This is a genomic window from Pontibacter sp. T17, from assembly GCF_057219875.1.
On sequence record NZ_JBXVVW010000002.1, the window covers coordinates 1,034,848 to 1,088,742 of the forward strand.

The following is a 53,895-nucleotide window of genomic DNA, read 5'->3' on the forward strand; positions in this document are numbered from 1 at the left end:
CTCTTCGACTTCGTGATCAGGGGCTCTACGTACTTGCGCAGCACCTTGGCCTTGGCCAGGGTGGTACGAATGTGCTTATGCTCGATAAGCGAGTTGGCCATATTTGCCAGCATCGCCTGACGATGCGAGTACGTACGGCCGAGGTTGTTGATTTTATCTCCGTGGCGCATGGCGTTTCAGCGGGTCAGAGAGGGTTGGCTTAATATTCTTCTTCCAGTTTGTACTTCGTGACATCCATGCCGAAGGTGAGGTTCTTGCTTGCGACAAGTTCCTCCAGCTCCGAAAGCGACTTCTTCCCGAAGTTGCGGAATTTGAGCAGATCGGCAATGTTGTAGCTGACGAGATCGCCCAGCGTACGGATTTCAGCAGCCTTGAGGCAGTTGTAGGCACGTACCGACAGATCGAGCTCGGAGAGCGACGTCTTGAGGAGCTTGCGCATCTGCAGGAAGTTTTCATCAACTTCCTTGCGTACGGCAGGCTGCTCTGTCTTCAGCTCAATGGTGCTGTCGCTAAACAGCATCAGGTGCTTGATCAGGATATTGGCTGCTTCCTTCAGTGCGTCCTCAGGATCAATCGTCCCGTCGGTCGTTACTTCAAGAATCAGTTGTTCGTAGTCGGTGCGCTGTTCCACGCGGGTGTTCTCCACCGTATACTTCACGTTCTTGATGGGCGTGAAGATCGAATCGATGGCGATTTCACCAAAGGCCATGTCAGCCGTCTTGTTGTCGTCGGCCAGACGATAGCCACGACCCTTGCCGACAGTCAACTCAACGTCCAACTGCACGTTCTTGCCAAGGTGGCAAATAACATGGTCGGGGTTGGTGACGGCAAAAGCAGACGTGTTCTTGGCAATATCACCAGCCGTGAACACTTCCTGTCCCTTGATGGAAACGAAAATCTTGTTCTCGCCATCCATCAGCTTCTTCAGGCGAACACCTTTGAGGTTCAGGACGATGTCTACCATGTCCTCGATAACACCGGGGATGGTGCTGAACTCATGCTCTACGCCAGAGGGGATCTTCACTGACGTAATCGCATGACCCTCGAGTGAGCTCAGAAGAACACGGCGCAGGGCGTTGCCTACGGTTGTTCCGTAGCCAGGCTCGAGCGGACGGAAAAGAAACTTGCCATAGTAGTCTTGGGCTTTCTCCATGACTACCTTCTCGGGCATGACAAACTGAAGCAGCGACATGATAGGGGTTCGGTCTGCGGGGTTTGTGGTAAAAATCAGGATTAACGCGAGTAAAGCTCGACGATGAGACGCTCCTGGATATTCTCAGGAATTGCCTCACGCTCCGGCAGGTTAAGATACTTGCCAGAAAGCTCCTGCTTGTTTACGTCAATCCAGGGGAAACGAGCTGCACGAGCGGCTACGCTGTTCTGAATTGCTTCCAAGGTCTTGCTGCGCTCACGTACGGTGACGATGTCGCCGGGCTTAACCTGGAAAGAAGGAATATTTACAACGTGACCATTCACCTCGATGTGCTTGTGGCCTACCAGCTGGCGCGCAGCACGACGAGTAGGCGCAAAACCCATGCGGTAAACTACGTTGTCGAGACGCGACTCGAGGAATTGGAGCAGGTTCTCGCCCGTGTTGCCAGCCTTACGCGAAGCATGCTGGAACGCAATGCGGAACTGACGCTCCAGTACACCGTAAATGAACTTGGCCTTCTGCTTCTCGAGCAGCTGGACAGCGTACTCACTCTGCTTGCTGCGGCGGGTTTTGCCGTGCTGGCCAGGCGCGTAGTTCTTACGCTCCAACGCCTTGGAGAAACCGAAAATCGGCTCCTTGTAACGGCGGGCAATCTTCTGCTTGGGACCTGTATAGCGTGCCATTTCTTTAAATCTCTGCTGTCAAGTAATTATACGCGACGCTTCTTGGGAGGACGGCAGCCGTTGTGCGGCAGCGGCGTAATGTCCTGAATGATCGTAACCTCGATACCTACAGCGTTGATGGCCCGAATGGCGCTCTCGCGTCCTGAACCGGTGCCCTTCACAAACACCTCGGCCTTGCGCAGACCCAGATCGTAGGCTTCCTTGCCGCAGGTAGTCGCTGCTACCTGTGCAGCATAAGGCGTGTTCTTCTTCGAGCCCTTAAAGCCTGCTTTACCAGCAGATGCCCAGGAAATCGTGTTACCAACCTTGTCAGTAACCGTTACGATAATGTTGTTGAAGGAAGAAGTAATGAAGACGATGCCTTCCGGCTCGACTCTTACCTTCTTCTTAGGCTTTGCAGCGGTTTTAGCCATGATGCCTATCGATTAAGCTTGTAGGGGTCTGTGCAGATTACTTGGTTGCCTTCTTCTTGCCGGCTACAGTCTTACGCTTGCCTTTGCGAGTACGGGCGTTGGTACGGGTGCGTTGGCCACGAACCGGCAGACCACGCTTGTGGCGCAGGCCACGGTAGCAACCGATATCCACCAGACGCTTGATATTCAGCGCTACCTCAGCGCGGAGCTGGCCTTCAACCTTGTAGTTGTCGGTCAGAATTTGACGAACCTGACCGGTTTCGTCGTCATTCCAGTCTTGGACACGCTTGTTGCGGTCCACACCGGCCGCATCCAGAATTTTCTGGGCGGTGCTACGGCCAATGCCGTAGATGTAGGTCAGCGCGATTTCGCCGCGCTTGTTTTTGGGGATATCGATGCCCGCGATGCGTGCCATAGTCGCTTAGCCTTGACGTTGCTTAAACTTCGGGTTCTTCTTGTTGATGACGTAAACTTTGCCGTTACGCCGAACAATCTTACAGTCCGCACTGCGTTTTTTGACGCTTGCTCGCACTTTCATGGCGTGGAGAGAAGGTAGAAGATTACTTAAAACGGTAAACGATGCGACCTTTGGAGAGGTCGTAAGGTGAAATTTCAACAGTTACTCTATCACCAGGCAGGATCTTGATGTAGTGCATCCGCATCTTGCCTGAGATATGGGCGAGAATCTGGTGACCATTCTCCAACTCCACCTTAAAGGTAGCATTGGGAAGGGCTTCCAGTATCACACCGTCAACTCGTATGGAGGATTGCTTGGCCATCAGTTTTCGATAAAGTCGAAGGTGGACAGAATCTCCGCTTTGCCCTTACGGACAACGACAGTGTGTTCGAAATGCGCCGACGGAAGGCCGTCGACAGTCAGGATCGTCCAGCCATCATCCCCACGAATAATCCCGGCTTTGCCCAGATTAATCATAGGCTCGATAGCGATAACCAAACCCTGTTTCAATTTCATACCGTTTCCACGCCGACCGTAATTCGGCACTTCCGGTGGCTCGTGAAGATTTGCACCCAAACCGTGGCCTACCATTTCGCGAACAATCCCGAAACCGTAGCGCTCAACATGTGTTTGGACAGCCGCAGACACATCTCCGAGCCGAGCACCTTCGACCGCTTGGTCTATAGCGAGATACAGTGATTCCTTGGTGACTTTCAACAGCTGGAGTACCTCTGGCTTGACATCACCTACCGCAAACGTGTAGGCTGAGTCGCCATAGTAGCCATTGAGTTTCACACCACAGTCAACGCTGACAACATCTCCGTCCTTCAGAATACGTCCCTTGTCGGGAATACCATGCACAACCTCGTTGTTAACCGAGATGCAAAGCGTTCCGGGAAAAGGGAATACGTCACTATCGTAAACGTAATTCTTGAAGGCTGGAATGCCACCATTCGACCGAATATATTCTTCTGCAACGATATCCAGTGAAAGCGTGTCGACCCCAGGGGCAATACGCTTCGCAACCTCGCCGAGCGTTTTGCCCACGAGTTGCGACGCTGCCCGGATGGCATCGATTTCGCTCTCTTTTTTTAGGATTACGCCTTGCATCTAGAATGTACAGTATTAAACAGTTGCGCCAACTTGGTTGCGTGCACGGGTAGTAGAACCACCACGGCCAGTACCCATCAACCCATCGTAGTGACGGTTTTTCAGGTAGCTCTCAATCTGCTCCAGAGTATCCAGCACTACACCAATCATGATGAGAATACTGGTACCGCCGAAGAATTGAGCAAACTGGCTGCTAACCCCAAAGCTGCGAACGATCGCTGGAAGGAGCGCAATGAAAGCAAGCGAAAAGGCCCCAGGGAGTGTAATTCGCGTAATGATCGCATCAATGTACTCACTGGTTTTCTTGCCAGGCTTAACGCCAGGAATAAAACCACCATTGCGTTTCAGATTCTCGGCCATATCATTGGGATTCACCATTACAGCCGTGTAGAAGTAGGTGAATACAATAATGAGCGTAACGAAAATCACATTGTAAATGATACCAGCGGGATCCGCAAAGGTATTGTACAAAGAAACGGCAACCGTGCTGTTCTGATTCTGGTTTGCGATGTATTGAAACAGCGTAGCCGGAATGAACATCAAGGACTGGGCAAAGATGATAGGCATTACACCCGCCATGTTGAGCTTCAGCGGTATCACCTGACGCACATTCGACATCATGCTACCCATCATCTTGTTACCCGCCATGCGGCGTGCATAGTTCACCGGGATTTTACGTGTACCCTGCGTCAGCAGAATTACGAAAGCGGTGATAAAGATGAGCGCTACGATTTCAACAAAGAAAATCAGCGGCTTGTTAGTGGTAGCTTCATTGATAAGCGCCAGTGGCAGCTCAGCAATGATGCCGATGGCAATGATCAGTGATACACCGTTGCCAATACCACGCTCGGTAATACGCTCACCAAGCCACATCAAAAACATCGTACCAGCGGTAAGACAAACGATAGTGGTAAAGGCAAACAGACCGGGCGAAGCAATAACAGCATTGGGGAACTGCGTGCGGAGGTTAGCCAGATATGCACCTGCCTGCAGCATCGTGATAACGATGGTCAGCATGCGCATGTACTGGTTAATAGTTCGCGTGCCGCTTTCACCCTGCTTCTGAAGTTTCTGCAGACTGGGTACTACAGTCGTAGCCAGCTGAATGATGATAGAAGCAGAAATGTAGGGCATGATGCCCAGCGCGAAAATAGCGCCACGTGAGAAGGCCCCCCCTACAAACAGGTTCACAATGCCAAGAACGCCTTGGCCTTGTGAACTGTTAAAGGATGCTTCCAGCGCTGCGGAATCAAGTCCCGGCAGGATAACGAAGGAACCAAAGCGGAATACAGCCAGCAAAGCCAGCGTGTAGATGATCCGACTGCGGAGCTCCTCGATCCGGAAAATGTTCCGTAGGGTTTCGAACAGGCCTTTCATGCGAGGTTACTCGATGACGATGGTTTTGCCACCCGCGGTTTCAATCGCTTTGGTGGCTGAGTCGCTGAATTTGTGGGCATATACCGTAACAGCCATGTTCAGCTCTCCACGGCCAAGCACCTTGAAGGGCTTGCGGAGCGTGCTGATCAGACCGTTGGCCAGCAATACCTCAGGAGACAATTCCTGACCTTTCAGGTCGGGACGGGCTTCCATAAGGTCCTGGATACGATCCAGGTTGATTGCTTGGTATTCTACACGGAAGGGATTCTTGAAACCAAACTTCGGCAGACGGCGCTGAAGAGGCATCTGGCCACCTTCAAAACCTTCTTTTGCCGAATAGCTGGCACGAGACTGGCTACCCTTGTGACCCTTGGTAGAGGTGCCGCCTTTACCAGATCCAGGACCACGGCCGATGCGGATGCGGTCCTTGCGCGAACCGGGGGCGGGAGTAAGATTGCTCAGGTTCATTGCTGTACCTCCTCTACGGTAACCAAATGGCTAACTTTACGAATCATCCCGATAAGTGCCGGAGTAGCGGTTTTCACCACCTCACGGTTCATCTTGCCCAGACCCAGCGAGCGCATGGTGGCCTTCTGGTCTTTCGGGCGGTCGATCAGGCTCTTAACCTGTTTAATCTTGAGCAGCGCCATGATGTATAGCGAATCGCTTTCGCGGATTAACCTTTGAACACTTTAGACATTGGAATGCCACGCAGACGTGCTACGGAATGCGGGTCGCGCATTTCAGCCAGTGCCTGGAGCGTAGCCTTCACAACGTTGTGAGGGTTGGTGCTGCCCTGCGACTTGCCCAGTACGTCCTTGATACCGGCGCTTTCCAGCACTTTGCGCATGGCACCACCGGCCAGTACACCAGTACCAGGAGCGGCAGGCTTCAGGATCACCTTGGAAGCACCGAACTTGGTTTCAATCTCGTGGGGTACCGTGCCATTCAGTACAGGTACCTTCACCAGATTCTTCTTGGCGTCTTCAATGCCTTTGGAGATGGCATTCGTCACTTCATTGGCTTTGCCAAGTCCGTAACCTACCACGCCATTGCCATCACCGACAACAACGATGGCGCTGAAGGAGAAGCGGCGACCACCTTTGACCACCTTGGCCACACGCTGTACGGCCACGAGCTGCTCTTTCAGCTCACTCTCGACGGGTTTTACCCTTTTATAGCTTGCAATCATGAGGATTGTCGAGTGTGCGATTTAGAATACCAGACCTCCTTCACGGGCGCCTTCGGCAAGAGCCTTCACGCGGCCGTGATACATGTAACCATTACGGTCGAATACAACCTTTTCGACACCAGCGGCTTTGGCCTTCTCCGCAAGGAGTTTGCCAACCTGATGGCTCTTTTCAGTTTTCGAACCGGGCTGCGAAGATACACCTTTGATTCGAGATGAGCAACTTGCGAGGGTAATTCCACGCTCGTCGTCAATAATCTGGGCATAAATCGCGGTGTTGGACCGGAATACGCTGAGACGCGGACGCTCTGCGGTACCACGGACGCGCTTGCGGATGCCTTTCTTGATCCGCTCCCGCCGCGCAGTTTTAGTAGTGCTTGCGATTGCCATGGTCGGTTACTTTTTGCCTTTGCCTGCTGCCTTACCTGCCTTGCGACGTACCTGCTCACCCACGAAGCGGATACCTTTGCCTTTGTAAGGCTCGGGCGAACGAAGGCGGCGGATTTTGGCGGCTACCTGGCCGAGGAGTTGTTTGTCAATACACTTCAGAATCAAGCGAGGAGCCTGACCTTTTTCCGTTACGGTCGTAGCGGTAATCTCGGCAGGCAGCATGAAGTACGTGCTGTGCGAGTAACCCAGCGAAAGATCAATGTAGTTGCCCTTGACTTCGGCACGGTAACCTACACCAATCAGTTCCATCTGCACTTCATAGCCGTCAGACACACCCTTTACCATGTTATTGATCAGGGCACGGTAGAGGCCGTGAAGCGCACGGTGGCGCTTCTGGTCGGTGGGGCGCACTACAGTGAGTACGCCGTTGTCGTTGGCAATGTCAAAGCCGTACTCGAGCTGTTGCTTCAGCTCGCCCTTCGGGCCTTTAACCGTTACCAGGCTGTCAGCGAATGTATAGGATACGCCTTTGGGGAGCGTGATCGTTGCTTTTCCGATGCGAGACATAGTGTTTCTGGGCCTCCTGGATTAATAGACGTAGCACAGAACTTCACCGCCCACACCCAATTCCTTCGCCTGCTTGCCGGTCATGATGCCGCGCGAGGTGGTGAGGATGGCGATGCCCAGACCGTTCATCACACGCGGCATATCGGCTACACCGGTGAACTGACGCAGGCCAGGCTTGCTGACACGAACGATTTTGGTAATGGCCGGCTCTTTGGTGAGACGGTCGTATTTCAGCGCAACCTTGAGGGTGCCCTGGCCGTGGTTGTCGTTCTCCACCAGCTTATAGCCGGCGATGTAGCCCATGTCGTGCAGGACCTGAACGATGCCCAGCTTCATATTCGAGGCAGGAATCTCAACAATGCGCTTGCGAACAGCCGAGGCGTTGCGAATGCGGGTGAGGAGATCTGCAATGGTATCAGTACTCATGACGATATCTCGTGAGGTGGCGTGATGCCTGATTTGTAATTACCAACTAGCCTTGGTTACACCGGGGATTTTGCCTTCCAGCGCCATGAGACGGAACATGTTACGGCACAGGCCGAACTTCCGGATGTAGGCGCGGGGACGACCCGTTACTTTACAGCGGTTCTTGAGGCGAACAGGGCTGGAGTCGCGGGGGAGCTCGGCCAGCTTGATCCATTCACCTGCCTCCTTGAGGGCTTTGCGACGCTCCGCGTACAGCGCTACCATTTTCTCGCGCTTGGCCTGACGGGCGATAACGGACTTCTTAGACATAGCGGTGTTAGGCGTTGGTCTTTTCGGTGCTCTTGAAGGGCATGCCAAACGATTTCAGCAGCTCGTAGGCTTCTTCGTCGGTTGGGGCAGTGGTTACAAACGTGATATCGAAGCCGGATATTTTGTAGACTTTATCCACATCGATTTCCGGGAAGATGATCTGCTCTTTCACACCCATGGTGTAGTTGCCTTTTCCGTCGAAGCCTTTATCAGGCAGACCACGGAAATCGCGCATACGAGGGGCTGCGAGGGTGATCAGGCGATCAAGAAATTCATACATGCGGTCATGGCGAAGGGTAACCTTGCAGCCAATGGGCATGCCCTTGCGAAGCTTGAAGTTTGAGATATCGCGCTTCGACTTGGTGATTATCGGCTTCTGGCCGGCAATCAGATTGAAGTCTTGAACCGCTTGGTCCAGCAGCTTCTTATCGCCTACGGCAGCCCCAACACCACGGTTGAGGACAATCTTCTCCAGGCGAGGCACCTGCATGACGTTCTTGTAGTTGAACTTCTCCTGAAGCTCTTTTACAATCCGGCTGCGGTATTCATCCTTGAGGCGGACTTTGTAAGACATAGCTGTTTGACGTTGGGCGGAGAGTATTAGTCGATTTTGTTGCCAGTTTTCTTGCTGACACGCACCCAGCCTTTTTCAGTCTTTTCACGACCGATACGGGTGGGCTTGCCAGTCTTGGGCTCGATCAGCTGCAGTTTGGCGACATGCAGCGGAGCTTCCTGACGCACCACTTGACCCTGAGGGTTCTTTTGGTTGGGCTTCTGGTGCTTCGTTACCATGTTCAGGCCTTCCACGATGGCTTTCATCTTGCGGGGAAAAACCACCAGGACTCGCCCGGTTTGGCCACGGTCATCACCGGAGAGCACCTTTACGGTGTCGCCCTTCTTGATGTGGAGCTTGGGGATTGCGTTCGAAGTGCGGCGCATAACGGTAGGATGCTTGGGCCTTAGAGTACCTCTGGGGCCAGGGAAACGATCTTCATGTACTGTTTCTCGCGCAGTTCGCGGGCCACGGGGCCAAAGATACGGGTACCGCGCGGTTCACCTTGGTTGTTGATGATCACAGCTGCGTTTTCGTCGAAACGAATGTAGCTGCCATCACGGCGGCGAATGGCGCGCTTGGCACGGACAACTACGGCTTTCACCACGTCGCCCTTCTTCACCGTACCCCCGGGAACAGCACTCTTCACAGAAGCAACGATGACATCACCGATGCTGCCATACCGTACTTTGCTGCCGCCCATCACACGGATGCACAGCAGTTCTTTTGCGCCGGTGTTATCGGCGACTTTCAGACGGGATTCTTGCTGGATCATGGCGGGGTTGGGTTACTTGGCCTTCTCAATCACTTGCTTGAGCTTCCAACGCTTGGTTTTGCTCAGCGGACGCGTTTCTACGATCAGTACCAGATCACCTACGTGCGCTTCGCCGCGCTCGTCGTGGGCATGGAACTTGGTCGTCTTCTTGATGAACTTGCCGTAAATGGGGTGCTTCACCTTACGCTCCACAGCAACCGTGATGGTTTTGTCCATCTTGTCGCTGGTCACGCGGCCCACACGCTCCTTGCGAACGCCCTTCAGAGGGGTTTCGGTCGCTTCGGCTTGTATATGCTGCTCGCTCATGGCTGTATCTTATTCGCAGGATTCGGTACGGAACGTGTTAGGCGTTGGACTTACCCGCCAGCACGCGGGCGTGCTGTTCAGTTTTGATACGAGCAATGTCCTTCCGGATCGCCGACAGACGATTCGGATTTTCGATCGGCGAGAGGCCGTGGCTGTACTTCAGGCTAGCCAGCAAGGCCGACTGCTCCTGAAGCTGCGTTGCCAACTCGGCATCGCTCATGGTGCGGATATCCTTAGACTTCATAGTCCCTCCGAACAATAAACTTGGTTTTTACGGGAAGCTTCTGGGCGGCCAGGCGCATGGCCTCTTCTGCTGCTGACAGCGGTACACCGTCTGCTTCGAACAGGATGCGGCCGGGTTCTACGGGTGCAGCCCAGTATTCGGGGTTACCCTTACCCTTACCCATACGTACCTCTGCAGGCTTTTTCGTGATGGGCTTATCGGGGAATATCCGGATCCATACTTTCCCTTCACGCTTCAGGAAGCGCGTCAGGGCAATACGGGCAGCTTCAATCTGACGGGCGGTGATATAGCCTTCGTCAATCGTCTTCAGGGCAAAACTGCCGAAGGAGATTTCGGCGCCCCGCGTAGCAACACGGGCAATACGGCCGCGCTGCTGCTTACGATAGGTAGTACGTTTGGGTTGTAGCATGGCGTCTTACCTCCTCAATTAATTGTTGGTGCGGGGACGACGGTCGCCAGTAGGACGGCCACCACGGTCGCCGCCACGACCTCCGCGGTCACCACCACGGCCACCACGACGGTCACCACCACGGTCGTTGCGGTCACGACGCTCGCCACCGAAACCACCACGCATGTTGCCACCCTTGTCGGATACGGCAGGTTCTGCGTTGGGGCTCAGGTCAGGCTTGCCGTATACTTCGCCTTTGAAGATCCACACCTTGATGCCGATCGAACCGTAGATGGTTTGCGATACAGCCTGGGCGTAGTCAATGTTGGCGCGCAGCGTCTGCAGGGGCACACGGCCTTCGCGATACTGCTCGGTACGTGACATTTCTGCACCACCGAGGCGGCCAGCGCACATTACCTTGATGCCCTCTGCACCCATGCGCATGGCAGCCGCAATAGACGACTTCATGGCGCGACGGAAAGAGATACGGGCACGCAGCTGCTGACCAATATTTTCAGCCACCAGGCGGGCATCCAGCTCCGGACGCTTAACCTCGTGGATGTTAATCTGCACTTCCTTGACGGTGAGCTTCTTCAGCTCTTCCTTCAGTTTCTCAACCTCAGCACCACCCTTGCCGATGACAATACCCGGACGAGCGGTGTGGATCGTGATGATCAGACGCTTCAGCGTGCGCTCAATCACAATCTTGCTGATGCCACCCTTGGGGATGCGCGCCAGCAGGTAAGTGCGGATCTTCTCGTCTTCTACCAGCTTGTCGGCGTAGTTTTTACCGCCGTACCAGTTGGATTCCCAGCCCTTGATGATACCAAGGCGAAGACCGGTTGGATGCGTTTTCTGTCCCACGGTGCTTAGGGTGTATTAGGCTTCTTTGGTCGTTTTCTTGGTGCTTTTCTTGGCAGCAGGCTTGGCGTCGCCTTCACCTTCAGCTTTTGCCTTCTTGGCAACGGGCTTCTTGGCAGCAGGCTTGGCTTCAGCCTTCGGCTCGGGCTTGGCAGGAGCAGGCACAGCCGCTACCGTCTCCTGGCCGCGAACGCCCAGATAGATGGTTACGTGGTTGCTGCGCTTGCGTACGCGGTAAGCACGGCCCTGGGGGGCTGGGCGAAGACGCTTCAGCATCGGGCCACCATCCACCGTGATCGTCTTCACGAACAGGGCGTCGATGTTGCTCTGCTGAGACTTCTCTTCGTAGCTGGCAATGGCCGACTTCAGCAGCGTGAACAGCGGCTTCGAAGCGTGGCGCGGGTGCAGCTTCAGAATCGCCAGCGCTTTGGTCACATCCAGGCCACGGATGATGTCAGCCACAAGGCGCATCTTCCGGGGGCTCGAAGGGAAATTCCGCAGCGAGGCAAAATATTGGGTCTTGCGCACGGCTTTGCGAGCGTCGGCAGCGAGCTTCTTCCGCTGGCCCAACCCGAGGTTGGGGCGGGGTTCGCCCGATGCGATCTTCTGCTTGCGCGTGAGCTTAGTCGTCTCTTGAACTTGCATGACTAGGCAGTTTTAAAGGGCGTCGGGGAACGAATTAGCGTTTGCCTTTATCGGTTTTCTGCCCAGCGTGACCTTTGAAGGTACGCGTGGGAGCGAATTCACCCAGTTTGTGGCCTACCATGTTCTCCGAGATATACACCGGAATGAACTTGTTGCCATTGTGGATTGCCACTGTATGGCCCACAAACTCAGGTGTAATCATGGAACGACGACTCCAGGTCTTGAGCACCGTCTTTGAACGGTTCTCATTCATCTTGTCGATTTTCCGTTCCAGGGAGGGCTCTATGAAAGGGCCTTTTTTAAGCGAGCGTGGCATGGTGCTTACTTCGTTTTACGACGCGAGATAATGAACTTGCTGCTGGCCTTCTTGCGGTTCCGGGTCTTGTAGCCCTTCGCGGGGATACCCTTGCGTGAACGCGGGTGACCACCGGAAGCACGGCCCTCGCCACCACCCATTGGGTGATCTACAGGGTTCATTGCTACAGCACGGGTGCGGGGACGGCGGCCGAGCCAGCGCTTGCGACCTGCCTTGCCATACTCAATATTGAAGTGCTCTGCGTTGCCTACGCTGCCAATGGTGGCAGTGCAGGTCGAGAGAATACGACGAACTTCACCAGAAGGAAGCTTGATAACCACGTAGCGGCCTTCCTTGGCAGTCAGCTGGGCGAAAGTGCCTGCGCTGCGTGCCAGGGCAGCACCACGGCCGGGCTGAAGCTCAATCGCGTGGATAACCGTACCCAGCGGAATGGAGCCCAGGGGCAGTGAGTTGCCTACTACAGGCTCGGCGCCTACACCGCTCATCACGGTTTGGCCTACCTTCAGTTTATCTGGTGCAAGAATGTAGCGCTTCTCGCCATCAGCGTAGTGCAGAAGAGCAATACGGGCTGTGCGGTTGGGATCGTATTCGATCGTGGCAACCTTGGCGGGTACGCCTGCTTTCTCGCGCTTGAAGTCGATAATACGGTACTTGCGCTTGTGGCCACCGCCAACATAGCGCATCGTCATGCGGCCCTGGTTGTTACGGCCACCCGACTTGGGGAGCGACACAACAAGACTCTTCTCGGGCTCCGATGCCGTGACTTCGGCGAAGTCACTTACCGAGCGGAAGCGTGTGCCGGGGGTTACTGGTTTGTACTTGCGTAGTGCCATTGTACTTCAGGCGCTTAGGCGTTCTTGTAGAAATCAATTTCCTGGCCGGCGGCGAGGGTCACATAGGCGCGCTTCGTACGGCTGGTTTTGCCGTGGATGAAGCCCGTGCGGGTGTAGCGGGTGCGACGACGTGCAGCCTGGATGGCCGTACGCAGGTTCACTACCGTTACGCCATAGGTCTCTTCGATGGCCTTCTTGATCTGCAGCTTGTTGGCATCCAGATCTACCACGAAGCCATACTGCTTCTGGGCAGCTTCACCCAGGGCAGTCATCTTTTCAGTTACGATTGGCTTGATGAGAACTTGCATCAGTGTATCCTCCTTCGTGGTCAGGCCAGCGTGTTGTTGATGGAATCAACAGCGTCCTGCAGAACGACCAGGCGCTCGGCATTGACGATGTCATACGTATTCAGCTCACCAACGTGCAGGATGCTGACACCAGGGATGTTCCGGCCGCTACGCAGCAGGTTCACATCCAGTTGGTTCGTCACCACCAGCACCTTGTTCTCGGCTACGTTCAGTTTGCCCAGAATGTCGGCGAACGTCTTGGTCTTCGGTTCGCTGAAACTCATAGCGTCAACTACCAGAATCTGGTTCTCACGAGCCTTGTAGCTCAGAGCACTCCGGCGGGCCAGACGCTTGACTTTCTTGTTCAGCTTGAAATCGTACTCGTGGGGTACCGGACCTTGCATGGTACCACCATGGCGGTGCAGCGGGCTGCGCTTATGACCCTGACGTGCGTTGCCAGTGCCCTTCTGCTTGTAAGGCTTCTTGGTAGAGCCTGCAACTTCACCGCGGCCTTTCACCTTATGAGTACCCTGGCGCTGGTGTGCCATATATTGGCGCACATCCAGGTAGATGGCGTGGTCACTCGGGTCAATGGCGAACACCTCGTCAGAGAGTGTCACCTTACTACCGGTGGCTTTGCCTTGTATGTTGAGGACGTTTACTTCCATGGGTATTGTCGCAATGCGGCGTTTTCAGTCAACGGCTTACTTCTCGATGTAGACAATAGAACCCTTCGGCCCAGGGATGGAACCAGAGACAACGATGAGGTTTTTCTCAGGCAACACCTTGATGATCTGGAGGTTCTGTACTTTCACGCGGGCATTGCCCATCTGGCCGGGCAGACGCTTACCCTTCAATACACGTGAAGGATAGGAGCTGGCGCCCATTGAACCGGGAGCACGTTCGCGGTTGTGCTGACCGTGCGTACGGCCACCAACACCGCTGAAGCCGTGACGCTTCACAACACCCTGGAAGCCTTTACCCTTGCTCGTGCCTACTACGTCGACGAACTCACCTACTGCGAACAGATCAACCGTAATCTCATCGCCAAGCTTGTAGTTGGCGGGGTTCAGGTCGAACTCGTGCAGATGGCGCTTCGGCGCAGTACCAGCTTTTGCAAAGTGGCCTGCCAGCGGCTTGGACGTGTTCTTCTCCTTCATTTCACCGTAGCCAAGCTGCACTGCATCGTAGCCATCCGTCGCGAGCGACTTCAGCTGCGTTACAACACAAGGGCCGGCCTCGATGAGGGTACACGCAACCTGCTTGCGACTCTCGTCGAACAGGCTCGTCATCCCGAGTTTTTTACCTATAAGTCCAGGCATGGCTTGAATTGGTAACAGATAAACAGGTTAAACTTTGATCTCTACATCAACGCCAGTCGGCAGTTCCAACTTCATCAGCGCGTCCACCGTTTTGGTGCTGCTGCTGAAGATGTCGATCAGGCGCTTGTGGCTGCTCACTTGGAACTGCTCACGCGACTTCTTGTTCACGTGGGGAGAGCGGTTCACAGTGATGATGCTCTTTTCAGTAGGCAGCGGAATGGGGCCGCTTACTACTGCGCCTGTACCTTTGACCGTCTTCACGATCTTCTCGGCGCTGCGGTCGACCAGATTGTGGTCGTAGCTCTTCAGCTTGATGCGAATCTTTTGCGTCATAGCGATTCGTTTCTGTGCGGGAACCTGAAATGTGGGACGCTTATACTTTTTCTTTTACGCCTTTCGACTTGGCAACTACCTCATCCTGTACGTTCCGAGGTGTTACTTCGTAGTGGCTGAATTCCATCGTGGAGCTGGCACGGCCCGAGCTCAGCGTACGGAGCTGGGTTACGTAACCAAACATTTCCGACAGGGGTACCAGAGCCGAAATCACCTTGGCATTGCCACGGTCGCCCATGGAGCCAATCTGACCGCGGCGCTTGTTGAGGTCACCAACAATAGCACCCATGTACTCTTCCGGCGTTACGGCTTCCACCTTCATGATCGGCTCCAGAAGAACCGGGCTTGCCTTGCGGCAGGCTTCACGGAAAGCGTAACGGCCAGCCAGTTCGAATGACAGTGCGTCCGAATCCACATCGTGGTACGAACCGTCATACAGACGAACCTTGATATCCTGTGCAGGGAAACCAGCGATGATACCTTCGTTCATCGCGTTGCGAATACCCTTTTCAATCGGGCTGATGAATTCCTTAGGAATCGAGCCACCCTTGATTTCATTCACGAACTCGAAGCCCTTGCCCATTTCGTTAGGCATGAACTCCACCTGGATGTCAGCGAACTTACCACGGCCACCGGTCTGCTTCTTGTAGGTCTCGCGGTGCTGGACGTTCTTGGTGATCGTCTCGCGGTAGGCAACCTGGGGTTGGCCTTCGTTTACTTCTACCTTGAACTCGCGACGCATACGGTCTACGATGATTTCCAGGTGAAGCTCGCCCATACCGGCAATGATCGTCTGGCCAGACTCCTCGTCACTCTTCACACGGAAGGTCGGATCTTCTTCAGACAGTTTGCCAAGGGCAACACCCATCTTGTCGGCGTCAGCCTGGGTCTTGGGCTCAATGGCCTTCTCGATAACGGGCTCGGGGAAGGTCATGCTCTCAAGCACAATCGGATGCTCTACAGCGCAGAGGGTATCCCCAGTGCGGATGTCCTTGAAACCAACAGCAGCAGCAATGTCACCAGCTTCTACGAAGTCAATCTGGTTCTGCTTGTTGGCGTGCATCTGCATGATGCGGGAAATACGCTCCTTGTTGCCGCTACGGGTATTCAGCACATAGCTGCCACCGTCCAGACGGCCCGAGTATACACGGAAGAACGCCAGACGACCTACGAAGGGGTCTGTCATGATCTTGAATGCGAGGGCCGAGAAAGGCTCGCTCACGTCCGTCTTGCGGATCAGTTCTTCTTCGGTGTCAGGGTGAATACCTTTTACGTCCTCAATGTCCGCAGGAGCGGGCAGGTAGAACGTAACGGCATCCAGCATAGCCTGTACACCTTTGTTCTTGAACGAGCTGCCGCACATCAGGGGCTGGATCGACATGTCCAGCGTAGCAGCGCGCAGGGCAGCACGGATTTCGTTCGGGGTGATACTGTTCTGGTCTTCGAAGAATTTCTCCAGCAGCTTCTCGTCGTACTCAGCAACCTTCTCGATGAGGTTCTGGCGCCAGTGCTGTACTTCTTCTACCAGGTCGGCAGGAATCGGAATTTCCTTCCAGGTCATGCCCTTGTCGTCCTCGTTCCATACGATGGCACGGTTGTGGATCAGGTCCACTACGCCCTTGAACTGGTCTTCAGCGCCAATGGGAACCTGCAGGGGCACGGGGTTACCGCCCAGCATTTCACGGATCTGCTTCTCTACGTTGAAAAAGTCAGCACCAATGCGGTCCATCTTGTTTACGAAGCAGATGCGGGGCACCTTGTACTTCGTGGCCTGACGCCATACCGTTTCAGACTGGGGCTCTACGCCGTCAACAGCCGAGAACAGCGATACCGCACCGTCCAGTACACGCATCGAGCGCTCCACTTCCACCGTAAAGTCTACGTGGCCAGGGGTGTCGATGATGTTAACGCGGTAATCTTCGTTCGTTTCGGTGTTCTTCCAGAACGTGGTTACGGCAGCAGCAGTGATGGTGATACCGCGCTCTTTTTCCTGCTCCATCCAGTCGGTGGTAGCAGCGCCGTCGTGCACTTCACCCAGCTTGTGTACCAAGCCAGTGTAGTAGAGAATACGCTCGGTAGTGGTCGTTTTACCGGCGTCGATGTGCGCAACAATACCAATGTTGCGCGTGTGCTGCAGATCAACCTTTTTCATCTGTCAAAGAACAATCGGTCAGAAAGACCGGATGAGATGTTTTCGGGGGCGGTGACTTAGAACTTGAAGTGCGAGAATGCCTTGTTAGCTTCAGCCATGCGGTGGGTGTCTTCCTTCTTCTTCACGGCAGCACCTTCACCTTTCGAGGCGGCGACGATTTCGCCAGCCAGACGCTCGCGCATGGTCTTTTCACCACGGTTGCGGCTGTAGTCAATCAGCCACTTCATGCCCAGCGATATACGACGCTTCGGGCGGATTTCAGTCGGAATCTGGAACGTAGCACCACCCACACGACGGCTGCGTACTTCTACGGCAGGCATGATGTTGTTCAGGGCGGTTTCAAACGCTTCCAGACCATTCAGCTGGGTGCGCTTCTCTACGATATCCAGGGCATCGTACAGGATCGTGTAGGCAATCGACTTCTTGCCGTCAAACATCAGTTTGTTGACGAAGGCGGCCAGGATCTCGCTACCGTACTTCGGATCGGGAGTCTTGTAGCGCTTGGGGGCGGGACGGTTACGCATGACGCTGTGTCTTGAACGGTGTTTCTACTTCTGCCTGTCCTTATTTCTTCTTCGGTGCACCTTTAGCCGGGGCTGCTGCGCCTTTCTTCGGAACCTTCGTCCCGTACTTCGAGCGCGCTTGCTTGCGGTCGTTGACACCTGCGGTATCCAGCGCACCACGTACGATGTGATAACGTACACCGGGAAGGTCCTTCACACGACCACCGCGAACCAGCACGATGCTGTGTTCCTGGAGGTTGTGGCCTTCACCGGGGATGTAGGCGTTTACTTCCTTGCCGTTCGTCAGTCGAACACGCGCTACTTTACGCAGCGCCGAGTTCGGCTTCTTGGGGGTCGTCGTGTATACACGTACACATACTCCACGACGCTGAGGACAGTTGTCCAGCGAGGGAGACTTGCTCTTGGTTAGTACCGCGGTGCGGCCGAGGCGCACAAGCTGCTGAATGGTTGGCATAATCTGTGCTACGACAGGCTTTTCGAAACAGGACTGCAAAGGTAGCGGAACACTTCTCTTATGTCAATACATATTCTACTTTTTTGCCCTTCCCGACCCCTTCTGCCACTTTCCCCGCACTAGCCCCAGCCGCTTTTCCTCCTCCACACCCCTGTGCTGCCACTTTATCAGCCGCCCAGCCCCCCGATTATTTCCACCAGTGTGGAAACTTTTGGCCGCCTTTCAGCCCTTATTCTTTTGCCTCCTGCACATCGCTACATGCACTTACGCCTCTCCACTCACGTCGGCCAGTCCGCCCCACAGGTCTTCGCTGGTTTCAATCAGCAGCTCTTTCAGCGCCTCGCACCGCCCTTCCCAAAGGTAACCCTCCTCCGCTACGACGGCAACCTCCCTGGCCACCAGGTCCACATCCGCCTCTCTTTCCTGCTCTTCACGCAACTCTGGATAAGCCACATCACCGAATACCAGACTGGCCCCGACGAATGGCGTTTCACCGACGTTGGCACCACACTGCCCTTCTTTCTCTCCAGTTGGCACCACAGCCACCGCATTTTGCCCCAGCCCGATGGCTCCAGCATCATTATCGATGACATCGAGTTCCAGGCGGGCTGGCGCTGGCTCACCCCCCTGCTCTACCCAGCCATGTGGCTCCAGTTTGCCCTGCGCAAACCCATCTATCGCCGCATTTTTGCCCGCTGACCACTCCGGCCAGCCCTATACTGGCACAGCGCTTGCCTCCAATCCTTGGCCCCTTGGCCCGATTGGTTAATTTGCACCATGGCAAAGTCCTCTGTTGCCCCTCTGCTGGCTGTCTTACTCTGTCTCATTTGCGGCCCCACATACCTGTGGGCACAGCCTTCCGAGGCCGGACGCCCCTTTCTGCGCAATTTCTCCCCGAAAGAATACCGCGAAGACGCCCAAAACTGGGGAGCGGTGCAAGACCGCCGGGGCACCCTTTACTTCGCCAACAACAATGGCGTTGTCATCTACAATGGACAGCAGCAATGGCAACGCGTCCCCGTAGCAGGGCGTAAGGTACGCGGCCTCGCCATTAACGATCGTGGCTTTATATATGTAGGCGCAGAGGGCGAATTTGGCGTCCTCAGGCCTACTGCCACTGGTTCCTATTTCTTCTCATCCCTCCGCGACGACCTCCCCGACTCTCTCCAGAACTTTCAGAATGTCTGGCAGATCCATACCACCGACCAGTACGTCTACCTCAACATCGGCACCCACATCGTACGCTATGCCGAAACCGAGGTAGGCACTGATATCAAGGTCTGGCGCACCCGCGACGGCTCCGACGCCTTTCACACCTTTTTTGTAGTAGGCGGCATTCCATATGTTCGAGAAATCGGCGTGGGCCTCCAGCGCATCATCGATGGCCGCCTGATTCCCGTTCCTGGAGGTGAAGTCTTTGCGGGCGAACGCCTCGACGCCATCGTCCGGTACGACGACGAGCGGGTACTGCTTGGCACCCGCAAACTGGGGCTGCTGGTCCTCGGTACCGAAGGGTTCATGCCCTTCCCCAGTCCTGCCGCCGCCTTTCTCGACACCGCCCAGGTGTACCATGGCACAGCCCTTCCCGGTGGTCTCTTTGCCTTCGCCACCCTCCGTGGCGGCGTCATCGTTATCAACCGCGCAGGGGCCATCGTGCAGGTCATCAATACTGAAACAGGGCTGCTCGACAACAACGTACACTACCTCCTGCCCGACCGTCAAGGCTCCCTCTGGCTGGCCCTCGACAAGGGCCTCGCCCACGTAGAGCTTCCTTCTCCCTTTACCCGCTTTGGGCAGGAAGCTGGTCTGTTGGGTAACGTCTACAGCATGGTGCGGCACAAAGGCACGCTCTATGCAGGCACCTCTGTGGGGCTTTTCCGCATGATTCCCGCGGCACCCGGCATGCCCGCCCGCTGGCAGCCACTCAAGGGTATCAATACCCAGGTATGGCAGCTGCTGGAGGCAAAAGGAACCCTGCTCGCCGCTACTACAGCCGGCCTTATGGAGCTCCACAACGACCAGCCCCACCTCATCTACATCAACGGCCAGAACGTCAATGCCTTCAGCCTCTACCAGGACAGCGACGACCGCGTACTCGTGGGCCTGGCCACCGGTCTGGGCATCGCTGCCTACGATGGCCGGCACTGGTCAGTGCCAGCCATGCTGCCCGGCGTGGAAATCCCGGTCCGCCGCATCACACCCGCCGAAGATGGCGTACTCTGGCTTGGCGACGGTCAACAAACGCTCCTGCATGTCAACCTCAACACGCCCGAGCCCTCCGTAACGCCCATCACCCCCGAAATGGGCTTCTCCGACCCCAATGCCCTGGCCTTCCGCCTCCGCGGACAAACGCTTCTTGCAGGCACTTTCGGCCTCCGCCGCTGGGACCCCGCCCGCCGCCGCTTTATCCCGGATCCAGCTTTCGGTAAAGAATATGCCGACAGCTCCCACACCGTCTCCTTCCTCTACCCCGAACCCTCCGGCGAACGCATCTGGCTACGTGCAGGCCCTAACCACCCCGATGCCGACATCGAGCTCATGATTGCCACCCCAGGCCCGCAAAACACCTTCCGGGTCAAACGCTCCGAGCTCACCCGCCTCAATTATTTCGCCACCCGCTTCATCTATCCCGATCCCGCTTCCGAGGCCAATCCCCCTGTCGTCTGGATCGGCGGCGACGACGGTATCATCCGCTACAACCCCGACCTGCCCAAGCGCTGGAAGGCCGCCTTCACCACCGCCGTCCTCGGCGTCACGGCCAACGACTCCCTCCTCTTCGCGGGTGCAGGCTTCCCAGGCGACAGCTCCGGCATTGCCTTTCAGGAAACCTTCCCCGAACTCCTCTACGCCGACAACAACCTCACCTTCACTTTCGGCGCCCTCAGCTTCGACCTTCTCGACGACGGCAAGGGCAACCTCTACCGCTGGCGTCTCGTCGGCTTCGAAGACGACTGGTCCGCCTGGGACACCCGCACCGAGCGCGGCTACACCAACCTCCCCGAGGGCGAGTACACCTTCAAGGTGCAGGCACGCAACATCTATGGGCAGGAGTCAGAAGTCGGCGAATACGCCTTCGTCATTCTACCCCCTTGGTACCGCACCTGGTGGGCCTATACGCTCTATGTGCTGGCAGCCGGCGGCTTGGTCTATCTGTTCGTACGCTGGCGGCTCTCGCAGCTCGAAGCCGAAAAGCGTGTGCTGGAACAGAAAGTGGTAGAGCGCACCGCCGAGGTCGTCCGCCAGAAAGAGGAAATCGAGCAGGCCAACGAGGAAATCAAGCTCAAAAACGCCGAAATCGAGAACGCCTACGAGGAAATCAAGGCCACCAATGAGAACCTCGAAGCCGCCTACCACGAGATTGAAGAGAAGAACCAGGACATCATGGACTCCATTACCTATGCCAAGCGCATACAGGAGGCCTTCCTGCCGCAGCACACCGAAATCGCACACTGGTTTCCCGCCAGCTTTGTCCTCTTCAAGCCCCGCGACATCGTCTCCGGCGACTTCTACTGGTTCTCCCGCCGCGACCCTTACCTCTACCTTGTCGGAGCCGACTGTACCGGCCACGGCGTGCCCGGCGCCATCATGTCCGTTATGGGCAACTCCCTCCTGAACCAGATCATCGGCGAAATGGGCCTCCGCGAGCCCGGACAGATGCTCGATACCCTGCACCTGAAGGTGCAGGAAACCCTGCGCCAGAAAGAAGCAGGGGCCAAAACAAAGGACGGTATGGAAATCGCCCTCCTGCGTCTCGACCCCGCACGACAGGAACTCATCTTTGCCGCCGCCAACCGCCCACTCCTCCACATCCGCAATGGAGAAATGGTCGAGATCGACGGCGACAAGTTCCCCATCGGCGGTGCCCAGTACGAAGACCGTACCCCCTTCACCCCCCACACCATCTCCTACCTCCCCGGCGACGTCTTCTACACCTTCTCCGACGGCTACGGCGACCAGTTTGGCGGCGAGCGCGGCAAGAAGTTCATGGTCAAGAACCTCAAGAACCTCCTCCACGAAATCCATCAGCTGCCCATGGAAGAGCAGCGCCAGATTCTCGACACCCGCATTGAGGAGTGGAAAGGCATGCGTGCCCAGGTAGACGACATCCTGGTCATCGGCATCCGCCTCTGAGACCCGAGCGTTAACCGCCGTATCGCGCCAGCAGTGCTTCCAGCTGGGGCGTGAGGTCGCGCCCGTCGTTCTCGATTACAAAATCGGCAAGCTCACGCTTTCGGGCATCAGCCCACTGCCGGGCCATGCGGTGCCGCACCTCTTCGGGCGTCAGCCCATCACGGGCTACCACGCGCTGCACCCGCAGTTCTTCCGGCGCTGTCACCAGCACCAGCGCATCAAACCGCGCCCGCGCATCTATCTCAAACAGCAGCGCCGCTTCATAGAACGCCGCCTTTGCACCCTGCGCTTCCTGCGCCGCAAACCACCGTTCGCCATCCAGCGCCACCGCCGGGTGCACAATGCCGTTCAGCTTCTTCAGTTCTTCTGGATTTGGGAACACACGCTCGGCCAGCCACCCGCGGTTCAGGCTGCCGTCGGTCTGGTACACTTCCGGCCCAAAAACCGCCAGCATCTGCCGCTTCAGCTCAGCACTCTCTGTGTACAGGGCTTTGGCGCGCGCATCGGCATAGTACACCGGGTAGCCACGCTGTTCCAATAGGCCACATACATAGCTCTTGCCGCTGCCGATGCCTCCCGTTATACCGATCTTCTTCATCGGCGCCGCGTAATAACGAACGACAGTGCCGCCGTTTCTATCACCACACTCCGAACTACGGGGGGCCGCCGCACCAGCTTCGGCACCAACACTTCCGTCTCGTCGGTTACTTGCGAAAGGTCTACCGTCACCTCAAAGTCTTCGGCACGCACCTGCTCAAAGCGGTCAAACGGTACCAGAAACCGCACGTACACCGACTCGCTGCCCAGGCGTACCATTGCACCCTGCGGTATGCCAATCTTGCGCACTGGCACCTCCATTCTGCCTTCGGTAAACCGCGCTGCTTCGGCACGCACCTCCACCGCCGTGGGGCTCACCAGCAGATCTTCGCTCGGTTTCAGGTCTACCACCCGTTGAAATGCCCCCTGTACATCGCCTTGGGCAAAAGCTTCCGTTGGCCACCCTGCCAGCGCCTCTATCTCCCGCCGCGTCCCTGTTACTTCCACTGTGTCGGGCACGGTAATGGGCGGGTCCAGAAACTCAAACCCATCCGCCGGCCGCAGTTGCCCTTTCAACACCACCGGAAGCCGCTTCCGTATCTTTTCTTCAAACTGCAGTTGCAGGCTGTCTGGCAGTATCGTCGTCACACGCATACCCAGCGCCTCTTCCAGCGGGCCCCGCAGCTGGTCGGTCAGCAGGTAGCCACGGGCAACTGCCAGGGCCAGGTCCACCCGAAAGGTATCGTTTTTCACCGTCAGTGCCTGTAGCATCAGCTTGTGTCCCACCCCACTGGTAGACACAAACAGCCGCTGTGGTAGCGGCTGCGACAGCTTCAGTGTCGTCGGCAGGTTCTCATACTTCACCGGCACCGCCACCGTCGTCCGGTATTCGCGCCGCATCCGTACTACAAGCCACAGGCTCGACGCCACCAAAAGCGCGAAGGCGATGCGGAATACCTTATCGCGGTCGAAGCGGAAGGTAGTACTCGTCATCGCCTTCGGGAGGGTACGGGGTCGCTAAACTCAGCTCTGCTGGCTCTGCTCCGGGTTGGCCAACTCACGGATTGCTGCTTTGTCGAACCGCAGCTTCACGCTGTCGGCTTCGAGCAGCACCGTCTTATCCTCTATCTCCTTGATCACGCCGTGCAGGCCGCCAATCGTAATCACCTTGTCGCCCTTCTTCAGGCCTTCACGGAAGAGTTTCTCCTTCTTCGCACGCTGCTGCTGCGGGCGAATCAGCATGAAATACATTACTACGAAGATAAGCACCGGGAAAGCCAGGCTCACCCAGCTGCTGCCGCCCGCGGGGGCTGCTTGCAGTATAATCCAGTTGAGAGTCATTGTGTTGTTGGGAAGTAGCAAATATCAGGAAGGTTGACTTGTCGCAGCCAGCACTTCGCCGCTGAACATCAGAATGTGCGTCTTCTGCTTCGTGTTGGCCGTTACGATCAGCTGCTTCTTCTGCATGCCTACGCGCCCGCGGCTGTCAAACTCAAATTTGATGTACCCTTCTGCCCCAGGAGCCACGGCTTCGCGCGTCCAGTCGGGGGCCGTGCAGCCACAGCTGGGCTTCACACCCAGTATCTGCAGCGGCTGGCTGCCCGTGTTCTTGAACTTGAAGGTGTACATGATCTTCTCGCCTTCGCCAATTTTGCCGAAGTTGTATTCGGTCCGGTCAAAGGTCACTTCGGTCGGAGGCAGCGAATCAGCGGCCGCCAGATCAGAGTAAGCGGCCTGCGACACTGGGGTCTGGGCCTGTTCTACTGGCTTGTTGCAGGCGGCCAACAGCATGCCAGCGGCCAGCACCAGGGCTATGGAACGGAGCATAGTTATTGTTCTTCGAAGTGTATCGGTTGTAGAGGGGGCTGTTATCAGCCTTGGGGGTTCTGCTTGATGTCGTCCAGCAACGACTCCACCTCCTTCAGCAGGTCTTCCGCTTTCTTGCGGTCCTGCCGCGAAATGTCGGCGGGCGTGTAGCTTTCGCTGAAGTTTTCACCCGACTTCTCCTGACCCAGCATTTCGCGCAGCTTGGTCAGGTATTTGTCCAGCTTGTAGCTCAGCTTGTCGCGGGTGTTCTTGCCGCTGTCGGGGGCAAACAGAATGCCGGCGGCGGCGCCTACGGCTATACCAGACAGAAAGGCAATGAAAGTGCGGGTGCTCGATTTCATAGGGTGCGCAGTTTAGAGGGGGTTCGTCAGGCAGGCAGCGAGGGCGTCTCCGGCTTCGGCGACGGGTCAATCAGACCGCGTCCCGTTTTCACTATCCGGTTCGCCTCTTTCAGTTGCTTGTGCAATTTGTCAAGAATGCCGTTCACAAACTGACTGCTCTTCTCCGTGCTGTAATTTTTAGCGATGTCAAGATACTCGTTGATCGTTACTTTCACCGGTATCGTCTGGCAGTGCAACATTTCCTGGATGCCCAGAATCAGGATAATCCGGTCTATCATCGCGATCCGCGACAGGTCCCAGTTCTCCAGACAGCTGCCTACCAGGTCTTCGTACTCCTGCTGGTGGGCGTGCGTACCGAAGTACAGCTCCCGCAGAAATACCGCATCATCTTCCCCGTCTTCTGCGGGCGTCTTGGCCATCGCCGAGCGCAGCTCACGGTAGTCCGGGTCCAACAGTTGGTTGAACACGTCGCCGGCCGTGTTGCCGGAACTCAGCAGCGCATAGTACGCCTGCAATACCTTTACTCGAATCTGGCGGCGGGTCAGCATGCTCTTTCTAGTACGTAGGAACGGGGTCGGATAGTGCCTGTCGACAGCCCCAAATCCCTTGTGTTAACAAGGCATTTGGCTTGTGGCAGCGCAGGCGGGCCGCAAAGGTAACAGGTTTCGCCGATATCAGACAACCTGCGCCGGGGTCGTACTTTCCTGTGTTACAGACCGCTGCGTCTGGTCTGTAACCGGCAGCAGAATCCGGAAGGTCGTCCCTCGACCAGGCTCTGACCGCCGCACGAATATTTTGCCCTTGTGGTAGTTCTGGATGATCCGCCGCGACAGGCTCAGCCCCAGCCCCCAGCCCCGCTTCTTTGTCGTAAACCCAGGCTTGAACACGTCTTTCAGGTGCTGCTTCTGTATGCCTTTGCCGGTGTCTTCCACGTCTATCTCCACCAGCCGCCCTTTCAGCTTGGCCCGCAGCACTATCGCTCCCTGCTTCTGCCCGGCCATGGCGTCCAGCGCGTTCTTCATCAGGTTCTCCACCACCCACTCAAACAGAATGGCGTTCAGCGCCACCTGAAAGCCCGGCGTCAGTTCGTTCGTCAGCAGCACCGTAAAATTGGCGCTCCGCGTCAGGCGGCCTTTCACATATTGTACCGCCCGCTCCAGTATCGGCTGTATCGGCTGCACCGTCAGCTCGGGCTCAGAGCCAATCTTGCTGAACCGCTCTGCAATATTCTGCAGGTGCTGTACGTCGGCCTCCATCTCGCGCAAAATCTCCGTGTCCTGCTCCGTCGCCGCCTGGTCCTCCATCCGCATCCGCAGCAGTTCTATCCACGCCATCAGCCCCGATATCGGTGTCCCAAGCTGGTGTGCGGTTTCCTTCGCCAGCCCAGCCCACACACGGTTTTGCTGGTCGCGTAACGACACCGTGAAGTTATAAACCGCCCCTGCCAGAATCAGCGTCACTATCAGCAGTGTCACATACGGAAAGTACCGCAGCAGCCGTATCGTCCGGTTCTCCCTGAAATACAGATACTGATATTGCCCTGTAGCATACTCAATGACAAGAGGCCGCTGACTGGTGTTGGCTTTCATCTCCGCCAGCTCACGCTCCACCAACTGTTGGCGCATCGAAGGATCGCCTCCAATGTCCAGGTTGTCTGCCACAATCAGACCTGTCGTATCGGTGATGATCGTAGGCACGTTGATCAGCGCGTTCGACTGCCGTATCACGTTGTTGAACAGGAACTCCGTCTCCCCGTTGTCGGCCGTCGCGTTGTACTTCAGCACCTCCACATACAGCCCCAGACGCCGACGCTCGGCGTCCACCAGTTCCTGCACCAGCCGGTTCGACAGCCACAACGACACCCCTGCCACCGCAATGCCGATTACGGTAAGAACATGCGCCGGGCGCACCTGATTCAGAATCGATCGTATCACGATGGGGAGAGGCTAAAATACATACTGCGTGTAACTTCGCCGTCATGATCGCCTATGTTTCCGGCTTCCTCGCCGTCAAAGAACCCACCCATTTGGTAGTAGAATGCCACGGCGTGGGCTATCTGGTGAAGATTTCCCTCAACACCTACACCGCGGTAAAAGACCTGAAAGAGGCGCTCATCCACACCCACTTTCAGGTGAAGGAAGACGGCCAGGTGCTCTTCGGCTTCCACGACCCCAAAGAGCGTGGCCTGTTCGAACTCCTCGTTTCTGTCTCTGGCGTCGGCGGCTCCACCGCCCTCAACATCCTCTCCTCCCTCGCCCCCGCCGAACTCGAACAGACCATCGCCCGCCAGGACGTCGCTCTCCTCAAGAAAATCAAAGGCATCGGCCAGAAGACGGCCGAACGCATTGTCCTCGAACTCAAGGACAAAATGAAAGGCCAGTTTGGCCCCACTGTCGCAGGCGCTGGCGCCATTCGGGGCACAGTCGCCCCCGCAATGGGTCCCCGCGAGGAAGTCCTCATTGCCCTCACCAACCTCGGCTTTGCCCGCGCCCAGATCGAGAAGAAAGTCGACGACCTCATCGCCTCCGGCGTCACCGACTCAGCCCTGCTCATCAAGGCTGTCCTGCGCGGCTGAGCCTCGTGCATCCCTAACATGGGTTAATTCACAGAAAAACAGGCGCTCGCGTAAGCCTTTTAGCCTATATTTGGCATTGGCCTTTTTCCCCGCAGCGCCTACCGCAACAGCCTCTACCCTCTTGTGAATTTGTGCCAGCTAAACCCTGGCTTCTTCCTGTCCGCCTCCTGAACCGAGCCAACGCTTTGTCGCGCTTCTGTCGTACGCTTGTTGCCGTAGCACTTCTGCTGCTCGTTGCGCCCCTCGTGGACAGTGCGCCCCTGCTTGTTCAGCTCACGCGCATCGCCCCCCCGAAGGTCCCCACCCATCCTGTAGCGCAGGTTCGCAAGCCCATGCGCAGGGCCTCGCCCGCGCCCCCCGATACCCTCGGCCTGCCCGGTATCGTCATGCCCAGCATGCTCCTGGCACCAGGCGACACCGACCCCCGACCACGACGCTACGACGGCCGCGGCGACGACTGGATGGACAGCCCCTACGACGCCTCCCGCCGCAACCGTGTCAGCCCCATGTATGGCCCCCGCCCCGCTGCCGCGCAAACCATCTACGAACTCGCACCCGACGGAAAAGGCTATTACGTCTACGAGCGCGTCGGGAAGTACGACCTCCGCCCTCCCACCTACATGACCCGCGAAGAGTATGGCCGCCTGCGCCTCAGACAGCAGAGTGCCGACTACTTCCGCCGCAAAGCCGAAACCAGCGCCACACAGGGCAACAGCGACAGGCTCGTCCCAGCACTTAACATCAACAGTGCCCTCTTCAAAGACATCTTCGGCTCTGGCCGTGTAGACATCCGTCCCAACATCACCGCCCTCCTTGATCTCTCCTCCCGTACCAACAGGCTCCAGAACCCTTCTCTGTCTCTCCGCCAGCAGGAAAACACTTTCTTCGATTTCCGCCAGCAGATCCAGATGAACGTCACAGGCCAGATCGGGGAGCGCCTCCGATTCCGTGCCAACTACGACACCGAGGCCCAGTTCAACTTCGAGAATCAGTTCAAGGTCGAGTATGTAGGCCAGGAAGACGACGTACTCCGCACCCTCGAGGCCGGCAACGTCTCCCTCCCCCTCAATGGTACCCTGATCACCGGCGGCCAGAACCTCTGGGGCGTAAAAATGGGCTTCCAGTTCGGCCCGGTTGCCGTAACTGGCGTCGTGAGCCAGCAGCGCGGTAAAACCAACGAAATCACCATTCGACCCGGCACCGCCAACACCGAGTTCCTGAAGAAAGCCAGCGAGTACGACGACTACCGCCACTTCTTCCTCAACCAGTACTTCCGCTCGCTCTACGAAAGCAGTCTCGCCAATCCACCCCTCGTCCTCTCTCCCATCAACGTCACGCGCGTCGAGGTCTGGGTCTCCAACTTCAACGCCAGCAGCACCTCTGGCACCCGCAACGCCGTTGGTTTTGTCGATCTTGGCGAAGGCCGCAACGCCTCCACCTACGGCCCGCGGCTCTTCAACGCCGCCCTCAACCCGACGTCCATCTTCGCCGACAACAACAGCAACCAGCTCTACAGCCTCGTCCGCGCCAATCCTGCTTCCCGCGACAATGCCACGGCCACCAATGCCCTCGAAGGCCTACCCGGCCTCTCCCTCCGCGGTGGCGCCGACTTCGAACTCACCAAGAACCTCCGTCGCCTCAACGAGTCTGAGTATTACCTCCACCCACAGCTGGGCTTCCTCAGCCTCAGCATCAAGCTCCAGCCCAACCAGGTCCTCTTTGTCGCCTACGAGTACACCGTCAAGGGCGACCCCACCGTCCACCGGGTCGGTGAGTTCAGCAATGACGTCCCCGCCGACGGAACCAACAGCAACGTCCTCTTCCTCAAGATGCTGAAGCCCAGCGCTGTACGTCCGGTCCTCAACAACCGGCCCTACCCCGCCTGGGACCTCATGATGAAGAACGTCTATTCCCTCGTCAACGGAACCATCGCCCCCGACAACTTCCGCCTCGACGTCGTTTACGAATCTTTCGATGGCAAAGGCGATATCAACTACCTGCCTACCAGCGCCGTAGCCAACCGCCCTCTCATTCAGATTCTTGCCCTCGATCGCCTCACCAACAACCGCGAGCGCGGGCCCGACAACCGTTTCGACTGGCTGCCCGGCATCTCTATCATCCCAGAGCGCGGCGTCGTCATGTTCCCCGTGCTCGAGCCCTTCGGCGAATACCTCGGCCGCCAGATCGCCAGCCCCACCGAAGACTCCCTCTACACCTTTCGCCAGCTCTACCGCCAGACCCAGGCAGACGCCGTCTTCCTCTCTCCCCGGCAGGATCGCTTCAAGTTCCGGGGCACCTATACCGGCCAGGCGGGCGGCACCGAGGTCTTTCTCAACACCGCGCTCATTGTCCCCGGCAGTGTCCGCGTCACCGCTGGTGCTGGCGTCCTCGTCGAAGGCGTTGACTACACAGTCGACTACCAGATTGGCAAGGTCACCCTCCTGGGCCGCGCCATGCAGAACACCTCGCAGGAAATCAGCATCAAGTGGGAGAGCAACACCCTTTTCGGCATTGACCAGAAGACCCTTGTCGGCGCCCGCATCGACTACCGCGTCAATCGCTATCTCAACCTCGGCGGAACTGTCATTTACCTCAACGAGCGCCCTCTCATCAACAAGGTCGTCATTGGCGAGGAACCCATGAGCAACCTCCTCTGGGGCCTCGATGGCACCTACAACCGCCAGTCGCGCTGGATTACTCGCCTCCTCGACCGCCTGCCCTGGTACTCCACCTCCGCCCCAAGCCAGGTCAACATCTCTGGCGAGTTTGCCCAGTTACGCCCAGGTTTCCCCAGCCAGATTGCCAATGGCGAAGAACAGGGCATTGCTTATATCGACGATTTTGAAGGCGCACAGAACGCCCTCGACCTTGCGTCCCAGGTACAGAACTGGGTGCTCGCCTCCGTGCCCCCCACTATCCCAGACCCTGACCCCGGCAACCCCGACAGTCTCCGCCGCGGCTTTACCCGCGCTCGACTCGCCTGGTACCAGATCGACTCCCGCTTCTTCGACCAGCCCCAGGACTTCGGGCTGTCCCGCACCGGCGCCGCCCTCAACGACAACTATCAGCGCCGCATCTCCATCAACGAAGTCTTCCCCGGCCGAACCGTCGCCGTCACCGACTTCCTCCAGACCTTCGACCTCCAGTACCTGCCATCCCTCCGCGGACAGTATAACTACGCCGCCGCCGCCGCTCGCCTCAACCCCGACGGAACCCTCCGCAACCCACAGGACAACTGGGGTGGCATCATGCGCCGCACCACTGGCAACACCGACTTCGAGGCTGCCAACTTCGAGTTCCTCGAGTTCTGGGTCATGGACCCCTTCATGAGCAACCCCTCCTCCGTCGGCGGCGACCTTTACTTCAACCTCGGCAAAGTATCCGAGGACATCCTGCCCGACAACCGCCTCAGTTTTGAGAACGGCCTGCCCACCAACGCCCTTAACAACGCCGCCAACACCAACCTTGTCACCACGCCCTGGGGCCGCGTACCCGCCCTCCAGGCCAGTACCAACGCCTTCGACAACGACCCCGCCGCTCGCCAGTTTCAGGACGTCGGCCTCGATGGCCTTGGCGCCGCCGATGAAGCCGCCTACTTCGGCACCTTCCTCTCAGCTGCCGCTGCCGCCGGCCTCTCACCCGATGCCCTGGCACAGCTCCAGGCCGACCCCTCCTCCGACAATTTCCAGTTCTTCACCGACGGCTTCCCCTCTGGCACCGACATCCTTACCCGCTACCGCCTCTTCAACGGCCTTGAGGGCAACAGCCCCGTCTCGCAGGGTGTCGACGGTTTCTCCCGGGCCAGCAAGCTCCTCCCCGACATCGAGGACCTCAACCAGGATGGCACCCCCAACACCACTGAGAGCTTCTGGGAATACCGCATCTCCATGCGCCCTGCTGATCTTGTCGTCGGCCAGAACCACATCGTCGACAAGCAGATACGCCAGGTAAGCCTCCCGAACGGCACCCGCGGCAGCGCCACATGGTATCTCTTCCGCATCCCCATCCGCACCGCTGGCACCGCCCGCCTTGGCATACAGGACTTCAAGGCCATCGACTTTATCCGGATGTACCTCACCCGGTTCAACGACCCTGTTGTCCTCCGCTTCGGCTCCCTCCGCCTTGTCAGCACCCAGTGGCGTACCTATCCCACCGCCTTCAAAGACGATGGCATGAATGGCGGCACTGGCAGCGAATTCTCCCTTGGCACCCTCAACGTAGAGGAAAACACCAGCAAGTCGCCCTTCCCCTACACCGTGCCCCCGCGCATCCAGCGTCAGGGCGTGCCCTCCAGCCCCATCCCTAACCAGCTCCAGAACGAGCAGGCCCTCCAGCTAAAGGTCCAGAACCTCGCCGATGGCGAGTCGCATGCTGTCTTCAAGAACGTCCAGCTCGACCTCCGCTTCTACGACCGTATCCGCATGTGGGTACACGCCGAAGGCATTGCCCCCACCCTCAACAACATCGGCGACGCCCGCATCTTCGTCCGCCTCGGCACCGACTACCTCTACAACTACTACGAGTACGAAATCCCCCTCACGCCCAGTGCCCTCGGTGCTGCCTCGCCCGAGGCCATCTGGCCCACTGAGAACGAGCTCAACGTCCGCTTCGACGACCTCGCCGCGGCCAAGGTTCAGCGAAATGCCGCTGGTCAGGCTTTCAACCAGCGCTACACCATTACCACCCCCGACGGCCGACGCATCACCGTGCTGGGTAACCCCCTGCTCAACAACGTCAAGACCGTCATGGTCGGCATCCGAAACCCTAGCGACCCCAGTGCAACCCCGCTCTCCGTCGAAGTCTGGGTCAACGAGCTCCGCGTCACCGACTATAACCTCGAACCTGGCTGGGCCGCAGCCGGGCGCATGAACCTCCGCCTCGCCGACCTCGGCACCCTCCAGCTCTCCGGCCAATACGTCACCCCAGGCTTCGGCTCTGTCGAGAAACGCATCTTCGAGCGAACCCTCGACTACCGCAAGCAGTGGGACATCGCCACCACCCTGCAACTGGGCCGCCTCCTTCCCAAGAAACTCGGCCTCGAAATCCCCGTCGCCTTCTCCTATGGCGAGCGCCTCATCGAGCCCAAGTACAACCCCGTCGACCCCGATATCCGCCTCTCCACCTTCCTGGAGAACACCCCTTCTGACCGCCGCGACATCGCCTATGCCCAGAGCGTCGCCTACAACCGCAACATCAGCTACTCGCTCAACAATGTCCGCCGCATTCGCCAGGGCACCGGGAAAGCCCAATTCTGGGACATTGAGAACTGGGCCTTCAGCTACTCCTTCGCCGAAATCTTCACCCGCAGCGCCCAAATCGAACGCCGCATTCAGCAGCAGCAGAGCGCCAGCATTGTTTATCAGCACGGCTTCAACCCGAAGAACTACCGGCCCTTCAAAGGCAAGAGCAACAAAAGCAACCTCCTCACCGAGTTCAATTTCTTCCTCCTGCCCCAGACCATCAGCTTCAGCGTCAACGCCGACCGCCAGTATGAAGAAGAGAAACTTCGCGCCGTAGCAGGCACCAACTTCCTGCTGCCTGCCACTTACGTTCAGAACTTCACCATCACCCGCCGCTACGACGTCCGCTGGGACCTCACCCGCAGCCTGGGCCTCACCTATTCCGGCACCGACATCGCCCGGGTGGATGAGCCCCGCGGCCCTGCCGACTCCCCGGCCAAGCGCGACAGCCTCTGGGCAAACGTCGTCAACGTAGGCCGCACCGACTTCTGGAACTGGCTCAACTTCGGCCGGACCATCGACTTCACCCAGACTCTCACGGCCACCTACAGGGTTCCTTTCCAGTACTTCGGCCCTCTCAACTGGTTCAGCTCTACACTTGGTTACACCGCCGACTACAAGTGGGTCACAGCTCCCCTGCAAAGTCAGTCGCTCGGCAACACCATCACCAACTCCCGCACCCTCAACGGCGACTTCACCATCGACTTCGCCAAGTTCTACAAGAAGTTCCCAGCCATCGACCGCATCCGCAAGCCCATACCCCGCCGAAACATCTACTCCGAGGCCGACAGCCTCCGCCGCCGCGGCGATGACGTCGGTGTTGCGCTTCGCAATTTCGGCAAAGGCATGGCTGGCACCCTCTTCTCCCTTCAGCAGGTAGAGCTGCGCTACACCCGCACCGATGGCACCACCCTGCCCGGCTTCCTCCCCGGTGTCGACCTCTTCGGCATCGACATGGACTACACCGACCCCAGCACCGGCGAGGTCTTCCGTGCCCCAGGCTTCGACTTCGTCTTCGGCGGTCAGCCCACCCTCACCCGCGAGGGCTTCTTTGCCATTGCCATTGCCAGAGGCTGGGTGTCCAAAGACCCACGCCTTGCCGCCCAGTTCGGCCAAACCAGTAACGAGCAGATTACTGGCCGCACTGCCCTCGAGCCCTTCCGCGGCCTCCGCATCGACCTCAACCTCCAGCGCACCAAAACCTCCAATCTCTCCGGCGTCTTTGCCTTCGATCAGAACCAGGCCGACTTCCTCGTCTCCAACCGTATTTCCGGTGGCACCTACACCATCACCACCGTCGGTGCCCACACCATGTTCGGCGACCGTTTTGCCGAGTTCCAGGCCGCACGTGTCATCATCTCCGACCGTCTCCGCGCCCAGAACGGCGGCTACCTTGGCTCACCCATCTCCGGCCAGCTCGCCGATGGCACCTGGAACGGCTACACTGGCAGTTCACAGGAAGTCCTCATCCCTGCACTGCTCTCTGCCTACGGCCCCTACTCCGTCGGGGGCGTGCCCCTCTCCGGCTTCCCCGAGATTCCCCTCCCCAACTGGAGCGTCCAGTACAACGGCCTCTCCGACCTCTGGTTCATGAAGACCATCTTCAAAACCGTTACCCTGACCCACCGCTACACCGGCACCTACAGCGCCAGCTTCCTCGAGAACCTCAACGCCCAGGACCTCAACAACGATGGCTTTATCGACAACTTCGAAGCCGTCCCCGCCGATACCACCCAGAAGAACTTCCTGCCCCGCAACGTCGTCCAGAGTGTCCTCATTTCCGAGAGCTTCGCGCCCCTGCTCGGCGTCAACCTCGTCTTCCAGAACGGAATCTCCCTCCTCCTCGACTACAAGCAGAGCCGCACCCTCCTCCTCAACACCGGTGCCCTTCAGCTCACCGAGACCAACAACACCGAGTTCACCTTCAACCTCGCCTGGAAGAAAGACCGCCCCATGATGCCCATCAGCATCTTCGGCCAGCTCATCGAGCTGCGCAACAACTTCACCGTCCGCATGGAAATGACCTTCCGCGATGCCCGCACCGAGAACCGCCGTCTCGACAGCACCATCGAGCGCGAACCCACCGGGGGCAACTCCAGCTGGACCTTCAAGCCCAGCATCGACTACGTCATCTCCGACCAGCTCACCGCCCGCGCCTACTACGAGCGCACCTCCAATCGTCCCGTCCTCTCCAACTCCTTCCCCACCGTCTTCATCGCCTGGGGCATACAGCTGCGCTTCACCCTAAAGTAGGGCGAAGGGGGGAGGTAAATCCGCCGGGAAATCAGTCTTTCGGGGCGTCTTCCGCCTGGCCGGGCAGCAGGTGCCGGGTGGCTTTCAGCAGGTTGTCGCGCTGGGCGCTGTCGCCGGGCCACTTGCCCGCCAGTATCTCCAGCAGTTGTGCCATCAGCTGCTGCTGCTGGTCCTGTCGGCGCTCTATGTTGACGAGGCGGCGCAGAATGTCGGCGTAGGTGCTGTCGGCGGTGTCCAGCTTGTCGTTCACGATAAGCTGTTGGCCGCGCAGCTGCTGCATCAGCTCCATCAGCTGGTCCTGCCGGATGAGCGACTCGGCCAGCAGTTCCATCACGCGTTTCTGTTCGTCGTAGGCCATGTTGTCAGGGTAACGCACAAACCCCCACCCGCTCGTATGTTGGGCGCTGTTTCTCGCCCCAGCGCCCTCCCCTGCACGTCTCCCGATGCATCGGGACTACCTGTGGGATGCGTAGAGCCGCCCGACCCGACTCATCAAACGCCCCCAGCGTCCTCAGCCAAGCCCCTACCCTGCACGTCATTTCGAGCGCAGCGAAGAAATCTTCCACGCGCAATGGGCAGGAGCACAGACAATTCTCTTCAGCCTACGTCGTCGAAAGGAGGTACAAAGCCCCCCACTCACCCGCCGATCGTTCTTGCGGCGGCGAGGGCGAAGTACGTGGCGATGAGGTCGGCGCCGGCGCGCTTGAAGGCCGTCAGCGTTTCCAGCATGGCCGCCTGCTCGTTCAGCCAGCCCCGCTCCGCTGCCGCCTTGATCATCGCGTATTCCGCCGACACCTGGTACACCGACACCGGCACATGCACGCTGTCGCGCACCTCCCGCACGATGTCAAGATACGGCAGGCCCGGCTTCACCATCACGATGTCGGCGCCTTCCTGCACGTCCAGCTGCACTTCGCGCAGGGCTTCGCGGCGGTTGTCGGGCGCCATCTGGTAGGTCTTCTTGTCGCCAAACCCGGGGGCGCTGTCCAGTGCGTCGCGGAAGGGGCCGTAGAAACAGCTGGCGTACTTGGCGCTGTAGGCCATGATGCCCACATCGGTGAAGCCGGCCAGTTCCAGCGCAGCCCGGATGGTGGCGATGCGTCCGTCCATCATGTCGGAGGGGGCTACGAAGTCGGCACCGGCCTGGGCATGCACCAGCGACATTTCGGCCAGCACGCGGCTGCTCTCGTCGTTCACGATGCGGCCGTCGCGCACGATGCCGTCATGCCCGTCCGAGTTGAAGGGGTCCAGCGCCACGTCGGTCATCACGCACATCTCGGGCACGGCGTCTTTGATAGCCTTTACCGTTTCGGGCAGTAGGCCGTTGGGGTTCACGGCTTCGCGGCCCAGGGGGTCTTTCTTGGCGTCGGGCACTTTCACGAACACCAGCACCGAGCGCACACCGGCGGCGTACAACTCCTTCACGTGCTGCACGGTCAGGTCCACGGTCAGGCGGTCGATGCCCGGCATGGAGGTAATGGGGTCGCGCTGGACCTTCCCTTCCATCACAAACAGCGGCGCGATGAAGTCGGCCGGGGTCAGCGTTGTTTCTGACACCATGGCACGAATGGCGGCCGATGCCCGCAGGCGGCGTGGGCGTACGTGTGGAAAGGAACCTTGCGACATATCAACTGTTGGTTATGATTTCAGGCAGGGCTGCAAGTTAGGGCTGCTTCTGCCGAAATTGAACTACCCAACCTAACGCTTCATGCTACAACTATTGCATGCCCTGCGCCAGGGCATCCGTACGGGGTCGGCACGGCTGTTTGTGCACACGGTACAGGAATTCCGCGACAGCTTCCTGCTGCCCGAGTCGGCCCCGGCCGAGTTCGGCCGAATGCTGGCCCGCCTGCGCACCCACCCCGAGCTGCTGGGCCTTGTACGCCAATACCTCGCTGCTGTGCTGCACCGCTACGAGGCCACGCCCCTGCTCACCGATGCCGGTATTCTCTCCAGCCGCGAGTTTGTGCCCGAACTCCTCCGCCGCCTCACCGAGAAGGTCCTGCCCGACACCACACGCCGCCCTACCCTCGAAACTGTCCTCCGCGAAGCTTTCCGGGGCCGGCTCGACTTCAAGTGGATGCAGCAGGTGCCCACCGAGCAGTGGCTCGAACTCTTCGCCCTTGTGCTGCCCCGCGAAGAACTGGCCCGCCCCGACGCGCTTACCCTTCGTACACAGGTGTTGGAGGCTGTCAATGTACTTTCCTACCGCATTGCCGCCATCGGCCTCGAACCCGAACTCGTTCGCCGACACCCCCAGCTCACCCACGAGAACTCCCCCTACCTCCACCAGAACCGCGAAATCCTCCAGCTCCTCGACGGCCTGGCCGGAAACCCCACCCCCGACGGCCCCACCGAAGACTACCGCCAGGTGCTCGTGCTCCTGCGCCAGTGCGAGGAAGGCATAGACCTCATTGCCGAAACCCGCACCGTATTCGGCACCAGTGTCCGTCTCATCACCCTGCAACAGCGCCTGCGCCAGCATGTGCGACGCCTCCGCGAGCTCCTCGCCATCCTGCACGAGCCCGCACCCGACCGCCAGAACGCACTCCTCCTCATCCTCTTTCTCGACCTCGTGCAGGGCCTCGATGAAGCCGAGAGCATACGCGCCCTATTTACCCAGAGTACCCGCCAGCTGGCCCATCAGGTGGTAGAACATGCAGGCCGCACTGGTGAGCACTACATCACCCGCACCGCCCGCGAATACTGGCGCGCCTTCGTGGCGGCACTCGGCGGCGGACTCTACGTGGCACTGGCCGTGCCCGTCAAAATCCTCATCTACTGGCTGCATGGCCCGCTGGGCCCCTCAGCGCTGCTCTATTCCCTCAACTACGCCGCTGTGTTTGTGGGCGTGCACCTCTCGCACTTCTCCATCGCCACCAAGCAGCCCGCCATGACGGCCTCGCACATCGCCGCCAGCCTCGACGCCGGCAACGGTGGCCCACCCGGACAGGCCCGCCGCGAGCGCCTGGCTCGCCTCGCCGACCTCATCATCTGCACCAGCCGCAGCCAGTTCATCTCCTTCGTGGGCAACCTGCTGCTCTGCCTGCCGCTGCCGCTGCTATTCGGCTGGGCCTGGCTTCATTTCACCGGCCAGCCCTTCATCGACGGCGAAAAGGCCCACCACCTGCTCGAGGAAATCCACCCCTGGCACAGCCTGTCGGTGTTCTATGCAGGCGTGGCAGGCCTCGGCCTCTTCGGCGCGGGCCTCATCTCCGGCTATTTCGACAACAAAGTGGCCTACCTACAGCTGCCCCTGCGTCTCAAACGCCACAGGGGGCTGCGTCGCCTGTTCCCTGCCCGGCGGCTCATCCGCTTTGCCAATTACGTGGGCAACAACCTCGGCGCCATGATGGGCAACATCCTGCTGGGCTTCTATCTCGGTTCCATGGGCACCATCGGCGTCATCCTCGGCCTGCCGCTCGACATCCGGCACATCACCTTCTCCAGTGGCAACTTCGGCCTGGCCGTCGCCAGTCTGGGCTTCGACGTGCCGCTGGCAGTGGTGGGCATCTGCCTGCTGGGCATCTTCCTCATCGGGCTTATGAACTTTGCGGTCAGCTTTGGGCTGTCGCTCTTCGTGGCCACGCGCGCCCGTGGGCTGCAGTTCCGCGAAGCCCCCATGCTGGTACAGATGCTCGTGCGCCTGTTCTTCCGCTGGCCGCAGGACTGGCTCTTTGCCCCCCGCGCTCCCCGCGACCTCTCCTTCCTCACTGCCCCTCGCTGAGGTCAGTCTTCCCGGATGGCGTTTGCCAGAAACGTGTTCAGCGGTACGGCCGCCTTGAAGTGTGCCAGCACGGCGTCCATCAGCCCATCGCTCAGGATGTACTTGGCGTCTATGCGGGCGGCCACGTAAAACTGCTTGTGCTTGAGAATGGGCTGGGCCTCGGCTTCTTCCTTGAAGTCGCGCGGGGCGGTTTTCAGCTGCGCGCCCTGCACACTGCCCCACAGCTGCTGAAACTCCTTGCCCGTGGTGGCTTTCTCCCACGCCTTGGCGTTGTACACAATCTCCTGCCGGATGCGGTAGAGCGTGGGGCTGTCGGGATCATAACTGCCTGCTGCAAAGAAGGTTTCCTCTGGTGACAGGTGCACGTAGAAGCCCGGCAGGTGCGACTTCTTGCCGCCCATGCCCAGCCACGCCGACGCGTGCGTCTTGTAGGGCGTCTTGTCGTTGGAGAACCGCACGTCGCGGTAGATCCGGTGGATGCAGTCTTTCGGGGCCAGCGGGCTGTACGTTGGGTCTATGGCCGCAACGGCGGGCAGCAGATTGGCTACAAACCGCTCGAACGGCTTCTTCACCACGGCCTCATATTCGGCTTTGCGCGGCTTGAACCAGTCGGCGTTGTTGTTGCGGGCCAGCTGCTTGAAGAAGTCCAGAAACGCCTTGTCGAAGTACTGCATCGCGGTGGAGTGGGAGTGTGGGTGAAGTCCGAAAGTTAGAACAAAACCGAGGCGTCAGTCGCCCAGCTGGCGGGCCAGCACGGCCAGCCCCTCTTCCAGTTTGCGGGGCCGGAAACCCAGTTCGGTCTGCGCCTTCAGGATGATGAAACCCGATTTCCGCGGCCGCGGTGCCGGCTCGTTCAGCATGTCGGTGCTCACGGCCTCTATGCCGCTGGGGTTCAGCGAGAAAAAACGCGCCACCCGCACGGCCAGTTCGTGCACACTCATCAGCTCGGTGCCTGCCAGGTGCCACAGGCCAGTGGCCCGCATCATGGCAGCCCGCACCACGGCCTCGGCAAAGTCTTCGGCCAGCGTGGGGGTGCGGTACTGGTCGTGCACTACGCGCAGGCGCTCACCGTTGCGAAGGCGATCGCGCACCATGCGCACAAAGTTGCCCCGACTGGGGTCGTTGGAGGTGCCGTACAGCAGCACCGTCCGCAGTATCGCATGCGGCACACCCGAGGCCCGCACCAGCTCTTCGGCCTCCAGCTTGTGCAGCCCATACAGGTTCAGGGGGTTGGGCGTGGCAGCCTCGCTGTACGGGCCATCGTGGCCGTCAAACACATGGTCGGTGCTCAGCTGCACCAGGTGGCTGCCGTGGGCGGCACACTGCTTCAGCAGCAGCTTCACCACGTGCACGTTGGCCAGATAGCTGCCGCTGGGGTTCTGCTCGCAGGTATCGGGGGCGGTCATGCCGGCACTGTTCACCACCACCGTGGGGCGGTGCCGCTCAAAAAGGGCCGCTACGGCGCTTTCGTCGGTCAGGTCTACCCGCTCATAGGGCTGGTGCAACGCCGCCGGGTTGCGGTTGTGCGTGCGTCCTACGCCCACCGCCTGCACCGCCGTGCGTCCTGCCAGCTGGCCCATCACCTTCTGCCCCACCAGGCCATTGCTCCCCAGCACCAACAGGGTGTCAGGCATGTGGGTCAGCAGATTGGGTGGCAGATTGTGCAGCCAGTCGGCTGGGGTCAAAGGCGTTCCAGGGCTCGCCCGTGGGCATGGGCGCTTCCACCCGCAGCGGGGCTTTCGTCACCGGGTGAATCAGGTCTACCCGCCAGGCAAACAGGGCAATGTTGCCATCGGGCAGAAACTTGGTCTTGCCGTACTTCACGTCGCCGGCGATGGTACAGCCCATGCGCGCCAGCTGCACACGTATCTGGTGCTGCCGGCCGGTAATGGGGTTCACGGCCAGCAGGGCCCTGCTGCCTGCCGCCTGTAGCAGCTGCCAGTCCAGTATGGCCTCCTGCGCGCCATAGGCGGGTTTGTCGTAGGCCCGAACGATGTTTTTGCCCGGCAGCTTGGCCAGAAAGTGGCGCAGCGTGCCGCTGTCGGCATCGGGCACCCGTTCCACCACCGCCAGATACGTCTTGTGTATCTCCCGCGTCTTGAACTGCTCGGTCATGCGTGCCGCCGCCTTGCTCGTTTTGGCCAGCAGCAACACGCCGCCTACGGGCCGGTCGGTGCGGTGCAGCAGCGCCAGGTACACGGCGCCGGGCTTGGCATACTTGCTGCGGATGTATTCCTTCGTCCACTCAAAGGCGCTTTCGTCGCCCGTGGTGTCGCCCTGCGACAGCATGCCCGCAGGTTTGTTGATCACGATCAGGTGGTTGTCCTCGTACAGGACGGTGGGCGTAAGCACTGCCGACATAGCCTGCAAGTTAGCGCGTCACCGTTACGGTTCCCGTGCGCTTTATCACAAGTCCGTTCAGATACACCGCTTCCACCTCGTAGAAGTATGCCACGCCGTCGGCCACCGGGGTGCCACGCACGGTGCCGTCCCAGCGTTCGCGCGGGCTTGTGGCCGAGAACACCAGCCGCCCGTTGCGGTCAAACACCGTCAGCCGGAACGTCCGCGTGGCTTCCGTCTTGATGTAGAACTCGTCGTTGATACCGTCGCCGTTCGGGGTAAACACGTTCGGGATGATCATCTCAGGTGTGTCCACCACCCGCACGTCCGTACGGAATTCGGCCGCACAGCCAGAGGTATCCTGCACCACCACCCGCACCGGATAGGTGCCCAGCGCTGGGTAGCGGTTGCTGATGGTGTCTTTATCGGTAGTAGCTACGCGGCCATCGCCGAAGCTCCATTCGTACAGCGCCGCCCGGTCCGACACCACCCGGAACTGCACCTCCACATTCGGTTGCAGCAGCACAATCGGCTGTTCGGGCACCGTCACCAGCGTCAGAGTAGGCTCGGGCAGGTCGGGTACGTCAACAGTGTACACCCGCTGGCAGCCCGCAGCATCGCGCACCGTCACCTGATAGCGGCCACCCCCAACTGCCAGAGCACGGTTGCCGGTGCCTGCCCCGCCAGCCCAGGTATAGGTGTAGGGGCTGCGCCCACCCGTCACCGCCAGTGTCACTGCGCCATTGCGCTGCCCGCAGGTAGCAGGGCGTATGGTGGGTGTCAGCCGCAGAGTGTCGGTTACCACAAACTGCTGCACCGTGGCGCAGCCGCGGGCATCGGTCACGGTCACGCGATAGGTGCCGCCAGGCAGCTGGGTCTGCTTGAATACAGTGCCCATGCCTGCCGCAGGGGCCACACCGCCACCACTGGCAGTCCAGGTCCAGCTGTAGGGTGCTAGCGCCCCCGATATCCGGAACTGGATGGTGGCGTTACACACAGGGTCGTGGCTGCCGTCGGTGTTGGTGGTCAGCACAGGCGTGGGGTTCACGCGTACGTAAATGGTGTCATCACAACCACTGCGCAGCAACAGGCGGTAGGTGCCCGCTATGTTGAAGGTGTAACTGTTCAGCACCGCAACGTTGGTGCCGATGGTGGTGGAGGTGTTATAGCCCGCCCCCGACTGCAATATCCAATTGCCTGCCCGCGTGCCCGTCAGCGTGGGCACACTGCCACGGCACAGCGTCAGGGTGTCGTTCGTCAGTCCGGTGGCCGAGATGTTGGGCTTGGCCAATACCTGCACCTGCACCTGCGACGAGTCGCCGCAGTTCACCAGTCGCACAATGTCGGTGCCCAGCAACGGAAAGCCGATTTTTACCTCGTTCACCAGCTGCGCTATGCGTGTGCGCACCCCGCCCCGCACCAGATACCAGTAGCCGACCTCGCGTCCGCGGAACACAGCCGAGTCGCCCACGCACACCCGTGCTGGATTGGCAGGGCTGGTAATCAGCGGTGGCAGCTGGGTGCCAATCACTCGAACGGTGTCGCGGCAGTTGGCCGTGGAGGCCACAAACAGATTGGTGCCCACTTCGGCTGTAAAAGAGCCTGGCGTCCGGGTGTTGGTCGCCAGATTCACAACCAGACCGTTGGGCCGCACACGTATCCAGTCGGCGGGCTGCTGGCTTGTCAGCGTCAGAAACTTGCCCGCGCAGATGCTCGTGTCGCGCTCCAGCGACAGGCCCAACCCACCCGCCTGTACCAGCACACTGGCCGTGTCTTCCACGCAGCTGCCCGCAATCTGGGCCCACACCCGCACACGATAGGTACCCTTGCGCGGGTAGCGTTTGTTCGGCACCGTAGGGCCCGTCGCAGTGGTGCCGTCGCCGAGGTCCCACCGCCAGCTCACTACATCCAGTGCACTGCTGCCCGTGAAAGTCAGCGGAGTGCCTGCACACTGCTGCCCAAAGGGCGTTACTTCTATCCGCGTGGTGATGGACCCCAGGTTGGTGCCGCTGCTGTAGCCATAGGCGTCGAAGTTGCCCACGTTGCCCGTGTTGTCGCCGTAGGCATATACATAGGCCACAAAACCCGAATCGCTTGTTACCAGGTGATTGCCCGCTGTTATTTCCACCCGTGCATACGACAGCTCCGGTGCGGCTGGCACTGTGGCAAACGCAGCCGCAGGCACTGTAGTGCCATCCAGTTTCACCGTGGCTCTCGCCAACGTCCGGGCAATGATGGTCAGGTAGTAAATCATCGGCCGGCCAAATGCCCCGATGTTGAAGGCATTGAACAGTGCCCGGTTGATCTTCTGCTCAAAAGGGCTCACCACAATGGCGAAGGGGTCGCCAATGCCGTTGCCATCCGAGCCCTGACTGGTACTGTACTGCATCAGCGAGGCCGGCCCGCTGGTCTCAATCACCGTAGGCCCTGTCACAATGATGTCATACTTCTGCAGGGCTGGCTGCGTAGCCGCTACCACCCCATTTACCTTGATCTGCGTGTTGGGATTCAGCGGCAGCACCGTCACTACCTCATCGCGGCGGCCTGTGCCCGGCACACTTACAAAGCGCTGGCCCCACGTCTGTAGCGGTTGCAGCTGCTCCAGCAGCAGGTTAACGGTCCCACAGCCAATGGGGCTCCCGGGCGGCGTGCACACATTGATGGCGTTGTTGCCCGAAAAAGCCGCAAACGGCTTGCAGCCCGTGGCATTCACCGCGCGCACACGTGTGCCGGTGAGGTCGCCGTTGCTCAGTATCTGGTAGGTTTGGCCGCGGTTCAGGGTCTTGCGTATCACGGTGCCGCGCGGAATGGACAGGCTGCCATTGAGGTCGCGCACCAGCGCCGTAGGCACTATCTCCAGCTGGGTGTTGTCTTCTGTGGCCACTACCAGCAGATAGGCATCGCTCACCACCTGGTTCATCGCATCGCGCGTAATGGCATAGTACTCTGATCCCAGCGATGGCACCGGATACACCACCATCGCGTCAGAGCTGTTCTGCGTATAGTTGATGGCGAATACCGTTACCGAGTCGGTAGCCGTAACCCGCACCCCCTTGTTGGCGATTACGTCGCTCTGGGTGTTTTGTACAAACAGATAGGCCTCGGTTGAAGTCAGTGGGCCAAACAGGCTGACCGCCTGCGTCTGGTTGGCCGCCAATGTCACGGTCTGACTGCGGTTCTGCCCTGGCACGCTCACCGTGGCTGTACAGGCGCGGTCGGCACTGATGTATACCTGTAGAATGGTAGGCGCCCCCAGCCCGTTGGTGGGCATGGTAAACCAGAAGTCACGGCCTTTGTTACTCAGTTCCTGCCCATGCAGGTCAGACGGCACCAACAGCAGAAGAGTGGCCTGTAGAGCCAGAAACCAGCGAAGCATCAGAGCAGACAGAGGTAGTTACCTGTAAAGATACGAAATGTCGCTGCCATCCCCTGTTCTGGCAGCCGAAAAAGGACCGTTACGCGACTATTTCCCTACAAGAACACCCCGCTCCAAATAGTCACACAAATCCACAATAGAAGCATCAAACTCATCATCAGTAGAATAAAAGCAATTCCACTTGCAAATATTCGCCATGTAATTATCTTGCAGTAAACCCATTCTTTATGAAAAACAGAATTCGAAAGCTCATCGTCTGTGCTGCCATGCTCGCAGCTCCGGTTATCTTGATTGGCCAGGTCAATGGCAATTGCTATAATGGTCCTGTGGTACCACCAGCCGTACCAGGCGGCCCGTGGCTCCAGGAATACTGGTGCCCTGCAGGGAACGGCTGCTGGGAGGTCACGGTGTACACCTACTCAGCGGAGGGGGGCTATGGCATTCATCACTACAACACCTGTGACGAAGCCCCTTTCTAATCGCAACTTTCCTCCCTAACCCGAATTGAATCATTCTATGAAACGCTATATCGTATTGCTCACCGGCGTGGGCCTGCTCGCATTGGCCGCCTGCAACAACAGCCCTGAAGACGCCCCAACCGCACAAGCTCAGCTATCTGAGAAGCAACAGATTGAAATGGTCTCCAGAGTGCTGCAAGCCTCCGAGCAAGAACTCCCAGTCCACCCGGCGATTGAGCTTATGGGAGACTTCAAGGGCATTAGCCTCACTGCTGATGAGTTTCGGATCTACAAAGACCTCACCTCTTTCCGCATGTACGCCACCCAGCCCAAAGCCAACTGGAAAGACGCCGAGCAGAAACTGGCCCAGCTCACTGCTGACGCCAAAGTGCTGAAGGAGCAGGCCTACATCGTGCAGGTAGCCACCGCCTGCTACCTCAATGTGCTCATCAACGACCCCAGCGCCCCCAAGGAGAAAATCCAGTCCACCCTTGTAACCCTGCGCCAGGGCAACTACCGCGACGTGTATCTCTTTGCCCGTGGCCTGCAAAAGGTCTGGACGCTGGAAAAGAACCGCCCCGCCCAGCTGGACGAAATCCGCAACTACGCTTTGTGGGTAGCCGAGCAACCTGCGCCAAAGTTTGCTTCTTCCGCGCCAGTCGTAGCTCGCGAAAACCTCACCAGCCTTCAGCGCTCGCTTCAGGAGATCAGCGCCGAGGTAGAAGCCCGCAAAGCCGCTCATGACCGCCAGAACCAGGCCGAAGGTCTGCGCATCCTTCAGGCGCTCTGAGCCCACTATTTGGCTGGATCGTAATTAACAGGCGGCTCCAGAGTCGCCTGTTTTCCATATTGAATACCCCCTGAGTGAACATAATGGGCACAATCTTTCCCCCAATCCACCATGCTTGCCCGCACCCTTGTCATCTTTGCTCTTATAGCCCTGCCCGCCACCCTGCTGGGCCAGTGGCAAAGCGCCCAGCCCGTCTCCGGCGAACTGCCTGCTGAACGTATGGTACGCATGCAGGCTGCCGGCTTTGAAGCAATGGCCCGCATGCGTGCCAAAGCACCCATTCTCATGCCCAATCCCAGGCTGGTGCCGCCGATGGGAAATTATATGACCATGCCCCCGCGCGACCAGAAGGCCATTCGGTTTCAGTCTTTTGCATCGGCCTACATCACACAGGATTCGGCCACCCTCCGCGGCGCACGGGAAAACTACCTGAAGATGATGCAGCTGGCCGACAGCGTTTCCTTCCCAGACTACCTTCGGCAGATGGCCTCCGCTATCTATCTCAACGCACTGGTCCGCTACCCCGAGGCCCAACGCTCTGACATCGAGTCCTGCCTCATGCAGCTCCACCTCTCTGGCTACCGCGAAGCCCACGTAATGGCGCTGGGTCTGAAGCGCGTATGGCACACGCAGCCTGCCCGCCAGCACCTCTGGGAAGAAATCCGCCAGAAGTACCTCGTCCAGGCACAGGAGAATCTGGCCGAAGAGCCCCCGGCACCCTATACCCCCACCGCACAGGAAACCGCCGCCGCCCTCACCCTGCCGCCCCAGATTCGCGAAGCCCAGCGCAAAGTGGCCGAGGCTGAGGCCGTGTACGAGCAGCGCAAACGCACCGCCCAAGCCCAGGCCCTCGACATCCTCAAGGCGCTGAAGTAAGCCTGCCCAACTCTGCGGGTGTTCTCCACCGGGTTTGTGCCCATCTTTGCGGTATGCCCCGCTACACCGCTCCTGCCGTCCTCACCCCCGAGGGCCTTCGTGCCCACTGGACGGTAGACTGCACCGACGACGGCACCGTGCGGGCCCTGCACGACCACCCCACCCCCGACGCCCAGCCCCTCGACGGCATCCTCTCCCCCGGCTTTGTCAACGCCCACTGCCACCTCGAGCTCTCCCATCTCGCAGGTGCCATCCCATCCGGCGTAGGCATGGTCGGCTTCATCACCCAGCTGATCGGCATCCGCCCCAGCTACACCCCCGAGCAGGCCCAAGCCGCCGCACACGCCGCCCTTGAGCAGATGGCCCAGTCCGGCGTCGCGGCCATCGGCGACATCGCCAATGGGCCCGACAGCTTTCCCGCCAAGCTGGCTCTGGCCCACCGTGTGGCCGTGCACACCTTCGTCGAACTGCTGGGCGTAGACCCCGCCCGCGCCGAAGCTGCCCTGCAACGCGGCCGCGACCAGCTGACGCAGGCACCCACCCCCGCCTCGCTGGCGCCACACGCCCCCTACTCCACCTCCGAGGCCCTTTTCCAGCACATCTACCGCCACGCCGACAGTCTTCCCACCTCTCCCGGCCAGCGCCTCAGTCTCCATCTTCTCGAAAGCGAGGCCGAACGCGAGTGGTTTGCCCAGCGCACCGGTCCCTTCACTGGCTTCTACGACTGGCTGGGCCGCACCCTCGTCACCGACGCCCACTCGCCCCTTGACCACGCCCTGACGCCGCCCCCCGCCAGCCCTCTGCTGCTCGTCCACCTCACCGAGGCCACCGCCGCCGACCTCCAGCAGCTACAGGCTCTGGAAGCAAACGGCGCGCAGTTCTTCTACTGCCTCTGCCCCCGCAGCAACCGCTATCTCCATGGCAAACTGCCACAGGCGCCCCTCTTCCCGCTGCACGGCACCAAAGTCTGCCTCGGCACCGACAGCGCCGCCAGCAACTGGAGCCTCGACATGGTCCTGGAAATGGCCGAGTTGCAGGCTGCCTTCCCCGCCCTATCCACCGAAACCCTGCTCTTCTGCGCCACCCGCAACGGCGCCCACGCCCTCGGCATGGAACACACCCTCGGCACCTTCAGCCCCGGCAAGCGCCCCGGCCTGGCTCTGCTCTCCGGCCTCGACGCCCGGTTCCGCTTCACGCCCCAGACCACCAGCCGCCGTATTCTCTGACGCCCCCACATCCACTTTCGGCCCGCTCGTGCGTTACTTTGTGCATCCGGTCCATTCCCGCCTCTCATGATCATCGTCGGTAACGTCGTCGTGTCGGAAGACATCCTCAGCGAGCAGTTCGCCTGCAAGCTTTCCGCCTGTAAGGGCGCCTGTTGTGTAGAAGGCGATGGCGGTGCCCCCGTCGAGCCCGGCGAAATCGACCTCATGGAGCAGGCCTATGCCGACGTCCAGCACCTGCTCACCCCCGAAGGCCGGGCCGCCATCGAGCAGCAGGGCGCCTGGGTGCAGGCCGAAGACGGTGCGCTCGAAACCCCACTCGTAGGCGATGGCGGCCCCTGCGCCTACACCGTCTACGAAAACGGTGTGGCCTTCTGCGGAATCGAAAAAGGCTGGAAAGAAGGCCTCACCGCCTTCCGCAAGCCCATCTCCTGCCACCTCTACCCCATTCGCATCCACGAGGGACCGCAGTTCGAGGTGCTCCGCTACGACGTTTGGGACATCTGCGCCCCCGCCTGCGCCAACGGCCGCGACCTCAAGCTGCCCGTCTACCAGTTCCTCCGCGAGGCGCTGGAGCGCAAGTACGGCACCGACTTCTGGCAGGAGCTGCACGCCATCGCACAGGCCCGCCGCGCACAGTCATGACGCAGGCCCTCGACGATTCCCTCTTTGCCGCCTGGCTGAAGCTGCCCGCCCGCACCGGCCAGATGGAGGCCCGCCCCCTGCCTGTGCTGAAGCCCCACCAGCGCCTGCTTATCTCGGTGGAAGACGCCGACAGCCCGCTGACCGAACTCACAGAGCTCCTCGACGCACCTTTCACCCTGCTGGAAGACGCACCCCCGCCGCTGGTGCTGCTCCACTTTCTGCCGCCGGTGCAGCTGATGGAGGCCCTGCGCCGCTGCCGCTACGAGCTCGGCGTCTATCTCCCCGGCGACACCGCCGCCACCCCTCTACTGCCCCTGCGCAAGCCCTTTCGTCCCGCGCTGGAACTCCTCCGCCGCCTGCACCTGCTGGGCGCACAGCCCGCAGCCCTCTGCGAGCCCCACACCCACCGCGACCCCTTTCACCTGGCCCAGCTCATCGGCCCCATCGCCCACACCGTCTACCCCCTGCCCACCGACAGCCCACAGGCCGCGCAGCTGCTGGAATGGGTGAAGGGCTAAATAAGCACACGGCTAATAATCAATTACTTACCCACCATGTGTGGATAACTTACCCGGATCAATTAAATAGAGGGCGAACTCCTGGGGCGCAAGAGATTCCCAGGCTACGCATCACTACATGATGTAAATGTAGGATGGATTATTAATTAAACTGATTACAGAGTCTTTCAAAATGTTCATCAACTAAATGTCACAACTTCATTTTCATTGTAAACCGAATATGAAGAGCATTAAACGAATCTGCCATTTTGACTACACGCCCTCTATAATGCTGTTCATGTATTAATTTTCCATTTACTTCCTGTTGCACTAGCACTCCATACATTTTAAACTCTCCGCTATCTGTTGAACCGAATTGGATTGCCCCTCCTACATCTGCCAAAGTATTTAATTTTATTACTTCATATACTAAATCAGCAGGGTTTTTTATGACTCGAGACAAGGCTAGAAGGCTATCAGCTTCTTTTTTCCCACTTCCCATGTTAAAGTATTCACCATTTTGTTGCAATACCTCTTCTGCAGTAAAAATCAACTTCTTATTTTCCCCGTCCCATTGAGGACTCAATTTAAAGGCCTTATATTTTTTTGCATCCGGACAAAAAATAATTAACAAAATTTCCGCCAAACTATCTTCTCTAAGGAACCATAATTGAGGAACATACTCCTCGAGAATACCTTTAACTTCATTAATTAATACCAATACACTAACATCATTAACTAATTGAGTATCTTCTAACGCAGTCCGTAACCATTCAGCTATTGTGTAACCAATTGTGCTACTTCCGCTATAAGCTAAACCAGCAGAGTGACTATATTTTAATTGCGAAGTTTCTGTCCCGCTGCCGCTTGGAGAATAAATATTGATATTAAATTGAAATATTTTTATCCCAACGTCCGCAGTATTATTACCCCAAGAGAGTCTGGAGTCCGAGGCTACATCAATGAAAGAGCCTCTTCTAGATGCAGAAATGAGCGTCATAGCAATTTTAGTTAAAGTAAAAAAAGACAAAAAATGAAGAATTCAGGCCAAACATCCGAAATAGGACAAAATCTTGATTCCCTGCCGCATCTTTTGCCAGTAGTAAAATAACATTAAACATCGCGCAACTACGTTGTAAGTTATAGACTTTCTCGCTTTGCACTTGTAAACCTCCCATCTGCCTCGGAGGTTGCGCTCATGCAATCCTTCACACAACACCTTCTCGACCGCGCGCTTGTCCTTCAGCAGCGGCTCGAAACCCTCTTCCACCAGCAGATCGAAAAAGTGGAAACCACCGACCCGCGCGCCCTCCTCTCGCCCGAACGCGTGCGCACCCTCACCGGAGTCTCCAAGCTTTACCGCGACCAGACACTGCTCTGCGCCCGCCTGGCCACACAGGTGAACCGCGAAACCGCCGCCGCACAAAAGCAGCAGCAGAAAGAAGAAAAGGCAGCACAGAAAACAGCCAAAGCGGAACCGGCTCAGCCCACTGCCCCTGAGGAAACCCCTGCCCTGCCAGCCGCGCATACCCTGCCATTGTCAGCGCCCGTAGCCCCCACCGAGACCGAGCACACCAACACACTGGTAGACTTTTCAGGCTTCCTGCACCAGCGCCAGCATTTCCCCAAGCGTCAGTAACACGGCTCTGCCGAACTGGCCGGGCGGGTACTTACTGCCACCGTTGCCACAGTGTTGCCTTCATACCCAATGATGAGGCTGCCATAGCTGCGCGAATAAATCGCGTAGTTCTCAACCACCCGTGTAGGCTTGCCCAACTGGGTCTCCACTGCCGGGCGGGCCTTGCCCAGCAGCGGCGTCTTCTGCCGTCCTGCAAACCCCGACCGGATTTCGATGAAGTCGCGGCCCGTGTAGGCAAAGAACGTGTGGTCCAGGAAAAACACACCTCCGCCGCAGTTCAGATTGGGCGTAGCCTCCGACGTTTCGCCCGTGAAGCAGGGAAACGCCTGCTTGAACTGCGCCTGACTGGCATTTGGCGGCACGTTGTCCAGTGTGCCTTTGTCTATGTCAAACAGCAGGGTGGTGCAGCTGCCCGGGCCGTTCACGCTCACAGGAGTGTTGGTGCTGGTGGCCAGGCGCTGGTTGTTGCTGTTGCTGTAGTTGCTGCCAGCGGCAGCAGTACCCTGCGTACTGCCTGCACTTCCTGAGTTGCCTGTGCTGCCCGCAGCCCGGCCCGAAGTTGCTCCGGCAGCAGTCGTGCTGCTGGGCGTGCTCGTCATGTTTGTGCCGCAGGTGGCATTGTCCGGCACCGTGCTGAACCATACCACGGCATAGTTGCCGTAGATGCCCACGCCCATCGCCTGAAAGCGCTGGTTGGCCCAGATGCCGCTGTTCACCATCACGGCATTGTGGCCCGAACTGCCTTGCCAGGCCCGGAGCGCACCTTGCGGCTCGGCGCCTCCGCCGGCCATGTAGGATATTTCAAAACCATAGCCAGGGTAGCCCGTTATCTCCTTGGGCTTGTTCCACATGCCTGCCGCGTTGCGGTGGTCGCCATAGTAACACACGGGCGTCCAGTTGCCGTTGCCCGACCACGAGTGCATGTTGCACTCGCCCTGGTCCGGACGGTTATTCTGCAGATCGCGCACGTGCAGTTGCGCCACCTTGGTCAGCTGAGGGCTGTAAGGCACCGGCCCCAATCCCTTCTGGGAGCGGTAGTTGTTGATCAGGTCCATCAGCTGACGCTCCGCAGATGTCAGACAGCCATCCTGGGCATGGGCCATCAAAGACCCCACCAGGAAAACAAACAGGAGACCAAGGGCACGTTTCATGGAAGTCAAACTAATGCCTTTGAGCCAAAAGCGGGGAAGCACCCGCTGGACAATGGGTGATTTTGCCGCAGGTGCGGTAATCACTTGCCCTCCTCGGCCCCATCCATGAACCAGCCCGAATACATCACGTAGTTGTCGGGCAGGCGGTCCAGCAGTTCGCGCTGGGCCTCTGTCAGCGGCTTAATCTTCTTGGCGGGCACCCCGGCATACAGCCAGCCGCTTTCGCAACGGGTGTTTTCCAGCACCAGCGCCCCGGCGGCAATAATCACGTAGGGCTCTATCACGGCATGATCCAGCACTTTGGCGCCCATGCCAATCAGCACGTTGTCCTGCACATGGCAGCCGTGCACAATGGCCGCATGGCCTATGTTCACCCGGTTGCCAATCACCAGGTCGGCCTTCTGGTAGGTGCAGTGCAGCACAGCGCCATCCTGTATGTTGGTCTCGGCCCCAATGCGGATGCTGTGTACATCGCCCCGCACCACCGCCCCATACCACACCGAACACCGTGGCCCCATCACCACATCGCCCACCACTACGGCCGTTTCAGCCAGAAAAACATCTTCCGGAATCTGGGGCGTAAAACCCCGCACACTGCGTACAATAGCCATGCCGCAAGTTAAGTCGCCACAGGCATTTGGAATCACCGCGAAGCATGCTATCTTTGCCGTCCCAATTCAATTCGCCCAAGGCGGGACTCGTCCCCCGTCAACGGCTCTTTAAACACTATGCCAGTTAAACTTCGTCTTCGGAGACTCGGCCGTACGCACCAGGCATTCTACCAGATCGTAGCTGCCGATTCGCGTTCGCCGCGTGACGGTAAGTTCATCGAGAAGATCGGAACTTACAACCCTGTGACCGTACCCCACCAGGTAACGGTAGACCACAGCAAAGCCATGAAATGGCTGAAAAACGGTGCACAACCCACCGAAACCGTGCGCAGCATCTTCTCGCACGAAGGCATCATGCTGAAGCTTCACCTGCACCGCAAGGGCAAGAACGAAGCCGAAATCACTGCCGCTTTCGACAAGTGGTCTGCCGAAAAGACCCGCAAGAAAGAGCAGCTGGCCAACGCCGCCGCCCGCACCAAGGATGAGCAGAAGAAGGCCCGCATGGAAGCCGAGCGCAAGCGTCGCGAAGCTGTCAGCGCCCGCATCGCTGCTAAGAACACTCCGGCTCCTGCCGCTGCCGCCGAAGCTCCCGCTGAAGGCGAAGCCGCTGCCGAATAATTACTCCGCCGTATGGCCAGGCAGAAGCCCCTCACGCTGGACGACTGTTACCTGCTGGGGTACATTGCCAAAGCCCACGGTGTACGCGGGGAAGTCCGCGCGCAACTCAACGTACAGTCCCTCGAAGCCTATCGTGGCCTTGAGGGACTGTTGCTTTTGATAGACGACGAGCTCGTCTATCTCGACATCGAGCAGTTTCGTCCACAGGGGGGCGGCCAGGCCCTCATCAAGCTGGCCGAGGTAGACGACATGGACGCCGCCGAAGACCTCCGCGGCTGCATCATCTACCTGCCTCTCGCCGCCCTGCCCCAACTGCCCGACACCCAGTTCTATTACCACGAAATCATCGGCTTCCGCGCCCATGATGCCCGTTTCGGCGACCTAGGCCTCGTGCAGGACGTCTTCGAAATGCCCGGCCAGGACCTCCTCCGCCTCCAGCACCCCTCTGGCCGCGAGGTGCTCGTCCCCATTCTCGATGCCACCGTGCCCCGCGTAGACCGCAAAGCCCGCATCGTACACACCACCGTACCCGACGGCCTGCTGGACATCTACCTCCACACCGGTCCCGAAAAGCCCGACACCGCCGCGGACGACGCCCAGTAGCGTCCACCCCATACGGTTATTCCGTCGTTTTCGTTACTATTGTGACGTTATTATAGATACATAGCTCTGGTTATGACTTTAGACTGGCTGAAAGCAAAATGTACCGATGCTGCTCCCTTTTTCAAGGGTATGGCTTCAGCCTTTGACGTATTCGGCTTAGGACATGAAGCCCCAAAAACCACTATGCCTAAGGCCAAGTCTGGTTTTTACCAATACAACTTGTCGATTGGAAAGTATTTCGAGAAAGTAGGTGGATATATGGCCCAGCAGATGGCTATCTTTGAGGATGAACACAGGTCATCCTGATTTCTCTCGCCGCCCAAGTCCTCCTACTCATACAGACGATTCAGCTTCTGCTGATAAGCCACGT

65 protein-coding genes (2 of these 65 cut by a window edge) are annotated in these 53,895 nt (G+C 58.7%); 16 read left to right on the plus strand and 49 right to left on the minus strand.

The window, feature by feature from the left end:
- The 33 genes in view from rplQ to rpsL are tightly spaced (at most 56 nt apart) and all read right to left on the minus strand, a layout consistent with a single transcriptional unit that may run on beyond the window.
- Positions 1 to 170 carry the 5' portion of a 50S ribosomal protein L17 gene (gene rplQ, locus AC2D8O_RS12485; RefSeq protein WP_484679163.1) on the minus strand. Its footprint begins 313 nt before the window's first position, so the window shows 170 of its 483 coding nt (coding positions 1-170); it begins with the start codon at positions 168 to 170; the stop codon falls past the left edge of the window.
- A 29-nt stretch (positions 171 to 199) separates the two neighbouring features.
- Positions 200 to 1,192 (minus strand): DNA-directed RNA polymerase subunit alpha, encoded by a 993-nt coding sequence (locus AC2D8O_RS12490; RefSeq protein ID WP_484679164.1) that lies wholly within the window; start codon positions 1,190 to 1,192, stop codon positions 200 to 202.
- A gap of 41 nt (positions 1,193 to 1,233) precedes the next feature.
- Complete coding sequence (gene rpsD, locus AC2D8O_RS12495) at positions 1,234 to 1,836, minus strand: 30S ribosomal protein S4 (RefSeq protein ID WP_484679165.1); 603 nt, start codon at positions 1,834 to 1,836, stop codon at positions 1,234 to 1,236.
- Between the two features lie 26 nt (positions 1,837 to 1,862).
- Entirely contained in the window at positions 1,863 to 2,249 is a 387-nt protein-coding gene (gene rpsK / locus AC2D8O_RS12500; RefSeq protein WP_484679166.1) for a 30S ribosomal protein S11, read from the minus strand.
- Between the two features lie 37 nt (positions 2,250 to 2,286).
- Positions 2,287 to 2,664 carry a 30S ribosomal protein S13 gene (gene rpsM / locus AC2D8O_RS12505; RefSeq protein WP_484679167.1) on the minus strand — a complete coding sequence of 126 codons (378 nt, stop codon included), beginning with the start codon at positions 2,662 to 2,664 and terminating at the stop codon, positions 2,287 to 2,289.
- A gap of 6 nt (positions 2,665 to 2,670) precedes the next feature.
- Positions 2,671 to 2,787: a type B 50S ribosomal protein L36 gene (gene ykgO, locus AC2D8O_RS12510; protein WP_484679168.1), complete on the minus strand. Its 117-nt coding sequence runs from the start codon at positions 2,785 to 2,787 to the stop codon at positions 2,671 to 2,673.
- Positions 2,788 to 2,809: 22 nt separating this feature from the next.
- Positions 2,810 to 3,028, minus strand: coding sequence for a translation initiation factor IF-1 (gene infA, locus AC2D8O_RS12515; RefSeq protein ID WP_484679169.1), 219 nt, complete (start codon positions 3,026 to 3,028; stop codon positions 2,810 to 2,812).
- The gene (gene map / locus AC2D8O_RS12520; RefSeq protein WP_484679170.1) at positions 3,028 to 3,816 is read right to left on the minus strand and encodes a type I methionyl aminopeptidase; all 789 of its coding nucleotides are present in this window, start codon (positions 3,814 to 3,816) and stop codon (positions 3,028 to 3,030) included. The genes infA and map overlap by 1 nt, the downstream gene beginning before the upstream one ends.
- A gap of 15 nt (positions 3,817 to 3,831) precedes the next feature.
- Positions 3,832 to 5,193, minus strand: a complete 1,362-nt coding sequence (gene secY, locus AC2D8O_RS12525; RefSeq protein WP_484679171.1) for a preprotein translocase subunit SecY — start codon at positions 5,191 to 5,193, stop codon at positions 3,832 to 3,834.
- 6 nt (positions 5,194 to 5,199) lie between these two features.
- Positions 5,200 to 5,661 carry a 50S ribosomal protein L15 gene (gene rplO / locus AC2D8O_RS12530; RefSeq protein ID WP_484679172.1) on the minus strand — a complete coding sequence of 154 codons (462 nt, stop codon included), beginning with the start codon at positions 5,659 to 5,661 and terminating at the stop codon, positions 5,200 to 5,202.
- Positions 5,658 to 5,843 (minus strand): 50S ribosomal protein L30, encoded by a 186-nt coding sequence (gene rpmD / locus AC2D8O_RS12535; RefSeq protein ID WP_484679173.1) that lies wholly within the window; start codon positions 5,841 to 5,843, stop codon positions 5,658 to 5,660. Before rpmD ends, rplO begins: the two co-directional genes overlap by 4 nt.
- A 26-nt stretch (positions 5,844 to 5,869) precedes the next feature.
- Entirely contained in the window at positions 5,870 to 6,385 is a 516-nt protein-coding gene (gene rpsE, locus AC2D8O_RS12540) for a 30S ribosomal protein S5 (RefSeq protein WP_484679174.1), read from the minus strand.
- Between the two features lie 21 nt (positions 6,386 to 6,406).
- Positions 6,407 to 6,772, minus strand: a complete 366-nt coding sequence (gene rplR / locus AC2D8O_RS12545; protein ID WP_484679175.1) for a 50S ribosomal protein L18 — start codon at positions 6,770 to 6,772, stop codon at positions 6,407 to 6,409.
- Positions 6,773 to 6,778: 6 nt separating this feature from the next.
- On the minus strand, positions 6,779 to 7,339 hold the full coding sequence (rplF, locus tag AC2D8O_RS12550) for a 50S ribosomal protein L6 (RefSeq protein ID WP_484679176.1): 561 nt from the start codon (positions 7,337 to 7,339) through the stop codon (positions 6,779 to 6,781).
- 21 nt (positions 7,340 to 7,360) lie between these two features.
- Positions 7,361 to 7,765: a 30S ribosomal protein S8 gene (gene rpsH, locus AC2D8O_RS12555; protein WP_484679177.1), complete on the minus strand. Its 405-nt coding sequence runs from the start codon at positions 7,763 to 7,765 to the stop codon at positions 7,361 to 7,363.
- A 39-nt stretch (positions 7,766 to 7,804) separates the two neighbouring features.
- Positions 7,805 to 8,074, minus strand: a complete 270-nt coding sequence (gene rpsN / locus AC2D8O_RS12560) for a 30S ribosomal protein S14 (protein ID WP_484679178.1) — start codon at positions 8,072 to 8,074, stop codon at positions 7,805 to 7,807.
- 7 nt (positions 8,075 to 8,081) lie between these two features.
- A complete protein-coding gene (rplE, locus tag AC2D8O_RS12565) occupies positions 8,082 to 8,648 on the minus strand; it encodes a 50S ribosomal protein L5 (RefSeq protein WP_484679179.1) in 567 nt (188 codons plus the stop codon).
- 26 nt (positions 8,649 to 8,674) lie between these two features.
- Positions 8,675 to 9,013 carry a 50S ribosomal protein L24 gene (rplX, locus tag AC2D8O_RS12570; protein ID WP_484679180.1) on the minus strand — a complete coding sequence of 113 codons (339 nt, stop codon included), beginning with the start codon at positions 9,011 to 9,013 and terminating at the stop codon, positions 8,675 to 8,677.
- A 20-nt stretch (positions 9,014 to 9,033) separates the two neighbouring features.
- The gene (rplN, locus tag AC2D8O_RS12575; RefSeq protein ID WP_484679181.1) at positions 9,034 to 9,402 is read right to left on the minus strand and encodes a 50S ribosomal protein L14; all 369 of its coding nucleotides are present in this window, start codon (positions 9,400 to 9,402) and stop codon (positions 9,034 to 9,036) included.
- Between the two features lie 12 nt (positions 9,403 to 9,414).
- Complete coding sequence (rpsQ, locus tag AC2D8O_RS12580; RefSeq protein ID WP_484679182.1) at positions 9,415 to 9,708, minus strand: 30S ribosomal protein S17; 294 nt, start codon at positions 9,706 to 9,708, stop codon at positions 9,415 to 9,417.
- 37 nt (positions 9,709 to 9,745) lie between these two features.
- On the minus strand, positions 9,746 to 9,952 hold the full coding sequence (rpmC, locus tag AC2D8O_RS12585) for a 50S ribosomal protein L29 (protein WP_484679183.1): 207 nt from the start codon (positions 9,950 to 9,952) through the stop codon (positions 9,746 to 9,748).
- Positions 9,942 to 10,361 (minus strand): 50S ribosomal protein L16, encoded by a 420-nt coding sequence (gene rplP, locus AC2D8O_RS12590; RefSeq protein WP_484679184.1) that lies wholly within the window; start codon positions 10,359 to 10,361, stop codon positions 9,942 to 9,944. Before rplP ends, rpmC begins: the two co-directional genes overlap by 11 nt.
- 18 nt (positions 10,362 to 10,379) lie before the next feature.
- Positions 10,380 to 11,204: a 30S ribosomal protein S3 gene (gene rpsC, locus AC2D8O_RS12595; RefSeq protein ID WP_484679185.1), complete on the minus strand. Its 825-nt coding sequence runs from the start codon at positions 11,202 to 11,204 to the stop codon at positions 10,380 to 10,382.
- A 15-nt stretch (positions 11,205 to 11,219) separates the two neighbouring features.
- On the minus strand, positions 11,220 to 11,846 hold the full coding sequence (rplV, locus tag AC2D8O_RS12600; protein WP_484679186.1) for a 50S ribosomal protein L22: 627 nt from the start codon (positions 11,844 to 11,846) through the stop codon (positions 11,220 to 11,222).
- Between the two features lie 34 nt (positions 11,847 to 11,880).
- A complete protein-coding gene (rpsS, locus tag AC2D8O_RS12605; RefSeq protein WP_484679187.1) occupies positions 11,881 to 12,162 on the minus strand; it encodes a 30S ribosomal protein S19 in 282 nt (93 codons plus the stop codon).
- 5 nt (positions 12,163 to 12,167) lie between these two features.
- Complete coding sequence (rplB, locus tag AC2D8O_RS12610) at positions 12,168 to 12,995, minus strand: 50S ribosomal protein L2 (protein WP_484679188.1); 828 nt, start codon at positions 12,993 to 12,995, stop codon at positions 12,168 to 12,170.
- A gap of 14 nt (positions 12,996 to 13,009) precedes the next feature.
- The gene (rplW, locus tag AC2D8O_RS12615; protein WP_484679189.1) at positions 13,010 to 13,303 is read right to left on the minus strand and encodes a 50S ribosomal protein L23; all 294 of its coding nucleotides are present in this window, start codon (positions 13,301 to 13,303) and stop codon (positions 13,010 to 13,012) included.
- Positions 13,304 to 13,323: 20 nt separating this feature from the next.
- Positions 13,324 to 13,950, minus strand: coding sequence for a 50S ribosomal protein L4 (gene rplD / locus AC2D8O_RS12620; RefSeq protein WP_484679190.1), 627 nt, complete (start codon positions 13,948 to 13,950; stop codon positions 13,324 to 13,326).
- A gap of 36 nt (positions 13,951 to 13,986) precedes the next feature.
- Positions 13,987 to 14,604, minus strand: a complete 618-nt coding sequence (gene rplC / locus AC2D8O_RS12625; protein ID WP_484679191.1) for a 50S ribosomal protein L3 — start codon at positions 14,602 to 14,604, stop codon at positions 13,987 to 13,989.
- A gap of 27 nt (positions 14,605 to 14,631) precedes the next feature.
- On the minus strand, positions 14,632 to 14,937 hold the full coding sequence (rpsJ, locus tag AC2D8O_RS12630) for a 30S ribosomal protein S10 (protein WP_484679192.1): 306 nt from the start codon (positions 14,935 to 14,937) through the stop codon (positions 14,632 to 14,634).
- Positions 14,938 to 14,977: 40 nt separating this feature from the next.
- Positions 14,978 to 17,089: an elongation factor G gene (fusA, locus tag AC2D8O_RS12635; protein ID WP_484679193.1), complete on the minus strand. Its 2,112-nt coding sequence runs from the start codon at positions 17,087 to 17,089 to the stop codon at positions 14,978 to 14,980.
- A gap of 56 nt (positions 17,090 to 17,145) precedes the next feature.
- On the minus strand, positions 17,146 to 17,613 hold the full coding sequence (gene rpsG / locus AC2D8O_RS12640) for a 30S ribosomal protein S7 (RefSeq protein ID WP_484679194.1): 468 nt from the start codon (positions 17,611 to 17,613) through the stop codon (positions 17,146 to 17,148).
- Between the two features lie 40 nt (positions 17,614 to 17,653).
- Complete coding sequence (gene rpsL, locus AC2D8O_RS12645; protein ID WP_484679195.1) at positions 17,654 to 18,067, minus strand: 30S ribosomal protein S12; 414 nt, start codon at positions 18,065 to 18,067, stop codon at positions 17,654 to 17,656.
- A gap of 258 nt (positions 18,068 to 18,325) precedes the next feature.
- Here rpsL and AC2D8O_RS12650 point away from each other — a divergent pair, with 258 nt between their 5' ends.
- A complete protein-coding gene (locus AC2D8O_RS12650; RefSeq protein WP_484679196.1) occupies positions 18,326 to 18,766 on the plus strand; it encodes an SRPBCC family protein in 441 nt (146 codons plus the stop codon).
- Positions 18,767 to 18,844: 78 nt separating this feature from the next.
- Positions 18,845 to 22,198, plus strand: a complete 3,354-nt coding sequence (locus tag AC2D8O_RS12655; RefSeq protein ID WP_484679197.1) for a SpoIIE family protein phosphatase — start codon at positions 18,845 to 18,847, stop codon at positions 22,196 to 22,198.
- Between the two features lie 10 nt (positions 22,199 to 22,208).
- On the opposite strand, the gene coaE is transcribed toward AC2D8O_RS12655, so the two are convergent.
- The 7 genes from coaE to AC2D8O_RS12690 form a co-directional block, all read right to left on the minus strand.
- Positions 22,209 to 22,796: a dephospho-CoA kinase gene (gene coaE, locus AC2D8O_RS12660; RefSeq protein ID WP_484679198.1), complete on the minus strand. Its 588-nt coding sequence runs from the start codon at positions 22,794 to 22,796 to the stop codon at positions 22,209 to 22,211.
- The gene (locus tag AC2D8O_RS12665; RefSeq protein ID WP_484679199.1) at positions 22,793 to 23,728 is read right to left on the minus strand and encodes a YbbR-like domain-containing protein; all 936 of its coding nucleotides are present in this window, start codon (positions 23,726 to 23,728) and stop codon (positions 22,793 to 22,795) included. Before AC2D8O_RS12665 ends, coaE begins: the two co-directional genes overlap by 4 nt.
- Positions 23,729 to 23,758: 30 nt before the next feature.
- Positions 23,759 to 24,076, minus strand: coding sequence for a preprotein translocase subunit YajC (yajC, locus tag AC2D8O_RS12670; RefSeq protein WP_484679200.1), 318 nt, complete (start codon positions 24,074 to 24,076; stop codon positions 23,759 to 23,761).
- Between the two features lie 24 nt (positions 24,077 to 24,100).
- A complete protein-coding gene (locus AC2D8O_RS12675; protein WP_484679201.1) occupies positions 24,101 to 24,562 on the minus strand; it encodes a DUF1573 domain-containing protein in 462 nt (153 codons plus the stop codon).
- Positions 24,563 to 24,606: 44 nt separating this feature from the next.
- Positions 24,607 to 24,903 carry a YtxH domain-containing protein gene (locus AC2D8O_RS12680; protein WP_484679202.1) on the minus strand — a complete coding sequence of 99 codons (297 nt, stop codon included), beginning with the start codon at positions 24,901 to 24,903 and terminating at the stop codon, positions 24,607 to 24,609.
- A gap of 26 nt (positions 24,904 to 24,929) precedes the next feature.
- Positions 24,930 to 25,451: a transcription antitermination factor NusB gene (nusB, locus tag AC2D8O_RS12685; protein WP_484679203.1), complete on the minus strand. Its 522-nt coding sequence runs from the start codon at positions 25,449 to 25,451 to the stop codon at positions 24,930 to 24,932.
- 126 nt (positions 25,452 to 25,577) lie between these two features.
- Positions 25,578 to 26,837 (minus strand): sensor histidine kinase, encoded by a 1,260-nt coding sequence (locus AC2D8O_RS12690; RefSeq protein ID WP_484679204.1) that lies wholly within the window; start codon positions 26,835 to 26,837, stop codon positions 25,578 to 25,580.
- A gap of 44 nt (positions 26,838 to 26,881) precedes the next feature.
- On the opposite strand from AC2D8O_RS12690, the gene ruvA reads away from it, so the two are divergent.
- Both ruvA and sov read left to right on the plus strand, forming a co-directional pair.
- Positions 26,882 to 27,478, plus strand: coding sequence for a Holliday junction branch migration protein RuvA (gene ruvA / locus AC2D8O_RS12695; protein ID WP_484679205.1), 597 nt, complete (start codon positions 26,882 to 26,884; stop codon positions 27,476 to 27,478).
- Positions 27,479 to 27,609: 131 nt separating this feature from the next.
- On the plus strand, positions 27,610 to 34,971 hold the full coding sequence (gene sov / locus AC2D8O_RS12700; RefSeq protein ID WP_484679206.1) for a T9SS outer membrane translocon Sov/SprA: 7,362 nt from the start codon (positions 27,610 to 27,612) through the stop codon (positions 34,969 to 34,971).
- Between the two features lie 31 nt (positions 34,972 to 35,002).
- Here sov and AC2D8O_RS12705 read toward each other — a convergent pair whose 3' ends face one another.
- Positions 35,003 to 35,329, minus strand: coding sequence for a hypothetical protein (locus AC2D8O_RS12705; RefSeq protein ID WP_484679207.1), 327 nt, complete (start codon positions 35,327 to 35,329; stop codon positions 35,003 to 35,005).
- A gap of 278 nt (positions 35,330 to 35,607) precedes the next feature.
- The gene (hemB, locus tag AC2D8O_RS12710) at positions 35,608 to 36,597 is read right to left on the minus strand and encodes a porphobilinogen synthase (protein WP_484679208.1); all 990 of its coding nucleotides are present in this window, start codon (positions 36,595 to 36,597) and stop codon (positions 35,608 to 35,610) included.
- A gap of 82 nt (positions 36,598 to 36,679) precedes the next feature.
- Between hemB and AC2D8O_RS12715 the strand changes: the two genes are divergently transcribed.
- Positions 36,680 to 38,698 (plus strand): hypothetical protein, encoded by a 2,019-nt coding sequence (locus tag AC2D8O_RS12715; RefSeq protein WP_484679209.1) that lies wholly within the window; start codon positions 36,680 to 36,682, stop codon positions 38,696 to 38,698.
- A gap of 2 nt (positions 38,699 to 38,700) precedes the next feature.
- On the opposite strand, the gene AC2D8O_RS12720 is transcribed toward AC2D8O_RS12715, so the two are convergent.
- The 4 genes from AC2D8O_RS12720 to AC2D8O_RS12735 are packed head-to-tail and all read right to left on the minus strand — an operon-like array spanning position 38,701 to position 44,414.
- Positions 38,701 to 39,372, minus strand: a complete 672-nt coding sequence (locus AC2D8O_RS12720; protein ID WP_484679210.1) for a DUF2461 domain-containing protein — start codon at positions 39,370 to 39,372, stop codon at positions 38,701 to 38,703.
- Positions 39,373 to 39,426: 54 nt separating this feature from the next.
- Positions 39,427 to 40,332, minus strand: coding sequence for an SDR family oxidoreductase (locus AC2D8O_RS12725; protein ID WP_484679211.1), 906 nt, complete (start codon positions 40,330 to 40,332; stop codon positions 39,427 to 39,429).
- A complete protein-coding gene (locus AC2D8O_RS12730; protein ID WP_484679212.1) occupies positions 40,325 to 41,059 on the minus strand; it encodes an RluA family pseudouridine synthase in 735 nt (244 codons plus the stop codon). The genes AC2D8O_RS12725 and AC2D8O_RS12730 overlap by 8 nt, the downstream gene beginning before the upstream one ends.
- Positions 41,060 to 41,069: 10 nt before the next feature.
- Entirely contained in the window at positions 41,070 to 44,414 is a 3,345-nt protein-coding gene (locus tag AC2D8O_RS12735; protein WP_484679213.1) for a PKD domain-containing protein, read from the minus strand.
- Between the two features lie 227 nt (positions 44,415 to 44,641).
- Between AC2D8O_RS12735 and AC2D8O_RS12740 the strand changes: the two genes are divergently transcribed.
- From AC2D8O_RS12740 to AC2D8O_RS12765, 6 genes are all read left to right on the plus strand, one after another.
- Complete coding sequence (locus AC2D8O_RS12740; RefSeq protein WP_484679214.1) at positions 44,642 to 44,893, plus strand: hypothetical protein; 252 nt, start codon at positions 44,642 to 44,644, stop codon at positions 44,891 to 44,893.
- 37 nt (positions 44,894 to 44,930) lie between these two features.
- Positions 44,931 to 45,662 carry a hypothetical protein gene (locus AC2D8O_RS12745; RefSeq protein ID WP_484679215.1) on the plus strand — a complete coding sequence of 244 codons (732 nt, stop codon included), beginning with the start codon at positions 44,931 to 44,933 and terminating at the stop codon, positions 45,660 to 45,662.
- 111 nt (positions 45,663 to 45,773) lie between these two features.
- A complete protein-coding gene (locus tag AC2D8O_RS12750; RefSeq protein ID WP_484679216.1) occupies positions 45,774 to 46,538 on the plus strand; it encodes a hypothetical protein in 765 nt (254 codons plus the stop codon).
- A gap of 53 nt (positions 46,539 to 46,591) precedes the next feature.
- Positions 46,592 to 47,764 (plus strand): amidohydrolase family protein, encoded by a 1,173-nt coding sequence (locus tag AC2D8O_RS12755; RefSeq protein ID WP_484679217.1) that lies wholly within the window; start codon positions 46,592 to 46,594, stop codon positions 47,762 to 47,764.
- Positions 47,765 to 47,830: 66 nt separating this feature from the next.
- Positions 47,831 to 48,406, plus strand: a complete 576-nt coding sequence (locus AC2D8O_RS12760; protein ID WP_484679218.1) for a DUF3109 family protein — start codon at positions 47,831 to 47,833, stop codon at positions 48,404 to 48,406.
- On the plus strand, positions 48,403 to 48,924 hold the full coding sequence (locus tag AC2D8O_RS12765) for a hypothetical protein (protein WP_484679219.1): 522 nt from the start codon (positions 48,403 to 48,405) through the stop codon (positions 48,922 to 48,924). The genes AC2D8O_RS12760 and AC2D8O_RS12765 overlap by 4 nt, the downstream gene beginning before the upstream one ends.
- A gap of 190 nt (positions 48,925 to 49,114) precedes the next feature.
- On the opposite strand, the gene AC2D8O_RS12770 is transcribed toward AC2D8O_RS12765, so the two are convergent.
- Positions 49,115 to 49,903 carry a hypothetical protein gene (locus AC2D8O_RS12770; RefSeq protein ID WP_484679220.1) on the minus strand — a complete coding sequence of 263 codons (789 nt, stop codon included), beginning with the start codon at positions 49,901 to 49,903 and terminating at the stop codon, positions 49,115 to 49,117.
- 198 nt (positions 49,904 to 50,101) lie between these two features.
- Here AC2D8O_RS12770 and AC2D8O_RS12775 point away from each other — a divergent pair, with 198 nt between their 5' ends.
- Entirely contained in the window at positions 50,102 to 50,542 is a 441-nt protein-coding gene (locus tag AC2D8O_RS12775; protein ID WP_484679221.1) for a hypothetical protein, read from the plus strand.
- Here the strand turns inward: AC2D8O_RS12775 and AC2D8O_RS12780 are convergent.
- Both AC2D8O_RS12780 and AC2D8O_RS12785 read right to left on the minus strand, forming a co-directional pair.
- Positions 50,536 to 51,693, minus strand: coding sequence for a CAP domain-containing protein (locus AC2D8O_RS12780; RefSeq protein WP_484679222.1), 1,158 nt, complete (start codon positions 51,691 to 51,693; stop codon positions 50,536 to 50,538). The two genes, AC2D8O_RS12775 and AC2D8O_RS12780, sit on opposite strands and share 7 nt — an antisense overlap.
- An 80-nt stretch (positions 51,694 to 51,773) precedes the next feature.
- Entirely contained in the window at positions 51,774 to 52,304 is a 531-nt protein-coding gene (locus AC2D8O_RS12785; RefSeq protein ID WP_484679223.1) for a gamma carbonic anhydrase family protein, read from the minus strand.
- 117 nt (positions 52,305 to 52,421) lie between these two features.
- Here AC2D8O_RS12785 and rpsP point away from each other — a divergent pair, with 117 nt between their 5' ends.
- The 4 genes from rpsP to AC2D8O_RS12805 form a co-directional block, all read left to right on the plus strand.
- Positions 52,422 to 52,922, plus strand: coding sequence for a 30S ribosomal protein S16 (gene rpsP, locus AC2D8O_RS12790; RefSeq protein WP_484679224.1), 501 nt, complete (start codon positions 52,422 to 52,424; stop codon positions 52,920 to 52,922).
- 12 nt (positions 52,923 to 52,934) lie between these two features.
- Positions 52,935 to 53,525, plus strand: coding sequence for a ribosome maturation factor RimM (rimM, locus tag AC2D8O_RS12795; protein ID WP_484679225.1), 591 nt, complete (start codon positions 52,935 to 52,937; stop codon positions 53,523 to 53,525).
- Positions 53,526 to 53,597: 72 nt separating this feature from the next.
- Positions 53,598 to 53,831, plus strand: a complete 234-nt coding sequence (locus tag AC2D8O_RS12800; RefSeq protein ID WP_484679226.1) for a hypothetical protein — start codon at positions 53,598 to 53,600, stop codon at positions 53,829 to 53,831.
- Positions 53,812 to 53,895, plus strand: partial view of a hypothetical protein gene (locus AC2D8O_RS12805; protein ID WP_484679227.1) — the 5' portion only. Its footprint extends 393 nt past the window's final position; the window shows 84 of its 477 coding nt (coding positions 1-84); it begins with the start codon at positions 53,812 to 53,814; the stop codon falls past the right edge of the window. The genes AC2D8O_RS12800 and AC2D8O_RS12805 overlap by 20 nt, the downstream gene beginning before the upstream one ends.

Excerpts from the sequence above, each read along its gene's own strand:
- AC2D8O_RS12490 (WP_484679164.1), bottom strand. The coding sequence starts at position 1,192 with ATGTCGCTGCTTCAGTTTGTCATGCCCGAGAAGGTAGTCATGGAGAAA.
- rpsD (WP_484679165.1), bottom strand. The coding sequence starts at position 1,836 with ATGGCACGCTATACAGGTCCCAAGCAGAAGATTGCCCGCCGTTACAAG.
- rpsK (WP_484679166.1), bottom strand. The coding sequence starts at position 2,249 with ATGGCTAAAACCGCTGCAAAGCCTAAGAAGAAGGTAAGAGTCGAGCCG.
- rpsM (WP_484679167.1), bottom strand. The coding sequence starts at position 2,664 with ATGGCACGCATCGCGGGCATCGATATCCCCAAAAACAAGCGCGGCGAA.
- ykgO (WP_484679168.1), bottom strand. The coding sequence starts at position 2,787 with ATGAAAGTGCGAGCAAGCGTCAAAAAACGCAGTGCGGACTGTAAGATT.
- infA (WP_484679169.1), bottom strand. The coding sequence starts at position 3,028 with ATGGCCAAGCAATCCTCCATACGAGTTGACGGTGTGATACTGGAAGCC.
- map (WP_484679170.1), bottom strand. The coding sequence starts at position 3,816 with ATGCAAGGCGTAATCCTAAAAAAAGAGAGCGAAATCGATGCCATCCGG.
- secY (WP_484679171.1), bottom strand. The coding sequence starts at position 5,193 with ATGAAAGGCCTGTTCGAAACCCTACGGAACATTTTCCGGATCGAGGAG.
- rplO (WP_484679172.1), bottom strand. The coding sequence starts at position 5,661 with ATGAACCTGAGCAATCTTACTCCCGCCCCCGGTTCGCGCAAGGACCGC.
- rpmD (WP_484679173.1), bottom strand. The coding sequence starts at position 5,843 with ATGGCGCTGCTCAAGATTAAACAGGTTAAGAGCCTGATCGACCGCCCG.
- rpsE (WP_484679174.1), bottom strand. The coding sequence starts at position 6,385 with ATGATTGCAAGCTATAAAAGGGTAAAACCCGTCGAGAGTGAGCTGAAA.
- rplR (WP_484679175.1), bottom strand. The coding sequence starts at position 6,772 with ATGGCAATCGCAAGCACTACTAAAACTGCGCGGCGGGAGCGGATCAAG.
- rplF (WP_484679176.1), bottom strand. The coding sequence starts at position 7,339 with ATGTCTCGCATCGGAAAAGCAACGATCACGCTCCCCAAAGGCGTATCC.
- rpsH (WP_484679177.1), bottom strand. The coding sequence starts at position 7,765 with ATGAGTACTGATACCATTGCAGATCTCCTCACCCGCATTCGCAACGCC.
- rpsN (WP_484679178.1), bottom strand. The coding sequence starts at position 8,074 with ATGTCTAAGAAGTCCGTTATCGCCCGTCAGGCCAAGCGCGAGAAAATG.
- rplE (WP_484679179.1), bottom strand. The coding sequence starts at position 8,648 with ATGTCTTACAAAGTCCGCCTCAAGGATGAATACCGCAGCCGGATTGTA.
- rplX (WP_484679180.1), bottom strand. The coding sequence starts at position 9,013 with ATGCGCCGCACTTCGAACGCAATCCCCAAGCTCCACATCAAGAAGGGC.
- rplN (WP_484679181.1), bottom strand. The coding sequence starts at position 9,402 with ATGATCCAGCAAGAATCCCGTCTGAAAGTCGCCGATAACACCGGCGCA.
- rpsQ (WP_484679182.1), bottom strand. The coding sequence starts at position 9,708 with ATGAGCGAGCAGCATATACAAGCCGAAGCGACCGAAACCCCTCTGAAG.
- rpmC (WP_484679183.1), bottom strand. The coding sequence starts at position 9,952 with ATGAAGTCTAAGGATATCCGCACCATGAGCGATGCCGAGTTGGCAACG.
- rplP (WP_484679184.1), bottom strand. The coding sequence starts at position 10,361 with ATGCTACAACCCAAACGTACTACCTATCGTAAGCAGCAGCGCGGCCGT.
- rplV (WP_484679186.1), bottom strand. The coding sequence starts at position 11,846 with ATGCAAGTTCAAGAGACGACTAAGCTCACGCGCAAGCAGAAGATCGCA.
- rpsS (WP_484679187.1), bottom strand. The coding sequence starts at position 12,162 with ATGCCACGCTCGCTTAAAAAAGGCCCTTTCATAGAGCCCTCCCTGGAA.
- rplB (WP_484679188.1), bottom strand. The coding sequence starts at position 12,995 with ATGGCACTACGCAAGTACAAACCAGTAACCCCCGGCACACGCTTCCGC.
- rplW (WP_484679189.1), bottom strand. The coding sequence starts at position 13,303 with ATGCAAGTTCTCATCAAGCCAATCGTAACTGAAAAGATGACTGCCCTG.
- rplD (WP_484679190.1), bottom strand. The coding sequence starts at position 13,950 with ATGGAAGTAAACGTCCTCAACATACAAGGCAAAGCCACCGGTAGTAAG.
- rplC (WP_484679191.1), bottom strand. The coding sequence starts at position 14,604 with ATGCCTGGACTTATAGGTAAAAAACTCGGGATGACGAGCCTGTTCGAC.
- rpsJ (WP_484679192.1), bottom strand. The coding sequence starts at position 14,937 with ATGACGCAAAAGATTCGCATCAAGCTGAAGAGCTACGACCACAATCTG.
- fusA (WP_484679193.1), bottom strand. The coding sequence starts at position 17,089 with ATGAAAAAGGTTGATCTGCAGCACACGCGCAACATTGGTATTGTTGCG.
- rpsG (WP_484679194.1), bottom strand. The coding sequence starts at position 17,613 with ATGCGTAACCGTCCCGCCCCCAAGCGCTACAAGACTCCCGATCCGAAG.
- rpsL (WP_484679195.1), bottom strand. The coding sequence starts at position 18,067 with ATGCCAACCATTCAGCAGCTTGTGCGCCTCGGCCGCACCGCGGTACTA.
- AC2D8O_RS12650 (WP_484679196.1), top strand. The coding sequence starts at position 18,326 with ATGCACTTACGCCTCTCCACTCACGTCGGCCAGTCCGCCCCACAGGTC.
- AC2D8O_RS12655 (WP_484679197.1), top strand. The coding sequence starts at position 18,845 with ATGGCAAAGTCCTCTGTTGCCCCTCTGCTGGCTGTCTTACTCTGTCTC.
- coaE (WP_484679198.1), bottom strand. The coding sequence starts at position 22,796 with ATGAAGAAGATCGGTATAACGGGAGGCATCGGCAGCGGCAAGAGCTAT.
- AC2D8O_RS12665 (WP_484679199.1), bottom strand. The coding sequence starts at position 23,728 with ATGACGAGTACTACCTTCCGCTTCGACCGCGATAAGGTATTCCGCATC.
- yajC (WP_484679200.1), bottom strand. The coding sequence starts at position 24,076 with ATGACTCTCAACTGGATTATACTGCAAGCAGCCCCCGCGGGCGGCAGC.
- AC2D8O_RS12675 (WP_484679201.1), bottom strand. The coding sequence starts at position 24,562 with ATGCTCCGTTCCATAGCCCTGGTGCTGGCCGCTGGCATGCTGTTGGCC.
- AC2D8O_RS12680 (WP_484679202.1), bottom strand. The coding sequence starts at position 24,903 with ATGAAATCGAGCACCCGCACTTTCATTGCCTTTCTGTCTGGTATAGCC.
- nusB (WP_484679203.1), bottom strand. The coding sequence starts at position 25,451 with ATGCTGACCCGCCGCCAGATTCGAGTAAAGGTATTGCAGGCGTACTAT.
- ruvA (WP_484679205.1), top strand. The coding sequence starts at position 26,882 with ATGATCGCCTATGTTTCCGGCTTCCTCGCCGTCAAAGAACCCACCCAT.
- AC2D8O_RS12705 (WP_484679207.1), bottom strand. The coding sequence starts at position 35,329 with ATGGCCTACGACGAACAGAAACGCGTGATGGAACTGCTGGCCGAGTCG.
- hemB (WP_484679208.1), bottom strand. The coding sequence starts at position 36,597 with ATGTCGCAAGGTTCCTTTCCACACGTACGCCCACGCCGCCTGCGGGCA.
- AC2D8O_RS12715 (WP_484679209.1), top strand. The coding sequence starts at position 36,680 with ATGCTACAACTATTGCATGCCCTGCGCCAGGGCATCCGTACGGGGTCG.
- AC2D8O_RS12720 (WP_484679210.1), bottom strand. The coding sequence starts at position 39,372 with ATGCAGTACTTCGACAAGGCGTTTCTGGACTTCTTCAAGCAGCTGGCC.
- AC2D8O_RS12725 (WP_484679211.1), bottom strand. The coding sequence starts at position 40,332 with ATGCCTGACACCCTGTTGGTGCTGGGGAGCAATGGCCTGGTGGGGCAG.
- AC2D8O_RS12730 (WP_484679212.1), bottom strand. The coding sequence starts at position 41,059 with ATGTCGGCAGTGCTTACGCCCACCGTCCTGTACGAGGACAACCACCTG.
- AC2D8O_RS12735 (WP_484679213.1), bottom strand. The coding sequence starts at position 44,414 with ATGCTTCGCTGGTTTCTGGCTCTACAGGCCACTCTTCTGCTGTTGGTG.
- AC2D8O_RS12740 (WP_484679214.1), top strand. The coding sequence starts at position 44,642 with ATGAAAAACAGAATTCGAAAGCTCATCGTCTGTGCTGCCATGCTCGCA.
- AC2D8O_RS12745 (WP_484679215.1), top strand. The coding sequence starts at position 44,931 with ATGAAACGCTATATCGTATTGCTCACCGGCGTGGGCCTGCTCGCATTG.
- AC2D8O_RS12750 (WP_484679216.1), top strand. The coding sequence starts at position 45,774 with ATGCTTGCCCGCACCCTTGTCATCTTTGCTCTTATAGCCCTGCCCGCC.
- AC2D8O_RS12755 (WP_484679217.1), top strand. The coding sequence starts at position 46,592 with ATGCCCCGCTACACCGCTCCTGCCGTCCTCACCCCCGAGGGCCTTCGT.
- AC2D8O_RS12760 (WP_484679218.1), top strand. The coding sequence starts at position 47,831 with ATGATCATCGTCGGTAACGTCGTCGTGTCGGAAGACATCCTCAGCGAG.
- AC2D8O_RS12765 (WP_484679219.1), top strand. The coding sequence starts at position 48,403 with ATGACGCAGGCCCTCGACGATTCCCTCTTTGCCGCCTGGCTGAAGCTG.
- AC2D8O_RS12770 (WP_484679220.1), bottom strand. The coding sequence starts at position 49,903 with ATGACGCTCATTTCTGCATCTAGAAGAGGCTCTTTCATTGATGTAGCC.
- AC2D8O_RS12775 (WP_484679221.1), top strand. The coding sequence starts at position 50,102 with ATGCAATCCTTCACACAACACCTTCTCGACCGCGCGCTTGTCCTTCAG.
- AC2D8O_RS12780 (WP_484679222.1), bottom strand. The coding sequence starts at position 51,693 with ATGAAACGTGCCCTTGGTCTCCTGTTTGTTTTCCTGGTGGGGTCTTTG.
- AC2D8O_RS12785 (WP_484679223.1), bottom strand. The coding sequence starts at position 52,304 with ATGGCTATTGTACGCAGTGTGCGGGGTTTTACGCCCCAGATTCCGGAA.
- rpsP (WP_484679224.1), top strand. The coding sequence starts at position 52,422 with ATGCCAGTTAAACTTCGTCTTCGGAGACTCGGCCGTACGCACCAGGCA.
- rimM (WP_484679225.1), top strand. The coding sequence starts at position 52,935 with ATGGCCAGGCAGAAGCCCCTCACGCTGGACGACTGTTACCTGCTGGGG.
- AC2D8O_RS12800 (WP_484679226.1), top strand. The coding sequence starts at position 53,598 with ATGACTTTAGACTGGCTGAAAGCAAAATGTACCGATGCTGCTCCCTTT.